General features: G+C 38.4%; 42 protein-coding genes and 2 tRNA genes (1 of these 44 running past the window's edge). 21 read left to right on the top strand and 23 right to left on the bottom strand.

Going from position 1 to position 50,331, the window contains the following annotated elements; translation table 11 throughout:
• Positions 1-153: 153 nt before the first annotated feature.
• From dnaE to ABJH98_RS01045, 5 genes are all read right to left on the bottom strand, one after another.
• Positions 154-3,153, bottom strand: a complete 3,000-nt coding sequence (dnaE, locus tag ABJH98_RS01065) for a DNA polymerase III subunit alpha (protein ID WP_348305767.1) — start codon at positions 3,151-3,153, stop codon at positions 154-156.
• Between the two features lie 59 nt (positions 3,154-3,212).
• A complete protein-coding gene (gene dinB / locus ABJH98_RS01060) occupies positions 3,213-4,430 on the bottom strand; it encodes a DNA polymerase IV (RefSeq protein ID WP_348305766.1) in 1,218 nt (405 codons plus the stop codon).
• Positions 4,431-4,584: 154 nt separating this feature from the next.
• On the bottom strand, positions 4,585-7,062 hold the full coding sequence (locus ABJH98_RS01055) for an ABC transporter permease (RefSeq protein WP_348305765.1): 2,478 nt from the start codon (positions 7,060-7,062) through the stop codon (positions 4,585-4,587).
• Between the two features lie 121 nt (positions 7,063-7,183).
• Positions 7,184-7,876, bottom strand: a complete 693-nt coding sequence (locus ABJH98_RS01050; protein ID WP_348305764.1) for a LytTR family DNA-binding domain-containing protein — start codon at positions 7,874-7,876, stop codon at positions 7,184-7,186.
• Positions 7,877-7,882: 6 nt separating this feature from the next.
• Positions 7,883-8,896 carry a histidine kinase gene (locus tag ABJH98_RS01045; protein WP_348305763.1) on the bottom strand — a complete coding sequence of 338 codons (1,014 nt, stop codon included), beginning with the start codon at positions 8,894-8,896 and terminating at the stop codon, positions 7,883-7,885.
• Positions 8,897-9,090: 194 nt separating this feature from the next.
• Here ABJH98_RS01045 and ABJH98_RS01040 point away from each other — a divergent pair, with 194 nt between their 5' ends.
• Both ABJH98_RS01040 and ABJH98_RS01035 read left to right on the top strand, forming a co-directional pair.
• The gene (locus ABJH98_RS01040; protein ID WP_348305762.1) at positions 9,091-11,544 is read left to right on the top strand and encodes a TonB-dependent receptor; all 2,454 of its coding nucleotides are present in this window, start codon (positions 9,091-9,093) and stop codon (positions 11,542-11,544) included.
• A gap of 33 nt (positions 11,545-11,577) precedes the next feature.
• A complete protein-coding gene (locus tag ABJH98_RS01035) occupies positions 11,578-12,660 on the top strand; it encodes an aminoglycoside phosphotransferase family protein (protein WP_348305761.1) in 1,083 nt (360 codons plus the stop codon).
• Here the strand turns inward: ABJH98_RS01035 and ABJH98_RS01030 are convergent.
• The gene (locus ABJH98_RS01030; protein ID WP_348305760.1) at positions 12,657-14,024 is read right to left on the bottom strand and encodes a Gfo/Idh/MocA family oxidoreductase; all 1,368 of its coding nucleotides are present in this window, start codon (positions 14,022-14,024) and stop codon (positions 12,657-12,659) included. The two genes, ABJH98_RS01035 and ABJH98_RS01030, sit on opposite strands and share 4 nt — an antisense overlap.
• A gap of 38 nt (positions 14,025-14,062) precedes the next feature.
• Positions 14,063-14,515 carry an Lrp/AsnC family transcriptional regulator gene (locus tag ABJH98_RS01025; protein ID WP_348305759.1) on the bottom strand — a complete coding sequence of 151 codons (453 nt, stop codon included), beginning with the start codon at positions 14,513-14,515 and terminating at the stop codon, positions 14,063-14,065.
• Positions 14,516-14,687: 172 nt separating this feature from the next.
• On the opposite strand from ABJH98_RS01025, the gene ABJH98_RS01020 reads away from it, so the two are divergent.
• The 4 genes from ABJH98_RS01020 to ABJH98_RS01005 all read left to right on the top strand — a co-directional run bounded on the left by ABJH98_RS01020 (position 14,688) and on the right by ABJH98_RS01005 (position 18,780).
• Complete coding sequence (locus tag ABJH98_RS01020; RefSeq protein WP_348305758.1) at positions 14,688-15,635, top strand: NAD-dependent epimerase/dehydratase family protein; 948 nt, start codon at positions 14,688-14,690, stop codon at positions 15,633-15,635.
• A gap of 37 nt (positions 15,636-15,672) precedes the next feature.
• Positions 15,673-16,056 carry a hypothetical protein gene (locus ABJH98_RS01015; RefSeq protein WP_348305757.1) on the top strand — a complete coding sequence of 128 codons (384 nt, stop codon included), beginning with the start codon at positions 15,673-15,675 and terminating at the stop codon, positions 16,054-16,056.
• A gap of 108 nt (positions 16,057-16,164) precedes the next feature.
• Positions 16,165-16,533, top strand: a complete 369-nt coding sequence (locus tag ABJH98_RS01010) for a cation-transporting ATPase (RefSeq protein WP_348305756.1) — start codon at positions 16,165-16,167, stop codon at positions 16,531-16,533.
• 3 nt (positions 16,534-16,536) lie between these two features.
• Positions 16,537-18,780 (top strand): TonB-dependent receptor, encoded by a 2,244-nt coding sequence (locus ABJH98_RS01005; RefSeq protein WP_348305755.1) that lies wholly within the window; start codon positions 16,537-16,539, stop codon positions 18,778-18,780.
• Positions 18,781-18,843: 63 nt separating this feature from the next.
• Here ABJH98_RS01005 and ABJH98_RS01000 read toward each other — a convergent pair whose 3' ends face one another.
• Together ABJH98_RS01000 and ABJH98_RS00995 are read right to left on the bottom strand one after the other, a co-directional pair.
• Positions 18,844-19,530, bottom strand: a complete 687-nt coding sequence (locus ABJH98_RS01000; RefSeq protein WP_348305754.1) for a response regulator transcription factor — start codon at positions 19,528-19,530, stop codon at positions 18,844-18,846.
• On the bottom strand, positions 19,527-20,786 hold the full coding sequence (locus tag ABJH98_RS00995; protein ID WP_348305753.1) for a HAMP domain-containing sensor histidine kinase: 1,260 nt from the start codon (positions 20,784-20,786) through the stop codon (positions 19,527-19,529). Before ABJH98_RS00995 ends, ABJH98_RS01000 begins: the two co-directional genes overlap by 4 nt.
• A gap of 163 nt (positions 20,787-20,949) precedes the next feature.
• Between ABJH98_RS00995 and ABJH98_RS00990 the strand changes: the two genes are divergently transcribed.
• A complete protein-coding gene (locus tag ABJH98_RS00990; protein WP_348305752.1) occupies positions 20,950-21,339 on the top strand; it encodes a DUF1573 domain-containing protein in 390 nt (129 codons plus the stop codon).
• Between the two features lie 60 nt (positions 21,340-21,399).
• Here ABJH98_RS00990 and ABJH98_RS00985 read toward each other — a convergent pair whose 3' ends face one another.
• From ABJH98_RS00985 to ABJH98_RS00965, 5 genes are all read right to left on the bottom strand, one after another.
• The gene (locus tag ABJH98_RS00985) at positions 21,400-22,104 is read right to left on the bottom strand and encodes a hypothetical protein (protein ID WP_348305751.1); all 705 of its coding nucleotides are present in this window, start codon (positions 22,102-22,104) and stop codon (positions 21,400-21,402) included.
• Positions 22,105-22,204: 100 nt separating this feature from the next.
• A complete protein-coding gene (map, locus tag ABJH98_RS00980) occupies positions 22,205-22,987 on the bottom strand; it encodes a type I methionyl aminopeptidase (RefSeq protein ID WP_348305750.1) in 783 nt (260 codons plus the stop codon).
• Positions 22,988-23,087: 100 nt separating this feature from the next.
• Positions 23,088-23,708 carry an Ezrin/radixin/moesin family protein gene (locus ABJH98_RS00975; protein WP_348305749.1) on the bottom strand — a complete coding sequence of 207 codons (621 nt, stop codon included), beginning with the start codon at positions 23,706-23,708 and terminating at the stop codon, positions 23,088-23,090.
• 109 nt (positions 23,709-23,817) lie between these two features.
• The gene (gene fumC / locus ABJH98_RS00970) at positions 23,818-25,221 is read right to left on the bottom strand and encodes a class II fumarate hydratase (protein ID WP_348305748.1); all 1,404 of its coding nucleotides are present in this window, start codon (positions 25,219-25,221) and stop codon (positions 23,818-23,820) included.
• 62 nt (positions 25,222-25,283) lie between these two features.
• Complete coding sequence (locus ABJH98_RS00965; RefSeq protein WP_348305747.1) at positions 25,284-25,814, bottom strand: RNA methyltransferase; 531 nt, start codon at positions 25,812-25,814, stop codon at positions 25,284-25,286.
• Between the two features lie 119 nt (positions 25,815-25,933).
• Between ABJH98_RS00965 and mutS the strand changes: the two genes are divergently transcribed.
• A complete protein-coding gene (gene mutS, locus ABJH98_RS00960) occupies positions 25,934-28,537 on the top strand; it encodes a DNA mismatch repair protein MutS (RefSeq protein ID WP_348305746.1) in 2,604 nt (867 codons plus the stop codon).
• A 1-nt stretch (position 28,538) separates the two neighbouring features.
• On the opposite strand, the gene ABJH98_RS00955 is transcribed toward mutS, so the two are convergent.
• The 4 genes from ABJH98_RS00955 to ABJH98_RS00940 all read right to left on the bottom strand — a co-directional run bounded on the left by ABJH98_RS00955 (position 28,539) and on the right by ABJH98_RS00940 (position 31,351).
• Positions 28,539-28,934, bottom strand: coding sequence for an energy transducer TonB (locus ABJH98_RS00955; protein ID WP_348305745.1), 396 nt, complete (start codon positions 28,932-28,934; stop codon positions 28,539-28,541).
• Positions 28,935-29,008: 74 nt separating this feature from the next.
• Entirely contained in the window at positions 29,009-29,788 is a 780-nt protein-coding gene (locus tag ABJH98_RS00950) for a LytTR family DNA-binding domain-containing protein (protein WP_348305744.1), read from the bottom strand.
• The gene (locus ABJH98_RS00945; RefSeq protein WP_348305743.1) at positions 29,769-30,869 is read right to left on the bottom strand and encodes a histidine kinase; all 1,101 of its coding nucleotides are present in this window, start codon (positions 30,867-30,869) and stop codon (positions 29,769-29,771) included. Before ABJH98_RS00945 ends, ABJH98_RS00950 begins: the two co-directional genes overlap by 20 nt.
• Before the next feature lie 137 nt (positions 30,870-31,006).
• The gene (locus ABJH98_RS00940; protein ID WP_348305742.1) at positions 31,007-31,351 is read right to left on the bottom strand and encodes a T9SS type A sorting domain-containing protein; all 345 of its coding nucleotides are present in this window, start codon (positions 31,349-31,351) and stop codon (positions 31,007-31,009) included.
• Between the two features lie 449 nt (positions 31,352-31,800).
• Between ABJH98_RS00940 and ABJH98_RS00935 the strand changes: the two genes are divergently transcribed.
• From ABJH98_RS00935 to ABJH98_RS00915, 5 genes are all read left to right on the top strand, one after another.
• Positions 31,801-33,210 carry a pyridoxal-dependent decarboxylase gene (locus ABJH98_RS00935; protein ID WP_348305741.1) on the top strand — a complete coding sequence of 470 codons (1,410 nt, stop codon included), beginning with the start codon at positions 31,801-31,803 and terminating at the stop codon, positions 33,208-33,210.
• A 217-nt stretch (positions 33,211-33,427) separates the two neighbouring features.
• Positions 33,428-35,428: an OmpA family protein gene (locus ABJH98_RS00930; RefSeq protein ID WP_348305740.1), complete on the top strand. Its 2,001-nt coding sequence runs from the start codon at positions 33,428-33,430 to the stop codon at positions 35,426-35,428.
• A 94-nt stretch (positions 35,429-35,522) separates the two neighbouring features.
• Entirely contained in the window at positions 35,523-36,566 is a 1,044-nt protein-coding gene (locus ABJH98_RS00925; RefSeq protein ID WP_348305739.1) for a histidine kinase, read from the top strand.
• Position 36,567: 1 nt separating this feature from the next.
• A complete protein-coding gene (locus ABJH98_RS00920) occupies positions 36,568-37,326 on the top strand; it encodes a LytTR family DNA-binding domain-containing protein (protein WP_348305738.1) in 759 nt (252 codons plus the stop codon).
• A 108-nt stretch (positions 37,327-37,434) separates the two neighbouring features.
• Complete coding sequence (locus ABJH98_RS00915; protein ID WP_348305737.1) at positions 37,435-37,569, top strand: hypothetical protein; 135 nt, start codon at positions 37,435-37,437, stop codon at positions 37,567-37,569.
• Here ABJH98_RS00915 and ABJH98_RS00910 read toward each other — a convergent pair whose 3' ends face one another.
• From ABJH98_RS00910 to sucC, 4 genes are all read right to left on the bottom strand, one after another.
• Positions 37,570-39,366, bottom strand: coding sequence for a tetratricopeptide repeat protein (locus tag ABJH98_RS00910; RefSeq protein WP_348305736.1), 1,797 nt, complete (start codon positions 39,364-39,366; stop codon positions 37,570-37,572). It abuts the gene before it with no gap.
• A 491-nt stretch (positions 39,367-39,857) separates the two neighbouring features.
• Positions 39,858-39,931 (bottom strand) — tRNA-Arg (locus tag ABJH98_RS00905).
• A 10-nt stretch (positions 39,932-39,941) separates the two neighbouring features.
• A tRNA-Arg gene (locus ABJH98_RS00900) sits at positions 39,942-40,045 on the bottom strand.
• Positions 40,046-40,120: 75 nt separating this feature from the next.
• Positions 40,121-41,329, bottom strand: coding sequence for an ADP-forming succinate--CoA ligase subunit beta (gene sucC, locus ABJH98_RS00895; protein WP_348305735.1), 1,209 nt, complete (start codon positions 41,327-41,329; stop codon positions 40,121-40,123).
• 375 nt (positions 41,330-41,704) lie between these two features.
• On the opposite strand from sucC, the gene ABJH98_RS00890 reads away from it, so the two are divergent.
• From ABJH98_RS00890 to ABJH98_RS00855, 8 genes are all read left to right on the top strand, one after another.
• Positions 41,705-43,642 carry an ATP-binding protein gene (locus ABJH98_RS00890; protein WP_348305734.1) on the top strand — a complete coding sequence of 646 codons (1,938 nt, stop codon included), beginning with the start codon at positions 41,705-41,707 and terminating at the stop codon, positions 43,640-43,642.
• A 67-nt stretch (positions 43,643-43,709) separates the two neighbouring features.
• Positions 43,710-44,156 (top strand): response regulator, encoded by a 447-nt coding sequence (locus tag ABJH98_RS00885; protein WP_348305733.1) that lies wholly within the window; start codon positions 43,710-43,712, stop codon positions 44,154-44,156.
• 7 nt (positions 44,157-44,163) lie between these two features.
• A complete protein-coding gene (locus tag ABJH98_RS00880; RefSeq protein WP_348305732.1) occupies positions 44,164-45,933 on the top strand; it encodes a PAS domain-containing protein in 1,770 nt (589 codons plus the stop codon).
• A 6-nt stretch (positions 45,934-45,939) separates the two neighbouring features.
• The gene (locus tag ABJH98_RS00875; RefSeq protein ID WP_348305731.1) at positions 45,940-46,596 is read left to right on the top strand and encodes a response regulator transcription factor; all 657 of its coding nucleotides are present in this window, start codon (positions 45,940-45,942) and stop codon (positions 46,594-46,596) included.
• Between the two features lie 327 nt (positions 46,597-46,923).
• Complete coding sequence (locus ABJH98_RS00870; protein ID WP_348305730.1) at positions 46,924-47,337, top strand: DUF1987 domain-containing protein; 414 nt, start codon at positions 46,924-46,926, stop codon at positions 47,335-47,337.
• A 161-nt stretch (positions 47,338-47,498) separates the two neighbouring features.
• Positions 47,499-48,152: an ABC transporter ATP-binding protein gene (locus ABJH98_RS00865; protein ID WP_348305770.1), complete on the top strand. Its 654-nt coding sequence runs from the start codon at positions 47,499-47,501 to the stop codon at positions 48,150-48,152.
• Between the two features lie 12 nt (positions 48,153-48,164).
• The gene (locus tag ABJH98_RS00860) at positions 48,165-49,001 is read left to right on the top strand and encodes a DMT family transporter (protein WP_348305729.1); all 837 of its coding nucleotides are present in this window, start codon (positions 48,165-48,167) and stop codon (positions 48,999-49,001) included.
• An 80-nt stretch (positions 49,002-49,081) separates the two neighbouring features.
• On the top strand, positions 49,082-49,831 hold the full coding sequence (locus ABJH98_RS00855) for a YebC/PmpR family DNA-binding transcriptional regulator (RefSeq protein ID WP_348305728.1): 750 nt from the start codon (positions 49,082-49,084) through the stop codon (positions 49,829-49,831).
• 374 nt (positions 49,832-50,205) lie between these two features.
• Here ABJH98_RS00855 and gap read toward each other — a convergent pair whose 3' ends face one another.
• Positions 50,206-50,331, bottom strand: the final stretch of a protein-coding gene (gene gap / locus ABJH98_RS00850; RefSeq protein WP_348305727.1) for a type I glyceraldehyde-3-phosphate dehydrogenase. Its footprint extends 861 nt past the window's final position; only the last 126 of its 987 coding nucleotides appear in the window; its start codon lies off the right edge, out of view; its stop codon occupies positions 50,206-50,208.

The raw sequence follows: 50,331 nt of genomic DNA, 5'->3' as shown, positions 1-50,331 counted from the left end.
ATACATTCTTTTATAAGTCAGCGACGACCTACTCTACGAGTAGGACTCCGCGTCCCGGTCGCCGCCAGTTTTTATTTATCTGCTGGAGCTTTAGCGAAGGCAGGTCAAAAGGGTTATTGAGAAATCAGTAACCCTTTTTTTGAAGACGCTTACTTAGGTAAGCACTTTTTCTTTTTCACTTTGTAACTCAAAATCTTCCATGTTGATGAAATGAACTTTTTCCATCATGGAGACTTCGATAGAATAGAAATCAAACTCTTCTACCACTTTACCGACAATTTTATAAACTCCCCTGCCTCTTATGGGATACTTGCGTACACTTGGAGGAAAGTGAACGGTATCAATAAAATCGCCCGCCTGATCAATAAACGTCCCAAAGTACATGCTGGAACCATTAGTGGTAGAGGTGTTTTTAATAGCTGTCATATAGCCAAGCATTGTCACCTGTTTGCCTTTTTTGCTGAAAATACTTTGGGCTAAAGTGATATTATCAATGGGCAAATTTCGAACTAATTTAAAAGGGTTTTGTAATGGGAAGCCCAGAATTTCCATTTCATCAAAGCCATCTTCTCTTGGATCATGATATAAGGGCGGAAGCTCATATTTCTTCTGTCTGGTTTCAAATAGAGAGGGTTGACTGTGTCTATTAGTCTTTGATAGTAGAAGGTGAGCTTGCCATAGTAGTTTTTTTTTATTGGGATTAATGCTTCTAAAAACTCCTATTCGAATCAAAATTTTAAGTTGATCTAAGGATATATCGACCACATGGATCAAGTGTTCTAGATTATGGAAGGAGCCAACGAAGTTTCTTTTATCCAGTAGCTTGTCTATGGTCTGACGATCTAATTCATTGATAATATCAAAGCCTAAATAGATGATTGTTCCTTTGATTATAGTTTGTTTTTGAGAAGTATTGATACAGGGTGCTTCTATGGTCGCTCCGTGCATTCGCGCTTCATGGATGTAAAGATCTATTCGGTAGAAGCCTCCCCCATTGTTGATGACGCTTACCAGATATTCTAAAGGGTAATGTGCTTTTAGATATAGGCATTGATAACTTTCGATGGCATAGGATGCTGAATGACCTTTAGCGAAAGCATAGCCTGCAAAACTCATGATCTGAAACCAGACATCATGGGTGAGTTTATCGTCATGTCCCATTTCCTTACAGCGTTTGAAAAATTGAATTTCCACTTCTTTGAACTCAGCTCGAGAGCGATATTTTCCGGACATGCCTCGGCGCAACCGGTCGGCTTCACCTAAGGTGAGCCCCGCAAAGTAATGCGCTACTTTAATGACATCTTCCTGATACACCATTACACCGTAGGTCTCGGGCATTAAATTCGCTAGTATGTGATGCGCGTCTTTTCTCCTTTCTGGAATTCTAAAACGAAGAATATATTCACGCATCATACCTGACTTGGCCACACCTGGGCGGATCACCGAGCTAGCAGCAACAAGACCTAAATAATGGTCTGCACGAAGTTTTTTGAGGAGCATACGCATGGCAGGAGACTCTACATAAAAACAACCTATAGCCCTTCCGTTTCGCAATAGGTCTTTTACTTTCTCATCTTCAAAAAAACGTTTGATATCGTGAATGTCTATATCAGCGTGATCGGGATTATTTTCTTTGATGATAGCTAATGAATCTTTGATTTTACCTAACCCACGTTGACTTAGAATGTCGAACTTAAATAGACCAGCATCTTCAGCTTCTACCATATCAAAATGAGTGATGGGAAATCCTTTTGGAGGTAGACTTGTGGCTGTGTAGTGATAAATAGGTCTTTCAGAAATAATGATACCACTGGCATGTACACTCAAATGACTGGGGATTCCATTTAGCCGAAAGGCGTATTGCAGGACTAGGCGAGCAAGCCCGTCTTCTTTTTTCAAAGCTCCTTTGATATCTTCTTCCCTGATAGTGCTCAATGCACTGATCTCATGCGGCGGTAGTCCACAGACTTTTCCCAGTTCGCGAACTGCAGCTTTAAACTTGAAGGTGCTATAAGTAGCTAGTAAGCAGGTATGATCGCGACCAAATGTGTCGAAAATATATCTTGTAATATCTTCACGGTCTCTCCATGAAAAATCAATGTCAAAATCAGGAGGGTTTTTACGATAGAGATTGATGAATCGTTCGAAGTATAAGTCTAATTCGATAGGGTCTACATCAGTAATTCTGAGCAAATAAGCCACAATACTATTGGCACCACTGCCTCTGCCCACATAGAAGTACTTTTGACTAAGTGCGTAATTGATAATGTCCCAATTGACCAGAAAGTAAGAGACAAATCCCTTCTGTTGGATAATGTTTAATTCTAGAGCTAGCCTTCTGTAAATCTTAAATCTAGGTTTTTTGTATCGATAAGGAATCCCTCCAAGGCATTTTGACCGAATGAGCTGGTAGTCCTTTTCAGTCGACCCAGTATAGGTATTGATGTTTTTGTGAGGAAATTGATCGCCAAATTCGAAATGAATTTCGCAAGTATTAATAATGTGCTCCGTGTTATTAATCAGTAGTGAAAGGTCTTTGTAGATTGATACTATTTCATTTCTAGAAAGCATTAAATCTGTCGGACTACCCTCCTCACTCTTGGGTAATTTGCTCAGAAGGGTGTTGTTGTCGATAGCCCGAAGGAGTCTATGAATATTGAAATCTTGTTTGTGACGAAAGGATACGGTGGGAAGAGCGAGTAATTTATGCTGGTGATTTTTCCATTTGGAGAAAGCCACTTTTAATACCTCGCTCGGGTCAATGCCTATATATTCATTTTCCTGTAGAGGAAGGCTCAATGATGCAGTGAATGGATAAATGATGTAGACATTTTCAAACTGAGGTGCTCGGTCTGGAATTTCTAGTTTCTCATGAAGGTGTTTGGATAAAAAGATATTGATTTCCTGAAAACCTTCATTGTTTTTAGCAATAGCTACAAATTGCTGTTTGGTGCCATTTCTGAAATCTATCCCTACGATGGGGCGAATACTATGCTTGGGTGCATCTCTGATAAAACGCATGCAACCCGCCGTGCTATTAATGTCTGTAAGCGCAAAAGTATCAACATCTCTTTTTTGTGCTTCCTCAAGGAGTGTGCTGGTGGACATGACGCCATACTTAAAACTGAAGTAGGAGTGTGTGTTGAGATACATGTTGTTAATATTTATCGAATGCCTATACTTCGAGTGCCTCAGTATGACATTCAACTCTTTTAATTTCTTCTGTTAGCGAGTAATGGAGGTGGTTCGCCAGTGAAGGGATTGAACCTACTAATGGTTCGTGCTTCAATGCCTGAAGCTCGCATCACTTTGCGATCGCCATGCTTGTCTCTAATCTTGTCCATCGCCTGATACAAGCGAATGGTTTCTTCCGTGTCTTCAAAAAGATTGATCTGATAATGGCCTTCTGCCAGATGACTGTAGCGTACACCAATGAGTCGTACTAAAAGACGTTTGTTGTACAGTCGATCAAACATCTCCATGATCTTGGGAATCAGTATATGATCAGCCGCTGTATGTGAAACCTTATTTTGAAGGGTATAAGTATTGAAATCAGAGTAGCGAATTTTTACGGTAATGCAGGCCGTTAGCTTTTTGCCTCTCCTTAATTGAAAGGCTAAGTTTTCGGCCATGGCTAACATAATGGCTTTGAGTTTGGTCACGTCTGTGGTGTCTCGGTCGAAAGTACGTTCTGTAGAAATAGATTTTCTTTCTTGATGTGGAATGACGAGTGAATTGTCAATACCTTGGGCTTTTTTCCACATTTTAATACCGTGAAGACCAAAGGCTCTTTCCATTAATTCTACAGGCATTCCTTGGAGCGTGTGTATATATTTAATACCCAATTGACGAAGTGCTTGATAGGTTTTCTCTCCTACCATAGGAATCTTTTTTACTAGCAGTGGAGCAAGAAAGGCTTTTTCCTGGCCAGGCATAATTTGCAATTGATTGTCAGGTTTGACTTCATTAGTAGCTACTTTGGAGACTGTTTTATTTTGAGAAAGCCCGAAAGAAATAGGTAGTCCTGTGTTTTGCACAATCTTTTTTTTGATCTCAGTTGCCCATTGCATGCAGCCAAAAAAATGATCCATACCTGTGAGGTCTATATAAAATTCGTCAATCGAAGATTTCTCAAATAATGGTACATTCTCGCGGATAATTTCTGTAACCTCCTGTGATTTTTTGGTGTAGAGGCCAGAATTGCCTTTGATAATAATGGCCTCAGGGCATAGTTGCCGAGCCATCTTCATAGGCATGGCCGAATGGACGCCAAAAGCACGAGCTTCATAGCTGCATGAAGCCACCACACCACGGTCTGAGGTGCCACCTATGAGCACGGGTTTGCCTATGAGCTTGGGTTCGATCAACCGCTCACAAGAGACAAAGAAGGTGTCCAGATCCATATGTACAATGGACTTTTGGTAGCTCATATCCTTTTGAAGTTTTTAACAAAAATACTAAATAAAATAGTAATAACTAATATAATTAGTAATTTGATATTTTAGATAAGACATTAAAAAAGGAGCTGCTTGTTGATAGTAGCTCCTTTTTTACAAGAGATTAATTTAATGGCTTTTCGGAATTTTACTCATGATTCAATGCATCTACAGGATTGGCTGTAGCTGATTTGAGTGTCTGATAGCTGATGGTGATAGCAGTGACCATTAATACGACTACACCAGAGTAAAAAAACGAAGTCCATCCGATGTCGATACGATAAGGGTAGTTATCGAGCCACTGATCCATGAGATAATAACTGACAGGCCAAATGATGAGTGTGGCAGTTCCTACCAGTATCAAAAACTCTTTGGAGAGCAATTGGATGATGCTAAGAATCGAGCTTCCAAGTACCTTTCTAATGGCAATTTCACGAGCACGCTGAATAGCGGTAAACGAGGATAGACCGAACAAACCAAGGCACCCTACAATTATGGCAAGAATGGAGAAGCTGGCAAACAAGTCTTTGAACTGGCGCTCTGATTCGTAGTAACTATTGAAATACTCATCTAAGAAAAAATAATGGAATGGATTGCCGGGAAAACTTTTGTACCATTGTTCTTCTATAGAAGAAATGGCCTGAGCGGATTGATCCATATTGACTTTGATCATGAAATATTCGGAGCCAGTGCCGCTTAGATAGATCAAAGTCTTGGGTTTCTCTTCTTTTAGACTTTCCTGGTGGTAGTCGGACATTACTCCCACGACTGAAGGGCTCCATCTGAATCTTTCTATCTCTATTCTTTTGCCGATGGCATCTTCTGGTTTTTCGAAACCCAAAGCTCGAGAGGCATTTTCTGTAAGGATTACTAGGCTGTCCAGGTCATCTCGTAGCTCTTCAGAAAATGCTCTACCCGCAATGATTTCCATATTCATCGACTCTGCAAAATCGAAATCAATGCCCGCAATGCTTAAGGGTACAGCTTCGTCTTGGCTTTGAAGATTGGTGCGTATGGGAGTTTTGAAACGTAATTTTTTGCCTGGCAATAAGGTGGAGCCAGCTACTGATATAATTTCCGATCTTTGTTTAAGTCCCGCTTTGAAGGACTTTACTCTGTTTGATCTCACTTCGCGAGAAGTATCCTGTTTGGGTGGGCGCTCCACTACGATAGTTTGCCTCATGTCAAAACCAAGATCTCTGGATTGCATATATTCCATTTGATCGAATACGGTGACAGTTCCTACAATTAGCGCGACTGACATAGCAAATTGAAAAATCACCAATGCCTTTCTTAGTGCAATACCACCTGAAGAAGTTCGTAATTTTCCATGCAAGACTTGCACGGGCTTGAAGGATGACAAGACGAAGGCAGGATAAATACCTGACAAAAGTGATCCAATCAAAATTACACCAACAACCATCGTCCAAAACCAGGATTGTGTCCAGATGACATAACCCAGCGGTGTGCCACTAAGGTTATGAAAAAGATTGCCAGTAATGAAAATGAAAGTAAATGCTACCATCATGGCTAGGCTGTTGATGACCAATGATTCGACTAAAAACTGAGCAATCAGGGACGACCTATGTGAGCCCATCACTTTACGAAGCCCTACTTCTCGACCTCTATCAAATGAGCGAGCAGTACTAAGGTTGATGTAATTCACCCAAGCGATAATTAAAATAAAAAAGGCAATAATGGAGATGTAAAATACACCATCTCCATTTCCATTTACTTCTGCTTCGTCTGTCAAGCTTGAGTATAGATGAATGTCTTTGAGTGGTTGTAATGACAATACATCTTTCATGTTTTTCTCCTGATTTTCAGGCTTGTACTTGTCAACTAAAGTTGAGAATTGGGATTCGAGTTTTTTCGGATTTGCATTGGGTTTTAGTTGTACATACGTGTAAAAATCCTTTCTATTCCATCCATTTCCATACCTTCTTTTAGCCCAGCCATTTCCACTGGTATCTCTTGTAAATAAGGTGTTGAACGAAATGAGTACATCAAATTTGAGATGGGTATTTTCTGGAACATCTTCAAATACACCAGTTACTGTACATAGCTCATTATTGAAGTCATCGTCTTCCAACCGAAGTAATTTTCCCATTGGGCTTTCATTGCCGAAGTACTTTTTAGCCATCGATTCTGAAATGACGATCGAGTGTGGTTCTTCCAGTGCTGTGGCTGCATCGCCCTGTTTCATTGGTACGGAGAACATCGGTAAGAAAGCCGCTTCTGCATATAGAAATCTTTTGTGTTTTAGTACCTGGGGATTGGCTTCGCCATTTTCTGAAGTAATGACCACGTTGTTTTTGGAGCCCATGTTATAGAGCTTGGCCGAGCTGATGACCTCTGGAAAATCTTCTAGAAGTGCTGGGCCTGCGCCAGGATAATTTTCTGAGCTTTTATATATAAGCTCGCCGTTTTGATAAACATCGAGCTGAACTCGATAGATATTTTCCTTATCTGTAATGTGATTTTCATAGCTCTTTTCAAAAGCTACATAATGATTGATCATCAAGAAGGCAGCTAGGCCAATAGCTAAACCAAATATGTTGATGAAGGAATAGAGTTTGTTTTTGAGTAGGCTGCGAAGAGCCACGTTGAAGTAGTTTTTGAGCATTGGTTTGAGCTTTTGGTTAGTATGGAGATGCCGTCACCAGTTGAAAAGTTTCAGATGTTGGTGATTTTTAAGGTTTAGATCAAATCGAATTGATTCTGATTTACTCAAAAATGAACCAGAACTACTGTAAGTACTTTTGTGCAAGTATTTCTTTGTAGGCTCTACCTATGGGAATGATTTTATTTTCTTGTAGAAATATTTGATTCCCCACCAATTTTTCAATTTTGGAAGTATTGACGAGATAAGACTTATGTACTCGGATAAACTTTTCTTTTTCCAGCTTTTCTTCCCAGTTCTTCAGTGTTTCTGAGGATAGGTGCTTTTTAGCAGACAGATGGATTTCGGTATAATCTGCATCAGACTTTATATAATAGATATCTGACAGGTTAATACGGATATGTTCATATCCTGATTTGATGAATATTTCTTGGTTTTGTTCTTCCGTATTTGGTGCTGTTGCTACTTGTCTCAGTGAAGCTACCTTGGATACAGCCTTCACGAATCGTTCAAACGAAAACGGTTTTAATAAGTAATCAGCCACATTGAGTTCATAGCTTTCTAAGGCATATTCAGAAAATGCAGTAGTCAGTATGACATGTGGAGCGTTCGGTAGTGTTTTCAAAAAGTCAATACCAGATATTTTAGGCAAATGGATATCCAAAAATATGACGTCAATAGGTTGAGTATTTATAGTATCTATGGCCTGTAGTGCATCAGAATAGCTAGCAATTAGATTCAACGTACCAATATCTTCAATATACCTTTTGAGTATACGCTGAGCGGGAAGCTGATCTTCTATGATAATACAGTTCATGGTTTTTTATTTTTCCAAGTCCATTCTTAATTGTACTTGATACTCATTCTCAGATTTTGATATTTTCAGTGTATGAGAATCTGGGTAAAGCAGCTGTAGTCTTTTCTTTACATTTTCTAGCCCAATTCCGCTATTGATATCCTGCGTATTGGTTTGTTCCATGTAAGAGTTGATGCAGGTGAATTGCATTTCGCCTTCTTCTGTGACTTCAAGATTGATAGAAATTTCTATGTCCTCTGTTTGACTGGATGAACTATGTTTAAAAGCATTTTCTATAAATACTATCAAAATCAATGGTGCAATTCGAGGGTCTCTCGTGAGTTTTGGATTATTGAATTTTACTATTCCCCTGCCTTCTATTTGTAGGTTATTTAGATTAATGAAATTACTCAGGTGTTCCACTTCTTTAGAAAGTGATACGAATTTTGCTTGACAGTCGTAGAGCATATACCTCATCACTGCGGATAGCTCCAATATGATTGTAGGAGTTTGTGGTGAGTTTTCTATCGCATGAGCATAGAGGTTGTTTAGGTTGTTGAATAGAAAGTGAGGGTTGATCTGTGATTTTAAAAATTGCAATTCACTTTCTTTTACTGTGTCCTTGAGTTCTTCTACTTCTTTTTGTTTGCCTAATGCATCCCATGCAAATTTAAATCCCGATAGTATTGCAATTATAGGAAGCATATTTAGCAAGTTGCCCAGAGCAATGAATCGTTGTCCGCGGGTATCAGGAAAATATAATTTTTCAAGTACAATTTCTTCCATAAACACCAGAGCTACTACAATGAATAAAAAATATATGATAAACTGCAGGTACTTTTTCGTGTAAATGAAAGAAGGAAGTAGCCAGTAATTGATGATTAGGGCACCTAGCGCATAATTGAGAAAGAACACGTATTCATATTCCTCGAATTGAGGGTTGTTTCGACTGTAGCCATAAAACACAAACACTACAGCGTTCAAAACCAATTGAAATATAGCTTCTCGAATACTTATAAATGGCTTTTTTCGGGACATCATTCTTCAAATATATGGTTTAGAAAAGGTATTTGATAATGATTTATGGTCAACGACATAAATGTGCGGTTGATCAACATTTTTGATTGAATTTTTGATCTTATTGTCGTTGATCAGTAAAGTTTTACCGTTCACAGAATAATTCCTTCCTTGTTTCTTTCTTACCGTTTCTTTGCAGCAGATTCAAAATCATAACAATGGCCAAAAAAATATTTTTCTTCTTATTCTTTCAGATTTACCAATTGGGTTTTATAAATCTGTATGCTCAACCTAGCGGTAGACCAGGAGGATCGGGAGAAAGTAACCCTTTCAAAATCACTGGTCAACTTATGGATAAAGAAAGCGGATCTCCCCTAGAATATGCTTCTGCTAGCTTATTCTCCGTTCAAGATAGCTCGTTGGTCGATGGCGCAATTACTAATGAGGGTGGCGTATTTACCATTACACCCAGACCTGGCAAATATTATCTCAGACTGCAATTCATTTCTTATAAGCAAAAGTTCGTGAATAACTTAGTGCTCAATCGTGAAAACAAAGTGATTGATTTGGGTACAATCAACATGTTGCCAGATTCAGAAACGCTCGATGAAGTGGTAGTTGCTGCGAAGAGGGATCAGATGCAGTTGGAATTGGACAAACGAGTTTTTAACGTAAGTGAAAATTTAAGTAATGTCGGAGCCAATGCCTCTGAGATTATGGATAACCTTCCTTCTGTATCAGTGGACGTAGAAGGAAATATAAGTTTAAGAGGAAGTGGTAATGTCAGGATTTTGGTGAATGGCAAGCCTTCAGGCTTGGTGGGTATTAGCGATGCAAATGGCCTTCGCCAACTGCAAGGCAATCTGATTGAACGCATTGAGGTCATTACAAACCCATCGGCTAGATACGACGCAGAAGGCAGCGCTGGTATTATCAACATCATTCTGAAAAAGGAGCGTGAAAAAGGGTTCAATGGTTCTTTTACGACCAATCTAGGTTATCCAGCCAACTATGGTTTTTCGGGTAGCGTCAACTATCGAGCAGGCAATTTCAATGTATTCGGAAGTTATGGGATCAACTATAGAGAAAACCCTGGAGGAGGATATTCTAGACGTATTGGATTCGGAACAGATACCCTCATTACGCATATTGATAATGAAAGAGTCAGAAGTGATGTCTCCCACACTTACCGATTAGGAACGGATTATTATATCAATGAAAACAATATTCTGACAGCTTCTGGTTTAGTAAAAATTGCCAATGAAGAAAATACCACAGACATCACTTATTATGATTGGGATGTTAATGATGCGTTGCTTTCGAATACGTTCAGGAAAGATTTTGAAAAGGAAGATGACGATAACTATGAATATCAGTTGAGTTACCGAAGAATTATGGAAGGTGAAGGACATGAATTGACCGCGGACTTTCAGTATCGTAGCAATGATGAAACCGAACGATCCTCCATAGATTCAGCCAATCTACTGACTGATTCCGATCAGTTGATGTATCAGCGCTCGATCAATGTGCAGGGTGATAAGAATATTATGATGCAGTTGGATTATGTAAATCCATTTGCTGACGGCAAAAAAATTGAAGTCGGTTACCGAGGAACCATTAGGAAAATTTCTAGTGATTATTTAGTTGAACAAATCGACGATCAAGGCAACTGGTATCCTTATGAAAATTTTTCTAACCGGTTCGAATACGACGAAAATGTGCACGCAGCCTATGGTATCTTTGAAAACAAAATGGACAAATGGGGATATCAGCTAGGTATTCGTTTGGAACAAACATTTATCAGTACTTATCAGCGAGAGACTGATATATCAAGTGACAAAAATTACTTGAATGCCTTTCCAAGTGCCTTTGTTTCTTACAAATTTGATAAAATGAGGTCTATACAGGCGAGCTATAGTCGGCGTATTTCAAGACCCAGATTTTGGTATTTGAATCCCTTTTCATCTTTTAGTGATCCCAGAAATATTCGGACTGGAAATACAGATTTGGATCCGGAATATGCGGATTCTTATGAGCTAGGGACATTGTATAATTTAGAAACGGCCTCTATATATGTAGGCGGATATTACCGCTACACCACTGGAGTGATCGATAGAATCGAAACTTCAGAAGATGGCTACAGCACGGTATCTACTCCATACAACATTGGTACTGCAAATGCTTATGGTATAGAAACTAATTTTAGTGTAGATCCTTTGGACTGGCTAAACATTAATGGAAATGCCAACTTTTATAGAGCGATTACGAAAGGCGAGTACAAGGATATTGAACTCAAAAGAGACACCTACACGGCAAGATTCAGGTTAAACAACAAAGTGAAAATCGGTAAAGTGAATATTCAATTGAGTGGCTGGTATCGTGCACCCGAAAAAACCACCCAAGGCAAAAGAAAATCTATGTATGCGATGGATTTGGGAAGTAATGTGGATGTCATGAAGGGTAATGGAACTTTGACATTTTTCATGAAAGATGTCTTTAATTCCAGAAGGTATAGAGGGTCTACATTCTCTACCAATTTTATTGAAGAAAGTGAATTCCAATGGAGATCCAGACAAGTGGGCATGTCATTTACTTATCGAATCAACCAAAAGAAATCTCGATCCAGAGGAGAGCGAGGTGAAGGTGAAGGCATGGATGGCGGAGACTTTTGATTTGTATACTTTTACGCCAAAGTTGAACGCAATATGGAGCACATCTTTAGCGCCTTTCATACAAATATTCAAGTAAAATCTATTGAACCCTTTGGTGCAGGACTAATCAATGATACCTATCGAGTAGTCAATAATGATCCACTAGGTCAAGATTTTCTCCTTCAGCGCATCAATCATGAAGTATTCAAGGATGCTAAAGGCTTGATGCACAATATGGAGCTGGTGACCCGTCATTTGAGTCATAAAATATCAACTTCATCTAAGCTTCAAGGCTCATGTGAGACACTGAGAATTAGCCCAACAAAAAATGGTTCTAGTTATTATGAAGACATTGATGGAAATTTCTGGAGAGCTGTTGAATTCTTAAAAGGCTACAAATCCTATGACTATGTAGAAACACCAGAGCAGGCTTATCAAGGAGCTCAAGCTTTTGGGCAGTTTATGCTTTTGTTGAATGATTTTCCGGTTCACGAGCTCAAAGAAACAATTCCTGGTTTTCACGATATCATCAAACGATTAGTCACTTTCAAGGAGGTTGTAGCTTCAACAAAAAAAACGGATCGTGTGAAGGAGTGCAAAAAGGAAATTCAATTTGTACTCGATCAGGCTGATCAAATGTGTGAGATCGAAAAACTCAGAAAATCTGGAAAAATTAAAGATCGTGTCACTCACAATGACACCAAATTCAACAACGTGCTCTTAAAAGAAGATTTTTCTAGCCATTGTGTGATAGACTTGGATACTGTCATGCCTGGGATTGTGCATTATGATTTTGGAGATGGCGTACGCACTTGCTCGAGTACAGCAAAAGAAGATGAAAAGGATCTGAATCTGGTCGATGTAGACATGGAAAAACTCAAAGGCTTTGCTCAAGGTTTCATTGAAACATCCAAAGCAGTGCTTGATCCACTGGAAATTGAATATTTGGCCTTGTCAGCCCCGCTATTAGCCTATATTATGGGCGTTAGATTTCTGACTGATTATCTAGCTGGAGATGTCTATTACAAAATCAAACATGAATCGCACAACCTTGAGCGTGCAAGAAATCAACTCAGATTTACCAAAACAATGACGGACAGATTATCAGATATATCTGTCATTATCAAATTCGTTTAATAATCATCATTCATACCAAATATTGGCTTACGCTTGATCCATTTGCCCTTGGTGAAATCTGGAAATTGCATGGGAGCACTTCCTTTGGCAATCGATTCTTCGGATAGGCAAGTCACAGCTGACCAGGTTGCACAATCATAAACATCTAATGGCATGGGGGCCTCTCTTTTTAATGACTCTATGAAGGCATTAATAACGAAAAAATCCATACCGCCATGTCCGGCCCCTGCCGCTTGTGATTCGTACTTTCTCCAAAGCTTGTGATCATATTCTTTCATGTATTTCTCGTCGCTTTCCCATTGATGCGCAGGACTCACACCTTCGATGTGCAATGAATTATTGAGATCCATCCAGATGCCTTTGGTGCCTTGTACTCTAAAGCCTAAAGAATAGGGCCTTGGTAGGTTGGTGTCATGATTGAGTGTGATGGTTTCTCCGTTTACTGTTTTGATCACGGTGGTTACGATGTCTCCTAGTTTGAATTCCACATCTGCATTGAGGTGATCTTCTCCACCTTTTGGATGATTTATGATATAGTCATGGAGTCCTCGCGACTTAGAAGAAGTACTAGTCAAATATGAATATCTATTGCCTCGATTGATGTCCGTCATCATGTGGATGGGGCCCAATCCATGCGTCGGATAGAGCTCTCCATTTCTATTGACCGAATGTTGGGTTCTCCATTGTGCCTCACTCATGCCTTTTTCACCGAATTCTACTCCGCCACCATATAGTTGTTTTCCGTCATTAAATTTGACTGCTCTTAGGTCATGCTGATAACCACCTTCTAAATGAATCATTTCGCCAAACATGCCTTTTTTCACCATATTGAAAATGGCCATCACATCTCGCCTGTAAATGACATTTTCAAGTATCATGAAAGGAGTGCCTGTTTTTTCTTGAGTTTCCACCAGATCCCAGCATTCTTGAATATCTGCTGCACCAGCTACTTCTAGCCCAACAGCTATGCCAGCATTCATGGCATCTACAGCCATAGGAGTGTGCCAGAGCCATGGCGTAGAAATAATTACAGCATCTACATTTTTAAGTTTGAGTAATTCACGATAGGCGTAATCTCCTTTGCTAAATAAGGAGGGTGTTTTTCCTCCTGCTTTTACAACCATATCGGAGGCTCTGTTGAGCACGGATTCATCGATGTCGCATAGTGCGACAACCTCTACATCCTTTCTTTCTAGTACTAATTGTACGTGATTTGTCCCTCTGGCCCCAACGCCAATAAAAGCCATTTTGATTTTGTCCTTTTTTTCAGCGAATAGGTCTACTGGATTAAGAAGTGAAAATGACAGTCCGGCTAGTGCAGACTTTTTGATGAATTCTCTTCTTTTATTTTCTGATTGGGACATGAGATTTGTTGTTTAATGTGAAATACTAATCTAAGAAATTAGATATAAAACTCTGAAGTGTGTTTGATCTCTTTCAACACAAAGGTGGTATTGAGCACGCCAATATTTTCAATCTTGGATAACTTGTATCTCACAAACTCATGATAGTCCTCAAGGCTTTTTACATTGATTTTCAGAATGAAATCAACTTGACCAGCCATGTGATAACACTCTTGTACTTCTTCCAGATCTTGAATCTGTTTTTCAAAATTGTCTATAAAAGCCGCATTATGATATTGCATGGAGACTTGACAAAGGCCTGTGACCGACCTCCCAATCAACTCTTTATCCAGAATGGCTGCGTAGCGTTTGATGTATCCTTCTTTTTCTAATCGGCGTATTCTTTCGTAGACGGGGGAAATAGTGAGATTGAGCTGAGTGGCTATTTCTTTAGCAGTGATCTTGGCATCCTTTTGTAGGGTTCGTAATATGGTCTTGTCTATTTCATCCATGACTCCGTAATTTTTGCTTTTGACTGTTAGACAAATATACTTCAGAAGTAATATTAGCTGATATATAGCAATATGTCAGCTAATATTATGGAGTATATTATAAATAGTAATAATATATACTAAAATTGTATCAAATATGAGTGTTGAACATTAACCCAAAACATTAACAATCATGGCACGTTCCTTAATCATTGGTGCAGGCGGGCAACTAGGCACTGTACTTACACAAGCGCTACGAGACATTCATGGCAATGATCAGGTGGTTCGATCTGATATGCGAGAATTGGACAATATCACCGGCCCTTTTGAAGTGATAGATGCAACCGATGCGGATCGTATTGCTGAAGTTGTGAAAAAATATGAGATTGAGGAAATCTATCACCTTGCCGCTATTCTATCCGCCAATGGAGAGAAAAACCCGTTAGGGACTTGGGACATCAATATGAAGACCTTATTTAATGTGCTGGAAGTTTCAAGGATGAACGGCGTCAAAAAGATTTTTTATCCAAGCTCTATTGCTGTATTTGGGAGTGAAGTCAATCAACAAAATACGCCTCAGTCATCATTTCTCAATCCTTCTACAGTGTATGGTATCAGCAAAGCTGCTGGAGAGAATTGGGCGCAGTACTACTTCCAAAGATATGGGTTAGACGTAAGGTCTTTAAGATATCCTGGAGTCATAGGTTATCAATCGCTGCCAGGAGGAGGAACTACTGATTATGCAGTGGACATCTATCACAAGGCGATTGAAGGAGCGACCTTTTCTTGCTTTCTTGAGGAGAATACCACGTTACCCATGATTTACATGGAAGACGCTATTCGTGCCACTATAGAGTTGATGCAAGCACCTAAGGAGAATATCAAGACCAGAACCTCTTACAATTTGGCCGGCATGAGCTTTTCTCCAAAGGAAATTGCATCATCCATTCAAAAGATCTATCCTGATTTTGAAATCACTTATGAACCAGATTTTAGACAGCAGATAGCTGCGAGTTGGCCTCAAAGTATAGATGATTCTAGAGCAAAGGGAGATTGGGGATGGAATCCTAAATTTAACCTAGAATCCATGACTGAGGATATGATTAAAAATTTAAAATTGAAATATTCGAAGGCAGAATAAATCCTTCTTTTTAGTTTTACGTAAGGAATAACAAGTCATGCGTAAAGGCACCGCTATCATATTATCACTTTTTTATTTGCTCATTGCAGCAGATGCATCTGTGGCCATCCATAAATGTATGGGCTCTATTGAGTCTATCGATTTCTTGCAGACTGCAGAAGTGTGTTGTTGTGGAGATATGAACATTGACAGCTGTTGCGAAAATGAAACGGTCGATTTACCTCAAGATCAAGAGGAGAAAGTGGTCAGTAATTATTCCTTTTCGTTTGATAATAACACATTCCAATTAATTGAATTCCCTTCTTTACTGGTTCTGGAAAAACACAGTCCAGATCGATTGGTTTTCGGGTTTACTGATGTAGATCCTCCTTCTCATATTCCGGCATACGTCAAGTACTGCTCTTTTACCTTCTACGGTTAATTTTTGATTTTTTTAACGTCATTATCTGGCTTGTCCAGATAATCCGTTCGATTTCAATCTGCTTCAGTTATTCGCAGATCAGTTTACTACAATCAAAAATTAACAACAATGAATACTTATAAAAACTTTTTATATATACTGATTTTGATGGTGTTGCCTGTTTTGGCGCATGCCCAAAAGGCCCAAAAGAAAGAAAAATCTATCGAGACCTGTGAATTCACCGTTCAAGGGGTTTGCGAAATGTGCAAAGAACGAATCGAAGAAGCTGCTTTGATAAAAGGTGTAAAAATGGCTGAGTGGGATAACTCCACAGGCGTATTGAAAGCAGTCTATCGTGAGGACAAGATATCTGAAAAAGAAATTCATGCTGCAATAGCAGCAGTTGGCCATTCTACTGACCAAGTAGATGCCACCGATGAAGCTTATAGCAAACTGCCGGACTGCTGTGCCTATCGTGATGGAATAGACAAACATTAAGTCATGATTCGAAATGTATTTCTTGTGGTGTTGATCTTTGGGTCAGTCACCCATGTATTGGCGCAAGCTGATATACCGTTGGCTCAAGGCACAGTGTATGAACTGGACGAAAAGGGTATACGAGTGCCATTGGTAGGAGCTAATATTTTTTGGCTCGGTACTACAAAAGGAGTTCCTACGGATAGCAAGGGTCGTTTTAGTTTAGCTCGTGTAACTGGTACTTATCAATTGGTGGTCAGCTATATCGGATACAAAAATGATACGCTAAGCGTAAAAGACAATCAAGAGTTATCAGTTCAATTGTTACCTGATGCTACATTAGATGAGGTAGAAGTCGAATACCGACAAAAGACGGTTCAAATAGACTATCTAAACCCTCTCAAGTCAGAACTCATTAGCGAAAAGGAATTGCTAAAGGCCGCTTGTTGTAATTTGAGCGAAAGCTTTGAAACTAATCCAAGCGTGGATGTGTCCTTTACTGATGCGGTGACTGGCACGCGTCAGATTCAAATGTTGGGATTGGCAGGTCCTTATACCCAGATCACCAGAGAGAACATGCCCGATGTCAGAGGCCTGTCAGCTATTTATGGTATGGTTTATATTCCAGGTACTTGGATCGAGAGTATTCAGCTCAACAAGGGTGCTGGCTCCGTAGTCAACGGTTTTGAAAGTGTAGCTGGGCAAATCAATGTAGAATTGAGAAAACCTGAGGATAGCGATAAGTTGTATGCGAATTTGTATGCCAATGAAGGGGGCAGATTTGAAGGCAATATAAACTGGAGTCAGAAAGTTGGAGAGAACTGGTCTACAGCTGTTTTACTGCATTCGAAAGCTAATGCGATAGAGCGTGATAGAAACAAAGATGGGTTTTTAGATAATCCATTGAGTGAGCACTATATAGGCTTAAACAGATGGAAGTATGTAGGTGCCAACGGGCTGATGTTTCAATTCGGGGTGAAAGGAACCTATATAGATAATCTTGGTGGACAAGTCGGTTTTGATCAAGATATAGATCGAGGAACAACTAATTCATGGGGGATGAACTTAGTGACCAAACGATACGAGGTCTGGACTAAAATGGGTAAAGTGTATATTGAGCAGCCTTGGAAATCGGTAGGTCTGCAGTTATCTGGAGTCTATCATGATCAAGATTCTTATTTTGGATTGAATGATTATGATGCCAATCAACAGAGCCTTTATGGTAATTTCATTTACCAAAGCATGATTGGCACTACAGATCATCAATTTAAGACAGGGGTTAGCATTCAGTACGATTTATATGATGAAGTACTCAATGCAGTAGACTTTAGCCGGACAGAAGTGGTGCCAGGCGCATACTTTGAGTACAGCTATTCTTTGTTAGATAAGTTTAATGCGATGGCTGGTATTCGAATAGATCACCACAATTTGTATGGGACTTTTATGACGCCTAGAGTGCATTTGCGATATGCATTGACAGACATGACCGTTCTCAGAGCTTCTGTAGGACGCGGTCAACGAACTGCTAGTATTTTCGCAGAAAACATTGGTGTTTTTGCTTCATCAAGGCAGCTGATCGTTCGAGGAGATAACAGCGATAAGCCGTATGGGTTAGATGCGGAGGTAGCTTGGAATTTCGGTATCAATTTGACGCGAGAGTTCACATTGGATTATCGCGATGGCAGTTTCAGTGTGGAATATTATCGAACCAATTTCGAAAACCAGATTGTTGTCGATTTAGATCAAAATCCGCAAGAAGTTTCTTTTTATAACCTGAATGGTGAATCGTATTCCAACAGTTTTCAGGCACAAGTGGATTATGAAATAGTCAAATTTGTAGACTTACGTATCGGTTACCGTTGGTTTGATGTCAACACCACGTATGGAGATGTTACTTTACAGAAACCACTGGTTTCGGCACATAGGGCTTTTCTTAATGTTGGGTATGAAACCCGATCAGATTGGAAGTTTGATTATACTTTCAATTGGCAAGGGGAAAAGAGAATTCCTTTCACTGGAAGTAACCCTCCTGACTATCAATTGCAGGAAAAATCTCCTGACTTTTATTTGATGAATGTGCAGGTGACTAAAAGTTGGAATGATCGGTTTGAAATTTATGTCGGTGTGGAGAATTTACTCAATTACAAGCAGGAAAATCCAATATTGGCTAATGAAGAGCCTTTTGGCGATTACTTTGATAGTTCGTTAGTTTGGGGCCCTATTTTTGGAAGAAATACCTACGCTGGGTTGCGATACAGAATCAAGTAAGTACAAAGTCATAAAGCATAAAGTTGAAAGTATTTTAACACAAGGCCTTTCAACTTTATGCTTTTAGCTTTTAACTACAAGCTTAAACCCAACACCGTGGTAGTTTTCGATATCTACGTTTTCATCAGATTTGAGATATTTTCGAAGTTTTGAAATGAATACATCGAGACTTCTGCCTTTGAAATAATCATCATCTCCCCAGAGAGCAATCAAAAGTTCTTCGCGTTTAACCAGTGAATCCATACGGTCAGATAAGTATTTTAAGATCTCGGCTTCTCTCCGTGTTAATTTTTGTGGCTGATCGTCAACTGTAAGTGTAAAACTGTTGAGGTCAAACGAACTTTGACCCAATGAACGTACAGTAGTTTCGTTTTTATCTGACGAAACTCCTCTTCGTAGAAACACCTCAATTCTATAGGTTAATTCTTCCATAGAAAATGGTTTAGTCATATAGTCGTCTCCTCCAATTTTAAAACCTTCAAGCTTGTCTTCTTGCATCCCTTTGGCAGTTAAAAAAATGATTGGAATTATTTTACTTCGCTGTCGAATTTTTTCGGCCAATGAAAAACCGTCCATTTTTGGGAGCATCACATCCAATATGCAGAGGTCAAAAGCACTTGAATCAAAGTCTATTAGTCCCACTTCACCATCAGTACTCAGCTGAACTTTATAGCCTTTGTTTTCGAGGTTGTCTTTGATTACAAAACCTAAACTTTCATCATCTTCTACAAGTAAAATGTGTTTGTTCATGATTTAGGGAGGTTTATTGTAAATGTTGTGCCTTCTGGAGAACTTTCTAATGAGATCTGCCCATTATGCGCTTCCACGATCATTTTTACATAATAAAGACCCAGGCCAAAACCCTTGACATCGTGAAGGTTTCCTGTGTGGACTCGATAAAATTTCTTGAAGATCAGTTCTAAGTCTTTCTTTTCTATGCCCTGACCGTTGTCTTTCACAGTAATGGTCACTTTATCCTTTTCTGAAAAAGTTGATATATCCACCTTAGGAATGCTCTCGTTGTATTTTAAAGCATTATCCAGAAGATTATAGATGATATTGGTCAGGTGAACTTTATCAGCAGATATAGTAGCATCTGGAGTTTTAGTTTCAAAATTTATTTGTCCACCATTGGTTAAATTGAGTTGCGCGCTTTGGATAGACTGGTCTATCAATTCGTTTATGTTAAAGGGTTGTTTTGTGAGACTAATGGTGTTTTTTTCTACGGTTGCCATTTGCAGTACACGGTCTACTTGATTTTGTAATCTGGTAGCCTCTTTTTTTATGATCTGCGCATATTGCGACAGCCTTTCTGGTTGGTTAATAATTTCTGGAGATTGTAATACATCTGTAGAGAGGGCAATAGTTGATATTGGAGTCTTAAACTCGTGTGTCATATTGTTGATGAAGTCCTTCTGGATTTCGGATAGTTTCTTTTGCCTAAAAATGGCCATCAGTGTATATCCGAAAAAAACTACGACCACCAAAAGCACCAATGAAGAGAATCCCCAGATCCACATTTCACCAGCCAAAGTAGATGTTTTGTTGGGAAAATATACTCCAAAGTAATAGGCGTCTTTGTTGAGCTTAGGAAATGTGGAGGATGCGGGAGTGGAAATAGTGTTTTCTTTCAAATTGATATATCGACCATATACCATTTCGCGATTGGTGCAGTCGAATACGCCATATTCGAAGTCTTCAGCGATTTCTCGTTTTTGAAATTCACTCTTCAAAATAGTTTCTAAGAGCTCGGGGGCAATTTTGTTATTAAGATTAACAATGAAATAATTGGAGGAGAGCTGTTCTATCGGATCAGGTAATATTTCATTCTGATTGATTTCACATAAGGTACTAGTGACATTGAGCAAAGCCAAATTTACGTTGTGCTCAAACTGCTTATTACTCAAATCAAAGGCTTTATCCATCCAAAAAATTTGAATAAACAAAATGCCGCCGATCGAAATGGCTGCCAAAAACACGACTAATCTGAAAGTTTTTCTATTCATGGAGTAATTGCTTACTCAAAAGACTCTATTCTAATCCAAATTCTGGTCGATTCTCAATGCTTTAACATTACATTAACAATTGATATGAATCTATTAACAAAGCGTCTGGAAGTCAATTTCCATATTTGGAGGGTAATTTATTTTAAACTTAAACAATAATATTATGAAAAAGTACCTTGCATTTTTTACGTTGGCAGCAGCCTTAGTATCATTCAATTTTAATACGCTCGATGAGCCTACGGCAGGAGCAGTCATGTCATGGGATCTGACCGAATATAACTTTGGTCAGATTGAACTCAATAAACCTGTTACTGCGGATTTTAAATTTCAAAATTCTGGAGCTACCCCTTTAGTTATTGTATCGGCTAAAGGTTCTTGTGGATGTACAGTGGCGGAGTACACAAAGGGTGAAATTTTGCCTGGCGAGTATGGAGAAGTAACCGCTACCTACAATGCTGCGAAAGTAGGAACTTTCAATAAATCAGTAGTTGTAAATGCCAATACAACTAATGGCCCGATTACTTTAAGAATTAAAGGAGAAGTGGTTAATTAATACAAAAAAAGGGTTCTGAATCACTTTCAGAACCCTTTTTATAATCTTTTCAATTACGAATTAGTCGTTATCTACAGTTTCTGTTTCTTTGTTTCCACAATAGGTACACTTGTATTTTTGAGTAGTGTACTTACCTTCATCTTCTTCACTTTCTAATCTCAAAGTTCTGAATTTACAGCTTGGACAAAGCTTGTTAGGATTACCTACGTACTTCTCAATGACCGTAACTTTTGTGTCTTCATCTAGCCATACATCGTAATCAAAGTGATTCAATTCTTCTTCATGAATCATTTCTTTAGTCAGATAGGCATCTTCTTCTTCTTCATTAAGCAATCTCATGGGTTTACCACTTGGAGCTTTTCTTTCTTTAAATCGAATTTTAGCCAGTTTGTCTTCAAGAATAGATGGGTAATAAATTCTTAAATAAGTATTTATCGCAGACCCAACCAAAAAAGCAAAACCTAATGGTAAGATAAGTTTCATGGCTAAAGCCAAGGAGTTAGTCAAGTCTCTGTCCTTGATAAGAACGGCTGATATAAAAATGGCACCAGCTGCTACTAATCCTAGAGAAGCTGTCCAAAGTACGTTGATCTCATTTTTTGATCTAAAACGGTATTTGGTTGATCTACCAGAAATCACTTGGATAACTCCAAAGTAAAACAGATAACCAATAAGTGATCCGCTAACGAGTATTATTGCTATAAATTCAGCGAGATATTGAGCATAATGCAACATCTCCACTAAAGACGCATCGGGTTGATTCATAATATTCTTTTAAAAGTATAAATATTCACATTTTAAAGATAAGAAAAAAAATAGGACTTGGACTCAACTATCAAAAAATATGAGCTTGTATTCACTCGTCTTATGCGTTGACTTTGGCTAAAGCCTCTTCTATGTAGTCAAAAGTGGATAAAACTTCCGCTTTTCCGTCTATCATAGCTACATCATGCTCAAAATGGGCAGAAGGCATTTTATCTGCTGTAATTATGGTCCATCCATCAGATAATTGCTTTACATTTTTTGTTCCCATATTGATCATAGGTTCTATTGCGATCACCAATCCATCTTTGAACAGAGGTCCTCTTCCGCGTTTACCAAAGTTTGGCACTTCTGGAGATTCATGCATTTCACGGCCTAGGCCGTGCCCTACTAATTCTCTAACCACACCGTAACCATTTTTTTCCGCATGTTGCTGTATGGCGTAGCTCAAATCACCCATGCGATTGCCTTTTTTTACTTGTGCAATGCCCAGATCAAGACATTCTTTGGTTACTTCTAATAATTTTTTCGTTTTTGGGTCTACTTCACCGACTTCGAATGTGTAGGCATGATCACCATAAAAACCATTCATTTTTGCCCCAATATCTACACCCACTACATCCCCGTCTTCAAGCGGGCGATCTGTAGGTATTCCATGTACTACTTGTTCGTTTACAGAAGTAATTATCGTGTTTGGGTAATCATATAAACCAAGAAAACCAGGTTCTGCTCCTTGATCTCTAATAAACTCTTCGGCCCATGCATCCAATTGCAAAGGTGTAATACCAGGTCGAATCTTAGAAGCCATAAGGCCAAGGGTTTTTGATACAACAAGGGCGCTCTGTCGAATAAGTTCTATTTCTTCCTTGGTTTTATACTTGATCATAGGGAATTAAAAATAATGGAGTGCAAAAGTATAGGATTTAAATAAAAAAACCCGTCCCGATTAGGATCGGGACGGGTTTCAGTTTCTTTTTTGTATCTAATTAGATCACACCTTCAAGTACATCTTTAATTGGCACTCTCTTGCCATCTTTGAAAGCAACAATCCAAGCGTCTTTTACGCCCATCTCTCTCAAATATTTTTTGAAAGTATCTGCTTCCCAATAGTCTTTGAACATTCCGATCGTGTATTTCATCACACCATCTTTTTCGTCCAATTGGAAAGAAGGGTTGTTCTTAGAGAAATCAGATAAGTCTTTCTTTTTGAAAGCACCTATTTGAACTTTAAAGAGAACACCTTTTTCGTTAACAGCCCCTAAAGAGCGTGTATTACCAGCTGTCTTACCACTTCCTAGGTTTTCTACAGCCTTTTTCTTAGCATCTGCCAATTCTCTTCTCAAACTTGACACTTGATCCTGATAGTCGGCAATTTGATCATCTTTTTCTTTGATACGATCATCCACACCGGCTACTTCTTTCTTCAAGCTACTTAACTGACCTTTAAGAGACTTGTTCTCCTCTAATAGTGCTTTGTACTGCTCAGGGCTGAGTGCTTTAATTCTTTTTTTCCATTCTTTCGTTTCTTGTTTTGACATCTGTGCTGTCGCTGTTTGAGCGAATCCCACGAATATCAAAAGGGAAAAAATTGCTAGTATATTCTTCATGATTTTATGATTTAATCCTACTTATAATGTCTAATGTACAAAAAAATAAATCTAAATATAGGTCAATTTAGTCAATAATTGTACTTTTTCAAGTTTTTGAAATGTTTGATTAGTTTTTCAAACTACCCACCATATTGGCTGGTACGACCCATTCATCAAACTGTTCATTGGTTAATAATTCTAATTCCAAAGCTGCCTCTCGGAGCGTTTTTCCTTCTTTATGTGCTTTTTTAGCGATTTTAGCAGCATTTTCATACCCAATGTGCGTATTCAATGCTGTCACTAGCATTAATGATTTTTCAAGCTTCTCTTCAATCACTGCATGATTTGGCTCTATTCCAATCGCACAATTGTCATTGAAAGATTCACACGCATCTCCTAGCAATCGGGCTGAATTCAATAAATTATAGATCATCATTGGTTTGAATACATTCAATTCAAAATGGCCAGTCATTCCTCCTGTAGAAATGGCCACATCGTTGCCAATGACTTGAGCACAGACCATGGTAAGTGCCTCGCACTGAGTAGGATTGACTTTACCGGGCATGATAGACGAACCTGGTTCATTCTCAGGGATAACGATTTCACCGATTCCACTTCTCGGTCCTGAAGAAAGCATTCTGATGTCATTGCCAATTTTCATCAGGCTGACAGCCAGCTGCTTCAATGCGCCACTGGATTCTACAATGGCATCATGTGCTGCTAGAGCTTCAAATTTATTTTCGGCAGTGACTAATGGTAAACCTGCATGTCCAGCGATTTTTTTGGCTACTAATTCCGAATAACCTTCTGGAGTATTCAAGCCTGTACCGACGGCCGTTCCACCAAGTGCCAATTCTGACAAATGAGGCAAAGTATTTTTTAATGCTTTCAGACCAAAGTTCAATTGAGCTACATAACCTGAAAATTCATGACCTAAAGTCAATGGAGTAGCATCCATGAAGTGCGTTCTTCCGATTTTCACTACATCTTTAAATGCCTCTACTTTCTTGGATAAAGTATCTCTAAGTTTTTCAACTTTCGGAATGGTAGTCTCTACCAACATTTTGTAGCCCGCAATGTGCATGGCTGTAGGGAAGGTGTCATTAGATGATTGCGACTTATTCACATCATCGTTTGGGTGGATGGCTTTTTTGTCATCAGTTAGAGATCCTCCGTTTATTACATGGGCTCTATTGGCGATAACCTCATTTGAGTTCATATTGGATTGTGTGCCTGATCCTGTTTGCCAAACTACCAATGGAAATTGATCATCCAGATCACCTGCAAGGATTTCATTACAAACTTGACCGATCAAATCTGACTTGCTTTTATCCATTACCCCAAGTTCAACATTGGTTTCAGCTGCTGATTTTTTCAAGATGGCAAATGCACGGATGATCTCCATAGGCATTTTCATATGTTCTCCACCTATTTTGAAATTCATCAAAGAGCGCTGGGTTTGTGCCCCCCAGTATTTTTCGGCAGGGACTTTCACTTCCCCCATCGTGTCTTTTTCGATTCTGTATTCCATAATTTATATTTTGCAATGCTTAAACAAAGATAGTATCCTTTGTGAGTCTTTTTTAGATTTCTTTAACTAGTAATTTTGGAAATGTAATGCCAGAGCACCACTCCTATAGTTACTGAAATATTTAGTGAGTGCTTAGTCCCAAATTGTGGAATTTCTAAGCACTGATCCGATGCCGAAATAGCTTCCTGCTCTACACCAAAAACTTCATTACCAAAAATGAATGCGTACTTGCCTTCGGTCTTCGGGTGAAATTTGTTGAGCATGAGACTGTCTTCCGCTTGTTCTACGGCCAATATTTCCCAATTGTCCTTCTTTAGAGATTTAATTGCTTCTAAAGTGTTCTCAACATGCTCCCATTCCACTGTCTCTGTGGCACCGAGTGCTGTTTTGTTGATATCTCTATGTGGAGGCTGCCCAGTGATGCCGCATAAGTAAATTTTCTTCACATTAAAGGCATCTGAGGTTCTGAATGCTGAGCCTACGTTATTTAGACTACGTACATTATCAAGAATCAGAATGACGTCATTTTTCTTTACGTCTTTGTATTCCTCGACAGAGTGGCGATTCAGTTCTTCGTTCTTTAATTTTCTCATGAAACAGGTAGCCTTTTGTTCTTTAGGGTGCAAATAAAATTGATTCAAAGAAATTCTATTGCCCGAACTGTCAATACTTTCGTCGACTTATTAAATTCGTGGTTTGATCCGAAATTAAAATGGCTACCGCAAAGAAAGAAACTCCTTTAATGAAACAGTATAATGCGATCAAGGCGAAACACCCTGATGCGCTGTTATTATTTAGAGTTGGCGATTTCTATGAGACTTTCGGCGATGATGCGGTGAAGGCCAGTAGAATTCTGGATATCGTCTTAACCAAAAGAGCCAACGGTTCTGCTTCACACATCGAATTAGCAGGATTTCCACATCATTCTTTAGATACCTATTTACCAAAGCTGGTAAGAGCCGGAAACCGTGTGGCAATTTGTGATCAGCTGGAAGATCCCAAATCAGTAAAGGGCATTGTAAAAAGAGGAGTGACAGAGTTGGTGACTCCAGGCTTGACCTTGAATGACAATGTGCTTGATCAAAAGAAAAACAATTATCTAGCTTCGATCGCATTTGGAAAAAGTGAGCATGGCATTGCCTTTCTTGATTTGAGTACAGGAGAGTTCATGGTGTCGGCAGGAGATCTCTCTTATATCGATAAGATGATTCAAGGATTCAATCCTTCAGAAGTTATTTATTGCAAAAAGAACAAAGAACAGTTTTCAGGTCAGTTCGGAGAGGATTTTAATACATTCTGTTTGGAAGAATGGATCTATGGGTTTGAATATGGATATGAAAAGCTAAATGCGCACTTCAATACCAAAAACCTTAAAGGATTCGGTATAGAGGACGCTAAAGAAGGCATCTGCGCAGCAGGCGCAATACTTTTCTACCTAGAAGAAACTGAACATAAAGAAATCAGTCATATCTCATCAGTCTCACGAATCGACACGGAGAAGTATGTTTGGTTGGACAAATTTACCATTCGAAATTTGGAGCTGGTATATGCACAGCAGTCCGATGGAATTCCTTTGCTCCATGTCCTTGACGAAACACAAACGCCAATGGGCGCTCGATTATTAAAGAAATGGATGGTGCTGCCTCTCAAGGAAAAAGCCGAGATGGAGTCTCGACTTAACGTTGTGGAGGCATTGATTAATGAGCCTGAAACTACCGAGCAAGTGCTTACTCATTTACAACAAATAGGCGATGTTGAACGATTGGTATCCAAAGTGGCCGCACTTCGGATAAATCCGCGTGAATTACTTCACTTGAAAAAGGCACTCAAAAACATTGCGCCAATCAAAGCGATTCTGGAAGGTACTTCTGACGAACATCTGAAGAAATTTGGTGACAAGCTCAACCCTTGTACACAGCTGATTGAGAAGATTGATTTAAATCTTAAAGAAGAATTGCCACTCAACGCAACACAAGGAAACATCATTCAAGATGGCATAGATGATGAATTGGATGAACTAAGAAAAATAGCTTTTTCAGGAAAAGATTATCTGCTCCAAATCCAGGAAAGAGAAAAGGAACGTACGGGTATATCGTCTTTGAAAATCGCCTATAACAAAGTATTTGGTTATTATCTGGAAGTGTCTAATGCACATAAGGACAAAGTGCCAGAAGAGTGGATCAGAAAGCAAACTTTGGTCAATGCGGAACGGTACATTACCGAAGAGCTCAAAACATACGAAGAGAAAATCCTGAATGCAGAGGACAAACTGAGCAGTATAGAACTTCGACTGTTCAATGATTTGGTGGCTTTTACTTCTGACTATGTAGCTGAAATTCAAAACAACGCACGAAATATTGCTCAGATTGACTGCCTGGTGTCTTTTGCCAAAGTGGCTATCAAACAAAATTATTGCCGACCTTCAGTCAACGATGAAAAGGTGATTGACATCAAAGAAGGGCGTCATCCTGTTATTGAAACGCAGTTACCAGCTGGCGAAGAGTATATTTCCAATTCTGTTTTTCTGGATGACATTTCTCAGCAGATTATGATCATTACAGGACCAAACATGGCAGGTAAATCAGCTTTGCTTCGCCAAACAGCCCTGATTGTTCTCATGGCTCAAATGGGGTCGTACGTACCTGCAGCTTACGCCAAAATCGGAATTATCGACAAAGTTTTTACTCGTGTGGGTGCGTCAGATAACCTGTCAAAAGGGGAATCAACTTTCATGGTAGAAATGACGGAAACAGCCAGTATTCTGAACAACCTGAGTGAGAATAGTTTGGTGCTCATGGATGAAATAGGTCGTGGGACGAGCACCTACGATGGTGTGTCGATCGCTTGGTCTATCGTAGAACATTTGCACAATCATCCGAAGTGCCATGCGAAGACTATGTTCGCTACTCACTACCATGAATTGAATCAGATCGCCGAGGACTTTCCAAGGGTTAAAAACTTCAATGTTTCAGTCAAGGAACTAGACAATCGAGTCATCTTTATGAGAAAGCTGAAAGAGGGCGGAAGTCAGCACAGTTTTGGTATTCATGTAGCGCAAATGGCTGGGATGCCGAATGAAGTGGTCATTCGATCTAATGAAATTCTACAGCATTTAGAAAAGGACAAAATCAAAGAACAGCACGATGAAAAGATCGAGACTATGCCTAAAAATAACTTTCAACTGAGCATGTTCGAGAGCGACCCACATTTTGAAGAGGTATTAGGTCTATTGAATAAGTTGGATGTAAATACAATCTCACCTGTGGAGGCCTTACTTAAGCTCAATGAGATCAAAACCATATTGAAAGGAAAATAACTTATCTGGGTAATTTAAAATTTAGCGGTAGCGCCATTTTTACTCTGACTGCTTTACCATCAATTTTACCTGGATTCCATTTAATAGAGTTCGAAATCAATCGGAGTGCTTCTTTATCACATTCGCCATTGAGGCTTTTCAGAATTTTAGTTCCAGAAATACTTCCATTTTTTTCAATCACATATTCTACAAACACTCGTCCTTCTACTCCCGCAGCTTTTGCAGCTTCTGGATATTGCAGATTCGTCTGAATGTATTTAAAAAATGCTGACATGCCTCCTGGGTAAGTAGGTTGCTCATCGGCGAGAGAGTAGATCGTGTCACCTTCCTGTGCCAAAGATGGCAAAGCAAGAGTAAGACTTATGAACAGAGTGAAAGCTAATGTTGTTAGTTTCATGTGAGTTAAAATTTTTGGTGCAGCAAAATTAACACGAAACTTCCACTTTCCATTTTACGATGATTAATTGAATGTTATCTTTCTAGCCAATTGAGAAACTCAGGAACCCGCACACGACTGATTAAGATTTGATCTTTAGGCTCTGGTTCAAGGATCACTTCTAATCGGCTATTGAAATATTTGTTGACCATTTTTACCGAATGGATATTGGTTATGAACTTCCTAGATAGCCTAAAAAACTCATTAGGGTCTAGCAATTCTACCAACTCGTCTAGCTTATAATCTATAATGAACTTAGCGTTTTCCTTGGCTACCAAATAAGTATAGTCGTTTTCCGAATAGAAATAGGCAATGTCATCTACGGACACATGTCGCAAACGGTCTCCTGTTTTTATAATAAATCGCTTCTTATACTCCACAGCTTCCATACTCATATTGAGTAGTTTTTCTACTTGTATTGAACTCAGTGCAGGTGTTTTATGAGGAGAAAATTGATTTTTTATTGCGTTGTATTTGTCAATAGCTGACTTGAGGTCTGTTTCCTCTATAGGTTTTAGCAAATAATCAATGCTATTGACCTTAAAGGCTTGAATAGCATAGTTCTCAAAAGCCGTAGTAAAAATGACGGGACAGGTAATATGCTTTTGGTTGAAAATCTCAAAACTTAAACCATCTGAAAGCTGGATATCCATAAAAGCTAGATCTGGTTCATCGTTGGAATCAAACCATTCTACCGCATCTTCCACAGATTCGAGACAATCAAGTACATCGACTTTATAATCTTCTATTCGCTCTAAAAACCGCTTGAGTTCTTCCTGAGCAAATTTTTCATCTTCAATAATTAACACCTTCATAATCAGGATCCAGCAATGGAATTTTGACCGTAAAAAATTCTTCTGTTTGTTCAATGATCACCTTTTTATCGGTGACTATATCATAATGACTGCAAATATTATCCAATCCAATTTTAGATGAGTACCCTTTGGAAGACTTTAATCTTAATGAATTTTTAATCACCACTTGATCCTCTTCGAGTCTAATCCAAATAGAGAGCGGATATTTTTCAGAGACTACATTGTGTTTGATAGCATTTTCGATTAGCAATTGTAACATCAGTGGAGGCAATTGGTGATGATTCTTATCTTCTGAGATGTCAAACTGTAAGTTGAGCTTGTCTCCAAATCGCAAACGCATCAAGTCTATATAAGACGAGGTGGCTTTTAGTTCTTCTTCAATGGTCACGAGTCCTTTGTTTCTATGTTCCAATACATTTCTATAGACGCTGGCTAATTGTCTGATGAAATGATAAGCCGATTCTGGGTCTGAATATACTAGAGATGAGAGCGTGTTGAGACTATTAAATAAGAAATGTGGGTTTACCTGTGTTTTCAACATTTCGTGACGAAATTCTAGGCTCGATTTTTTAAACCTTTCTAATTCAACCATAGATTTTCTCCATCGATTCAAGAAGTAAATGCCCATTTCAATGGCGACTACAATCACCGTTATGGAAAAAGTAGTGGTGATGACCACTACATCATCAAACATGGGGCGCACAATTGGTTTTCCCAATAGGTGGTCAAAAAGGAACTTCAGTCCAGCAACTGCCAAAACTACAAACAGGCTGTTGGTTGCCAATTGAGCAAAAAAGCGGTTAGAGATATTTTCTACCCACGGCATGTATTTTTCGAGCCGTCTATTGATCCACCGAACACCTTCGAGAATAATAAAAGCAATCACAATAGCGATCAGATATTCTTGCCATTGGAAGCGCAGGCCATACTCTTCATAAAACAGGCTGTAGATGAAGTCTACAAAAAATTGCGTGCCAATCCCCATGATGAGGATACTGAGCCAACGCCACCAGTTAAATTTAGTGTTCGAGTAAATACCTGGAATTTTCAATTTTTTGTCTGCCAAAATTAGTTGATTCATGAAAGGTAAATAAAAAAAGGATCCTGGTGGCCAGACCAGGATCCTCAGCATGATACAAAAACAAAACTACTTAACGATTAAAAATTTTGCTGTTAGCAGTGCTGAAACGCCCAACAGAATTTCGTTTATTCTGAGAATTACTTCTTCTCAATTTTTTTAATGACTGTATATGTGTCGTTTGAGACTTTGTAAGAATACTGTCCAGATGGAAGATTAGATACATCAAATCTTTTCAACACCTTCAAATCTTGCTTTACAGTTTCTGAATGTAGTGTCACACCGTCTTGGTCTACAATTACAATTTTTACTTTACTGTCAGCTGGATTCTCCAATTGCACAAATACCATGTCGTTGTTGTGAGCAAAAATGTTTGCTTTTACTTCTGCACTTGCACTTTCTTTTTTACCCGCTTTGTCCACATTAGCCAAAGCTGCAGTAGTAAGTGCTAGGATTGCGATTACTGTTAATTTTAAAGCTTTCATAGGAGTATTATATTTCGTTGTGAACATTTATTTACATGGCAAGAATAGCTGTGTTTGTGATCTTGGGAAAGCTAAAACTGGTGAGCTTTATTTTTTATTAGGTGAAATGTAGCCTCTGTTGGTTGAAATTTGAGGGTGTATTTTGATCAATTTCTGAACGTGAATACAACCCATATAATTTTATGTTAATTGACAGCATTAAGTCAGTAAAAGTGCGTAAAATGGAAGGGTTGATCTGTTTTATCCAAACATATTTAGATTCATTTTTTGTTTTTAAAATCTTAGGTTGAATGAAATTGATCGTTTGAACAAATTGTTTTCATAATTGTACCGTGATAAGGTTCTGGCTTTTGCGTTTAGTTTGAGCTAGTTCAGTATACCAGAAGATTAAGAGATCCAAAAACTGAAACACCTAATTGTTTCAAACACAATAAAATTTAAAAAGATCCATGAATAACCTGTTACAGAAAGACCAAGACAAAATTCATGAGTTATTGAACTATGCATTAGTCAAGGGCTTAAATTATCTTGATCAAATCAATGTTTTACCAACCTCTGTAAAAGTGGAAGGCGTACAATCTGAAGGCTTGAGCAATTTAGGCTTGGGAGGAAAAAAGACCTTGTCGGAATTTACTGAAAGGTTTGAATCTTTGATGGTGGCTTCTACAGGCCCCAGGTATTGGGGTTTTGTCACTGGAGGTGCTACACCAGCGGCCTTGATGGGGGATTTGTTGGCTACGATATACGACCAAAATACCCAGACAGATAAAGGTCACGGAGATGTATCAGCGTTGATCGAATTCGAAACCATTCAACTTCTACTCGATTTATTTGATTTACCGAAAGACTATTTGGGAGGATTTGTCACTGGAGCTACTATGTCCAATTTCAGTTGTTTGGCTGTTGGACGCCAGTGGTTGGGAAAGCAAAAAGGGATTGATATTGCCAAAGAAGGGATTCACACGCCTTTGAAAGTGCTATCTGCTTGTCCTCATTCGTCGGCTATTAAATCACTGGCTATGCTTGGAATAGGTAGTTCCAATTTAGTATCGGTAAACACGCTTGGCAGCACGAGGGAAGCGATGGATGTTGAAGATCTTATTCTAAAAATAGAAGAATTAAATGGAGAGCCATTTATGCTTATCACAAGTGGGGGAACTGTAAATACAGTCGATTATGATGATTTTGAAGCGATATCTCAGTTGAGAAAAAAGTACAATTTCTGGTGGCATATCGACGCTGCTTTTGGTGGGTTTGCTGTATTGTCGTTAGAGCATGGGCATCTATTGAAAGGATGGGAACATGCAGACAGTATTACAATAGACGGTCACAAATGGCTGAATGTACCTTACGAAAGCGCTTTCTTTTTTGTAAAAGAAAAACATAAGCTGATACAAGTAGAGACTTTTCAAAATTCCAATGCACCCTATTTGGGAGATCCGTTGGATAATTTCAATTATCTTAATTTTCTCCCAGAAAATTCAAGGAGATTTAAAGCACTGGCAGCATGGTTTACCCTTAAAGCCTACGGAAAAGAAGGGTACAAAGAGATTATTAGTAGAAACATCAAACAAGCCCAAAAGTTGGGCTCCTTTATAGAAAATTCCAAGGATTTCGAATTGCTTGCTCCTGTTAGACTCAATACTGTTTGTTTCACACTCAAAGATGTACGTGACAAAGCTGAAGTTGAAAATTTTCTTTCGCGCCTCAATGACACAGGAAAAGTTTTTATGACTCCTACGATTTTTAATGGCCGAAGTGGTATTAGAGCAGCACTAGTTAATTGGCGTACTACTGATGAGGACGTGTCTTTAGTTCAAGATTTGATGCAAACGGCAATAAACAAAACTGTACAATAGGTGAATGAACTACTTGTCAGGGTGGTTAAGGCTTAGGTGATAACTTGAAGATTCCTTGAACACAGAGCACTTTCGATTAGCAAGACCTTTGCCAAGTACAATTAATTCTGGTATAAGAACAATTTATTTTGACTTATTTAACGCGCTATAGTTTTAGGATTCAATGAATGACGTTAAATTAGCGGATTAGTTCAAAGTCAATCCATCAATACTTGCAATGAAACAGTTCCTACAGTTCTCGTTACTTCTTGTTTTAATAGGAGTCACGGATGTTATTTATGCTCAAGAATCGGAAGACAAAGCCTCAGACCACAAGGCTTACAAAAAAGGAGCGAGGCTATTTAAGAATGAAAATTTTGTAAAGGCAGAAGAGCAATTCCAAATTTTATTGGATTCAGGGTATCGTGATAATGATTTAATTGCCTACCAAGCGCAAGTGCATTTGGAGCTACACGAACCGCATGCAGCCAAAGATGTGATTTTGATGTCTAAAAAGAGGAATCAGGATTTGGACTATCTATTGGCCATTTCCCATTATTTCTTAGAAGAGTTTGAAGAGGCTTTTGTAGAGCTTTCTTTTGTCACAGATACAGCGACATACCATGTAAAAGAAATGCATGACCGAATAGAAGATGTGATGCATCACTATCATGATGCAAAGGGTTATGTTATTCAAAACTTTGGACCAGAGGTAAACACTAAGTTTAGAGAGTACGCCCCCGTTATGTACGATGGATTTAGCGAACTTCTTTTTACCAGTCGAAATGATTCAAGTGAATATACCGCTCATGATGGTTTGGCTTTTGAAGCTATACACGACACAAGAATAGATAGTTTGAACAAATGGCATGTGGCCGACCCTTTCGAATTTCACACTAATCACGAACAAAGGCATGACGCTACAGTTCAGGTGTATCGCAATCATACTAAGCTAATTACCTTTCATGATGGCAGATTATTCAAATCTCATCGTGTGAATAACGTTTGGGAAGAAGACGGCCCTTTAGAATTGCATGCAGATGAAGTAGCTACAGATACGCACTGTCATATTTCTGATGATGAATCAAGCATCATATTCGCATCGGATTTTCATACTTATGGGCATAATTTGGATTTGTTTACTGCTTACAAATTGGAAGATGGATCTTGGAGTGAGCCAGTGCCTATAGCTGAATTGAATACTGATTTTGATGAAGACTCACCTTTTTTAGCAGACGACAGCACACTTTATTTTAGCTCTCGAGGACATGGTTCTCTTGGCGGTTATGATGTGTTTAAGACGACTTACGATAAAAAGAAAAAGAAATGGAACAAGCCTATTAACCTTGACTATCCTATCAATACAGTGGCTGAGGATATTTACTTTTCTACTCATGGTAAAGTAGCGTTCATAAGCTCTACCAGAAATGGTGGATATGGCTCATTGGATTTGTATAGAATTTTACTTTTCAATGAAATATTGATAGGTGGCACAATCACAGACGAAAATACTGGAGAACCAGTGCCAAATGCAGCAGTGGAAATTGCTTATGATTCATTGTATTTCCGTACGTATACAGATAAAAACGGCAAGTATGAAATTTATGCACCTGTCAATAAAAATATGAAAATCACAGTTGTGGATGGGGATAAACAACTTTCGCAAGGTGAATATTTTCTGGATGTATTTTTTAGAGAAGAAGACAATCTAAAGTTTGATCTTGAAATACCAGGTGCGGGTGCTGCTCCAGTCGCTGCTGCGGGACCACAACTCATTCATGTAGAGATGAAAAATGATTTTGAGAAAAAACCATACATCAAATCAATAGCCAAGGATCAAATATCAAACTGGTCAGATAGCCTTAAAAATCATTATGAAAAAGTGAGGATTGAGCATGCACCTCCTGGACCTGGCACGGTTACAGTTTATTTGGAATTTAACAGCACAGAGTTGAGTTCTTCCGTGAAAGAAGTGCTAGATGAGTTGTATAAAGACCTACTAAAGACAGGAAGGTATAAGGTGGAAATAAGTGGTCATACTGACCCCAAAGGTCCAGCAGCTTACAATCAAATATTATCTGAACGGAGAGCAAATGTAGTGGCGGAATATATGTTTGATCATGGGTATGATTCAAAAAAGGCCAAAATAGTTGGTTATGGAGAGACAAAGCTCATAGACAAAACGAATTCAGCAGAAGCAGATTCGAAAAACCGAAGAGTAGAGATCAGATATTATTAATATTCTGAATACATTGCCCATTTCATGCTGAAAATAATCAGGTTCATTCCATTTTATGGCTGATATATATTAAAATCAGACATCTTTACGGTTGATGAAATTCAGCTGGAGGCTAATATTATATTTTGGGTTTGCAGGAGTGGCGGCATCCATATTCCTTACGCTGCTTCGCATGATCAATGCTAATTTTGCCTATAGCTTCTTCGCTATCTGTGGCAATTTCTTTGTGAATGCATTATCCGCTTATGTACTTACCGTACTCGTTTGTGTGGTCGTAATGTGGTCTTTGATTAGAATCAATCGCATATTACCATGGAAAGAATACCCGGTCTTACGTTTTAGTGCGGATATCATTATTACCCCTCTAGTCGCCATGCTTGTTATGCTTCCCTTGGCGTTTCTTACTTATGAAATCGGGTTTGATTACGCGCATCCTGATCTTAAAAAACATGTGACTAATGAATTGGTTACAGCATTGGTGGTGGATTTAATTCTTGTAGGCATTTATGAAGGGTATTACTTTTTCACATTATGGAAAAATTCGCTGATTAGAAATGAACAGCTCGAAAAGGAGAATCTGGCTGCTCGATATGAGACTTTAAAAAATCAAATAAACCCCCATTTTCTGTTTAATAGCCTAAATACCGTGTCAGCTTTGATTCATGAAGACCCCAATAAAGCGGAGGATTTCATAGATGAATTTTCTAAGATGTATAGATTTTTACTCGAACATCAGGACAAAAATCTTCATTTATTGAGAGATGAGCTGACTTTTGTCAAATCATACATGGATCTTCAGCAAATTAGGTTCGGACGTAGCTTGATTACATCTATCGCAATAGATGATAAAAAATTAGATTATTTGATTCCAACTCTTTCTTTACAATTATTGGTAGAGAACGCCATTAAGCACAATAAAGTAACTGTAGAAAAACCATTAAGTATTTCAATAAAGGAAGAAAATGGGATGATCGTAGTTAAAAATACTTTACAGCTCAGAGCTGAGAGTTTAAAGTCAACAGGCATAGGACTTAACAACTTAAATGCTCGTTATGAAATGTTGGCAAGCCTAAAACCGGTTTTTCTGAAATCTGACAAGGAGTATATTGCAAAGTTGCCATTGATTCAAGAAGAATAACATGACGGAGGTTATAATAGTCGAGGATGAACGTCTGGCTGCAGAGAAACTCAGCCGTCAACTTAAAAATATTGATAATGAGATCGATATTGTAGCAACTTTGGATTCTGTAGCGAGAGCTGTGGCGTTTCTGTCATCTAGAAGTGTAGACCTTATTTTTTTGGATGTACATCTGGGCGATGATTTGAGTTTTAGCATTTTTGAAAAGATCAAGATAAAAACGCCAATCATTTTCACCACTGCTTATGATCAATATGCCATTAAGGCATTCAAATTGAATAGCATTGACTATCTCCTAAAACCAGTCAACAAATCAGATTTGAAGACAGCACTCATGAAATTTTTTGATAGCAGACAAAACCAAACGTCATTAGATTATGAGGCTTTGCTAAGTAGCATTAGATCTAATAATTCCATTCCTTATCAATCACGATTCATAGTATATAAAGGTGACAAGGTTAAAACGATAGACGTTACTGATGTGTCCTATTTTTTTGCTGAAGGCAAATATGTTTATTTGGTGGATAGAGCAGGACTTGAATATCTGGTGGACTATACGCTTGATAAATTGAGTGAATGTTTAAACCCTCAACACTTTTTTAGGATCAACCGTCAATTTATTATTCAAATTTGTGCTATTCAAGAGATGACAAGCTATACTAAAGGTAGGTTGAAAATTACTTTAGAGCCACAAGCCAAGAAAGAAACCATTGTTAGTATTGAGAGAGCTACATCTTTCAAAAACTGGCTTAATAAATAATTTCACCTTTTCATTTCCAGCTTCACTCCCAGAAAATCCGGGTTCATCGGCTCATGGTTTTATGGTACTCTAATAAGTTGTTTTTTAGTAGTCTAAAACTTTTAAAGCATGGACAAAATTCAGAAACTCACTAATCAGCAAAATATTCAAAAGCAAAAAAGTATTGATTCCCATCATAAAGCTAAGCAGGAGGAAAAAGAAGCTAAAAAAATGGCAATGGTGATGCAGTTAGTATGCTGGTGATTAAAGCTTTTCGTCTTCGAGAATCTTATTCACTTTCGTAATCACACTATCTAGATCGAGAGCTGAAATATAGATTTTTTCGATGATTTCTTCCTGTTCTTCTTGGCTCATTCCTTGAATCTTTGATACATTGATCAGCCCTAGTAGATTAGACAAAGGAGCTCTGACTTCATGGGAGTTAGAAAAAGCATAATCTCGAAGTTTTTGGTTTTGTAATTCTATTTTTTTTGTTCTCTCTTTTACCAAAACCTCTAAAGATTTATTCATATTTTTCATTTCATCATTTACTCTTTTCAATTCTTTGGCTTGCTCTGCAATTTGTTCTTTCTGACTTATACTTTCTTCATTCAGCTCTCTTAGCAATTTGATCGTTTTCTGTTTCTTGAGATTAAACCTATACCAGAAAAACGCAGATAGTAGGGCAAAAGTCAGGCATATCACCAGTGCAAACTGAACGGTGTTTTGACGTGCAATTTTAAGATTAGAAGCTTGCAGTTCATTTATTTTAAGTTGATTGTCTTTTACTAGTAGCTCATTTTCTTGTTGTATTTGTGATAATCGATGCTTTGCTTCGATTTGAGTCACGTATTCAAGTTTTTGCCGATTATAGAGACTGTCTTTTAAGTTCATATAGGTGATGGCTTGCTGGTAGGCATTTTTTGTGTCGCCATTATCTGCATATATCTTGTGGAGGAGCTCAGCTGTTTGTACCGCCTCTGGTATTTGACCAATATCTGTGGCAATGGATAACGACTCCTTAGCCAGTTCAATAGCCGATTCGTTTTGTTCGAGTAAAAGGCTGCAATTTGCCATATCCCGAAGAACCTTGGCGAGTCCGCGTTGATAATTCAATTCTTTGTAAAGCTTGTAGGCATTTTCTAATTTTTCCAAGGATTCATTGTACAAACCTCTTTTATATAAAATGACTCCTAAAAAATTGTCATTGATAGCTACACCTTTAATGTCCTTGAGTTTTACGAACTGATCTCGAGCTTTTTGAAAATGATCTTGTGCTTCTTCCATCAGCCCTAAGTTTAACTTAAGTTCTCCTATGTTTTCGAATGCATTGGCTACACCCCATTGTTGATCATTGAGCACATCTAAATCAAGTCCTTTGAGAAAATAGGATTCAGCCGACTCATAATCGCCTAAGCTCGACTTGACAAGTCCAATGTTGGTATGGGTTAGGCCGATGAGTGGATCTCCGTTTTCCGTAGTGATTTCCACAGACTTGAGCAGATACACCATAGCGCTATCATATTCTCCAATCAATGCCATGCACACACCTAGGTTGTTATACACTTGCCCTTTTAACCAATTATCATTCTCTGTATTAGCGATATGATTTGCTATGCTGAAATAGGTTAGAGCCTCAGGAAACTCGCCAAATTCCAGATATATCCAGCCGATATTTTTATGAACCATTCCAACTTTGAGAGAATCACCAAGTGCTCGATACATGGCTAATGAAGTTTGCATTTCTTTAAGAGAGGCTTCGTATAGACCAGTATTATGTTTAATGAGTCCGTTGATTCTGAAATATTCGGCTTGACCTGCTTCGTAGCCAATTTCCTGAGCAATTTCTAAGGATTGTTTGATGAATATAAGCGCACTGTCTGGATTAGAGCGATAAGTATGCAGCCCTATTAAGTTGAGAACGTCGGATTTTTGCTGTAGAGATTCAGTATTCGTTAAAGCCTGTTTGAGGCTATCCATGGTAGGAGTTTGCGCATAGGTAGGAACTAAGCAAACTATCAAACTTAAGGAAAGCAAACCAGCCTTTATTACTTTTCTCATAGCGAAGGATCAACTTTCTAACCTCAATTCAATGAAGTATGAACATTTAACTGTGTAACTGATTGAGCTGTAAAATGGCTAAGTGGAATATGGAAGATAAGAAAAAAAAGGTAAAAAAGGAATTTGGAAAGGTTATGTTGAATCTAGAAGATATGATCTGAATCATGGCAATTATTAGATTCCATTATTCAATTTTTAAAATAAGGAACAACAGCATAGTTCTATAAGAATGCTCTAATTACCTGTAATGCGGATTGTTTGGTAATTCATTATCCGAACCATGCTCATGTTGATATTTCATGACACCCAAATAGAGGCTCATGAGAAATGATAGAATTAGAATTGAAATAACCATAGCTAACGATTAAAATACCTAACAAGGATAGAAGAGTTTAAATTTTAAATTTTGTCAATTGTTTTTAAAATCCTGCCATTTTTATTTCTATAGTGATTTAAAACAAAAAAGACCGCCATTACTAGCAGTCTTTATGTGCACACGGAAGGATTCGAACCCTCAACCCTCGGAGCCGAAATCCGATATTCTATCCAGTTGAACTACGTGTGCAGTTCTTTTGAGCGCACGAAAGGCCAGACCGTCTGTCCGATCAAACCCTCAACCCTCGGAGCCGAAATCCGATATTCTATCGGGCGGCGATCCGTCCAGTTGAACTACGTGTGCTTTTTAGTAGTTAGTACTGAGTTTCTTGTACCTAGAACAATGTCTCAATACTAGAAAATCAGTACTCCATACTTTTTATATCAATTCTTTCACCTTAGCAGCTGCGTCTTTCAATACAATTGCCGAATAAACCTTCAAACCTGATTCCTCAATGATTTTAGCGCCTTCTTCAGCATTGGTTCCCTGAAGTCTTACGATAATAGGAATGCTGATCTCACCTATATTTTTATAAGCTTCTACTACTCCGCTAGCCACTCTATCACATCTTACGATACCACCGAAGATGTTAATTAAGATAGCCTTTACGTTAGGGTCTTGCATGATGATACGGAAACCTGCCTCTACAGTTTGAGCATTGGCAGATCCTCCTACATCCAAGAAGTTAGCGGGCTCACCACCAGACAATTTGATGATGTCCATAGTTGCCATCGCTAGTCCAGCACCATTTACCATGCAGCCTACGTTACCTTCTAGTTTCACATAATTGAGCCCAGACTTAGCTGCTTCTACTTCAGCAGGATCTTCTTCAGAATAATCTCTCAATTCAGCAATGTCCTTGTGTCTATACAATGCGTTGTCGTCGATATCTACTTTCGCATCTACGGCCAATATTTTGTTGTCAGATGTCTTCAACACAGGGTTGATTTCAAACATCGACGAATCAGTGGCTTCGTATGCTTTATAAAGAGAGAAGATGAACTTCACCATTCCTTTGAATGCTTCGCCTTCAAGACCTAAAGCGAATGCTACTTTTCTAGCTTGGAAAGCTTGCAGTCCTACGGTAGGATCGATCCATTCTTTAATAATTTTTTCAGGAGTTTCGTCGGCGACAGTTTCGATATCCATTCCTCCTTCTGTCGAAGCCATGATTACATTGCAGCCTTTAGCTCTATCAAGTAAAATGCCCAAATAATATTCACTCGGCTCCGATTCCCCTGGATAGTATACATCCTGAGCTATCAATACTTTGTTTACCACTTTTCCTTCAGGTCCTGTCTGATGAGTAACCAAAGTTCCGTTCAAAATACCAGCAGCTTTTTCTGGGACTTCGTCGAGGCTTTTTGCCAAAACAACACCATGAGAACCCGTTTCATTTACTGTTCCTTTTCCTCTTCCTCCTGCATGGATTTGTGCCTTTACCACATACCATGAAGTGCCAGTTTCGGCGTTCAATTTCTTTGCAGCAGCTTGTGCTTCTTCAGGAGTTTCGGCTACTATACCTTCTTGTATAGTTACTCCATATCCTTTGAGTATTTCCTTTGCCTGATATTCGTGAATATTCATATCGTTAATTTTTTTATTTTCCGACGGATGCCTTCGGCGCGAAGCTACAGCAATACCACGGTATTTTCAAGTCAGAGAATTCTTTTGAGACTCTGATTTACTATCTTTCTTTCTAATATTTGTATCAAGAGTTTGAAAAACCTGATTTTTAGTGGTTTTAGACCACTCAAACGTAAATAGCTTAAGCCATTGAAAGTAGGATCCTTAGAGTATAAAATTTTCCGAGCGTCGCTCTTGTTTTGTATTATCATGATGATTTATGCCATGGTGTACCGAGCATATATTCAGGAATATTGGACATTTACAATTTATGGGTGCATACTTATTTTCACTTTTCTTATTTGGAAAAGTAGTAGGTATTCAAGTAGGTTAAATGTGGCAGCGATACTTTGGTCGGTTTTTATTTCATGTTTTTCTATTTTCTTTTGGTTCAAAACAGGCGGGTTAAATGGTTCAGGATTGGTGTTTTTTACGATTATGCTGGTCTTGGCCATAATAGCACCCAAGGTCTGGAGAATAAGGTTAATCGTCATATTTCTAGTTGTTCAGTCAGCCCTATTAGGAGCAGATATGTATCTTAAACATCTTCCTATTTGGGGAATAAATGACAAGCCGGAGTTAGATTTTATATTGTTATCTACTATCATCATTTCACTAGTTGTTATGCTTAAAAACAACTACGATGAAAAGGAAAGAAAAATAGAACAATTCAGTCAAGGGCTCAGGGAACTACATCGGTTGAACCTTAGGCATGATTCTAATCTGAATGAAGTCCTGACGGATTATCTCAATTCTGGCACTCGATTACTGGGCATGGATAGGGCGTTGATCGTAGAGATAAAAAATGGAATCTCCAGTATAAAAAACAGCCATGAATCAATAAACTCAGATCAATTGCATAATGAGCTGCTCTCCTTGCATGAAAATGTAATAATAGAAACTGATACGGCTCAACATACCGTTTTCCGTGCTGGAAATATGACTAATTTGAAGGAAAAGGCAAATAATGGAACAGCCCCTAAATATTTCATTGCTTCTCCTATCAAAGTCAACAATGCCAACTATGGCGTGTTACTTTTTTCTGCAGATAAATCAAACAGAAAAAGATTTGAAGAATATGATATTGAAATCATGGAAATGATGGGAATCAATATTAGTCATTTATTGGATATTAAAGTGTGGAGTGAACATCAGGAAAAAACTGATCAAGAATTGCAATTGAGTGAAAAGCGATTCAAGACTATTTATCAAAATGCAAACATTGGCATTTGTGTGTGTGATAGAAATGGAATGATATTAATGGCCAATAAAGCATTGCAAGAGCTACTAGAATACTCGGAAGCTGAACTTATAGGAGAAATATTTTACTCAATTTCAGATTCTGGAGACCTCGAAGAAATGGAAAAAGACATTCTTCAATATGAAAAAATCATCTTGGGTGAGATTGACCATTATATAATAGAGAAGAAAAATAAGACAAAGAATGGGAAGGACATTTTCATAAATAAAACCGTATCCACGGTTCGAGATGAAAACGAAAAGGTCAGATTCACTGTCATGATAGTGGATGACATTACCACTCGTAAACGCAACGAAACTAAAATCAAAAACCTCAATCATCAATTAGAAATTCAATTAGAAAAAATGGATGTGGCGAATAAGGAGCTTGAAGCTTTTAGTTATTCCGTTTCACATGATTTGCGAGCACCGCTAAGAGCGATAGATGGGTTTTCCAAAATAATCCTTGAAGATCATAAGGATGAATTTAGCGATGAAAGCAAACGATTGCTTAATGTCATTATAAAAAACAGTGGAAAAATGGCCATGTTGATCGATGACCTGCTCACCTTTTCCAGAATTACCAGGAAAGTGACAGAGTTTAAGCCGATTGATTTTATGGATCTTGTTAAAAGTATCATTGAGGAGCAGGCGCTCAATGAATCCATGTTTTCATTAAGTGAGTTGCCCAAAGCCAAGGGCGAACCAACCCTAATGAAACAGGTATTTTCCAATCTCATAGGTAATGCAGTAAAATTCAGTAGCCATGAAAAAATGCCAAAAGTCGAAATAGGAGCAGTTGAAAAAGAAGGCTTTTACGAGTTTTTTGTGAAAGACAATGGGGTAGGATTCAACATGGCCTATTACGATAAAGTGTTTGGCGTTTTTCAAAGACTACATACTGAAGATGAGTTTAAAGGTACCGGAGTAGGACTAGCGATAGTTCAAAAAGTGATGATAAAACATAATGGTAAGGTTTGGGCTGAAAGTGAAGAAGGAGTAGGCACTAAATTCTATATTAGCCTGCCCAAATAAAATTCAATAATTGTAGATTATTAGTGAGTTGAGTATATTCATAATCTGATCAAAAAATTAAAGTATCATGTCAGAAATAACCGAGCCTGATATCGTTTTAGTTGAAGACAACCCAAACGACGCTGAGATCACCATTCGTTCGTTAAAAAAACATCATTTGGCAAATAAGCTGGTGTGGCTGAAAGATGGGGTGGAAGCTTTGGATTTTTTATTTGCGAGAGGGGAGTATACTGATCGAGATGCGAATAATTTACCAAGAGTAATTTTTCTAGATTTGAAATTGCCAAAGATAGATGGAATGGAAGTGCTAGCTGAGATTAGAAATAATGACATTACTAAAAAAATACCAGTTGTTGTTTTGACTTCTTCTAAAGAAGAGCAGGACGTCGTGGGCACCTATGATTTAGGTGTGAATAGTTATATTGTGAAGCCAGTTGAATTTGAAAATTTTGCTAAGGCAATTGCTGACGTTGGATTTTATTGGTTGGTAACCAACACAAGCCCTACAACTTAATTGAAATTTGAAAGACGCAAAACTAAATATACTCATACTAGAAGATGTAGTCGAAGACGCAGAGCTGGCGCTATATGAGCTCAAGCGTGCTGGTTTCCAATTTGAATATCATCGCGTAGATAATTTGAAAGATTTTAAATTCAAGCTTTTTGATTTTCTACCACATGTGGTACTATCAGATTATAACCTCCCCACCTGCAACGCAATAGATGCCTTCGAATTAGTTAAAGAAATTAATCTTCCATTTATAATAGTATCAGGTATTATCGGTGAAGAAAATGCTGTAGAGGCATTGAAATTAGGGGTGACTGATTTGGTGTCCAAGGATAGTTTGTCGCGTTTACCCATCGTAGTTGAACGTGCACTAAATGAACAGAAAGTAACCAGAGGTAAAAAGTCGGCTGAGCATGAATTGATTCTGAATAAAGAGCGATTAGAACTTGCACTTGAAGGAACAGATCTGGGAATTTGGGATTTAGACTTTATGTCAAATGCCATTGTATATAATAACAAAAGTCTTGAAATTCTAGGTTTTGATGCTGAAGATGCCATTCAGGATTTTAAGTATTTTCAAAAATATGATTCCGAAAAGCAGCAATATGTGATTGATGCAATGAATGAGCATATTGCAGGAAAAGCACCATTCTTTGACCAAGAGTTTTATGTTAGAAATAAAACTGGCGCAGTAAAATGGGTCTTGGCAAGAGGAAAAATCATCAGAAGATCGCTTAAAAATGAGCCACTCCGGGCTTCTGGCACTTTGCTCGATATTACCGAGAAAAAAGTTTATGAAGAACAACTTCGAAAAAATCAGTCCATATTAGAGAATGCCGAATCAGTCGCTCATGTGGGCAGTTATGAATGGAATGCTAAGGGTAATTCATTTGTAGTCTCAGCTGAATTCAGAAGAATTTTTGAATTGCCAGAGGAAAGTGAAATTTCTGTCTTCCGTTTGATTCGAGAAACAATGCATGAGCAAGACAAACCATATTTTAAAGAAATGCTGGCTGGACAGAAAAACTTTTTTGATATAGAGCATCGGATTGTACTTTCGGATGAAAGCACCAGAATCGTAAGAAATACAGGCAATGTAACCTCTCGAGGCAGCAATGGTAGAATATCATCAGTACTCGGTGTGGTTCAGGATATCACAGAACAGAGGGAAATCAGTAAGTCGATTTTTAATGCTCAGCAATTTGAGCGAAGCAGGATGGCGAGGGATATACATGATGGGATTGGTCAGATGCTTGTGGCTGCAAAATTTAAGTTATCTTCACTTGAAGCGGACTCTGAGGAAGAGCTCACTCGAAAAAAAGATGATGTGGAAGACCTTTTGGCTACGACTATTGAAGAAGTAAGAAGGGTCTCTCGAAATTTATCGAATCGTCATTTAGAAGAGTTTGGTTTGAGCAAAACCATGCACTATTTGATGGAGGAGATTGAAAATATGGGAGAGTTTGAAGTAGACTATGTGATAGATATTCCAGACGATTATGATATGGAGCTATCAAATACTATATATAGAATTGCCCAGGAGGCAATTAATAACATAGTAAAATATGCCAAAGCCGAACATGTATCTGTTCGTATAGAACCAGTAGATAAGAATATCATTCTCGAAATAAAAGATGACGGAATTGGGTTCGATACAGAAATTAAGTGGAATGGGATAAAAAATATGAAAGAAAGAACATCTTTGCAAAACGGACATTTTGAGATAACTTCAGTCCCCAATAAAGGAACGCTAGTTAAATCTTGGTTCCCAATAAATAATTAAATCGCCATGTCAAAAATATCTATACTCGTAGTCGATGATCATTCCCTAGTCAGAGAAGGTGTTATCACCATGCTTTCTATATATGATGACTTTACTATTATAGGAGAAGCAGAAAGCGGAGACGAAGCACTCCAAAAAATCTCCGAACAAGCACCTGATGTCGTATTGCTGGATATCAATATGCCAGGCATGAATGGCATTGAGACGGCCAAACGGATTGGAGCTGAGCATGAAGGGGTAAGAATCATTATTTTATCGATGGAAGTTACTCAAGATCATATATCCGAAGCCATCAAAGCGGGAGTGGCAGGTTATCTAGCTAAGGACACTAAAAAAGATATTTTGGCCGAAGCCATTCGTAAGGTTATGCAAGGTGAACAGTACTTTGGACAGAAGATTTCACAAGTTATATTCAAAGGTTTCTACAATCAAAGCAAAGGAGAGCGCGTTGCAAACGAAAATAAAGACTTGAGTAAGCGTGAGGTTGAGGTGTTGAGACAAATAGCTTCTGGTCTTTCTAATCGAGAAATAGCGGATAAACTATTTATCAGTATTAGGACGGTGGATGCACATAGAAATCATATCATGCAGAAGCTCGGATTGAAGAGCACTGCGCAATTAGTGAAGTATGCGATACGTGAAAAAATCATAGAACTCGACTAATTTCTTACAGAATACCCAATATTAATAGGTAATTTTCCTATCTATACAAAGATTACTTAATTCCCCGTTAGGGGATTTTTTCTTTTAGGCAGCAAGGAGTAACTTATTTTTAAGATTTATCATTCAACACATTCTCTAAATAGTACAATTGCTGAGTGAAAAATTGGGCTGTCACTGCTTTTTACGTGTTTGATACTCCTAAAAATCTAATTACGCAAAACCTCTATTTTTTCTGAAGCTCATCTCATCTACTTTTGAATTGTAGTTAATCGTTAAGGCTTTTAGCTACCGTTTATTTGACCAGTTTTCAATCTAAACGATAAAGCTATGAAAGGATATTTTATAAGATCGTCACGTGTGACACCCTCTATATACTTCAACCCAACAAAAGGGATTTTTGATATGAGAGGGAAGTCTAGTCCAGAAAACCCACTGGCGTTTTTTAATTATGTTCTGGAAAGCTTGGACAGCTACGCCGAAAGTGGCACAGCGTCTATGACAGCAAACTTGGCATTCGAATATTTCAATACAAGTTCTTCTAAATGTCTTTACATATTCATGAAGAAGCTGTCTAAGATTGACGAAATGGGAAAAAAAGTAATTGTGAATTGGTACTTCGAAGACGGGGACGAAGACATGAAAGAGGCGGGAGAAGATTTGTGTAGCTTCTTCGACATGGAGTTCAACTTCATGGAGATACCAGAGATCAAAGTACTTGGAGAAGAAAAACAGTCAGCTTAATGACTTAAAGATAATGGGATAATACAGGTGGATTAAAAGGGTTGCTCTAGTGGCAGCCTTTTTTTATGTCCAATTTTCCCTGATCCCTGCTTGATCTAATTGAATCTTGGTTCTTGCTTCTGATGACTAGATTCTTATATTTGCTGCACAACAGATCACACATGCTGCAGGCTACGAACATTATTAAATCTTATGGTGAACTACAAGTACTCAAGGGTATTGATCTGAGAGTGGAGACCGGCGAAGTAGTATCAGTGGTAGGTGCTTCTGGTGCAGGCAAAAGTACGCTGTTGCAGATCCTTGGAACACTGGATCAGCCGGATGGGGGCACTGTGGAGATCAATGGTCAAAATGTATTCAAGCTCAACTCCAAATCATTAGCTTCTTTCCGGAATCAGGAAATAGGTTTTGTGTTTCAATTTCACAATCTGTTACCTGAGTTTACCCTATTTGAAAATATCTGCATCCCAGCATATATCAATGGTAAGAACGGAAAGGCCTTGACAGATTATGCCGGCCAGCTCATGAAGTTGCTCCATATAGAGCATCGTCGAGATCACAAACCTTCTGAATTATCTGGTGGAGAATTGCAGAGAGGAGCAGTAGCCAGAGCCCTGATCAATAAGCCTTCATTGATTTTCGCGGATGAACCTAGTGGCAACTTGGACTCTGTGAATGCCGATGAGCTTCACCATTTGTTTTTCCAATTGCAGAAAGAACTCAATCAGACATTTATCATTGTCACGCATAATCAGGATTTGGCAGAGATGACTGATCGAAAAATTGTCATCCAAGACGGGCGAATTTTGAGTTAAAATTATTCAACTATGAATCTATCGAAGGGGGTGCAGTTTATGATCATCTCTACCTTCACTTTTGCCTTGATGAAAGTGTGTGTGAAAATGATTTCGCATATTCCTGCCATTGAAATCATCTTCTTTCGCTCGATCATTTCAATAGTACTTTGTCTCTTTTTCTTTGCAAAAGACAAGATCAATCCTTGGGGAAGCAATAAAAAAATCTTGATCCTTAGAGGCGTAGTTGGCTCGATTGCACTGGCTTCCTATTTCTACATTCTTCAGCAGATACCCTTGGCTGCCGCTGCCAGTATGCAATATATGGCACCCATCTTCACTGCCATTCTCGGAGTTTTTATAGTGAAAGAAAAAGTGAGTGCTAAACAGTACCTGTTCTTCTTTGTATCCTTTTTAGGCATACTAGTTATTCAAGGGTTTGATGCTAGAATCTCTTTGATTCATTTGGTAATAGGCATTGGTGGCGCAGTATTCACAGGCTTAGCATACAACTGCATCCGCATTCTCAAAACTTCCGAACACCCATTGGTCATCATCTTTTACTTTCCTTTAGTTTCACTTCCCTTAGCCGGTATTATTTCATTATTCAATTGGGTCAATCCAGTAGGTTGGGATTGGTTGTATTTGCTGTTGGTTGGAGTTTTTACACAAATCGCGCAGTACTTCATGACCAGATCCTATCAGGCAGAAGAGCTGTCCAAGGTTTCTATCATCAACTACATGGGCATCATTTATTCGCTGGCATTCGGATTCATTATTTTTGGTGAAACCTACGAATGGCTGAGTTATCTAGGTATGACTTTAGTAATTGCAGGAATTATTCTCAATCTCCGATATAAGAAGGCTTGATGCTTTTCTGCGAATTCGTAATTTTGAATTTCCAATCTGGAACTTAAAACTTTGAGCTTTCAACTTTGAACTAAATATTCATGTCTGGACATAGTAAGTGGTCGACCATCAAGCGAAAGAAAGGCGCAGCAGATGCCAAAAGAGGAAAAATATTTTCGCGTTTTAGTAAAGAAATCACCGTTGCTGTAAAAGAGGGAGGTAGCGGAGATCCCGAGGGCAACCCACGGCTTCGTATGGCCATTCAAAATGCCAAGGGTGTCAACATGCCCAAAGACAATATTGAACGTGCGATTAAAAAAGGAATCGGAGGAGACGTGAATTCTTATATGGAGCTGACTTTCGAAGGCTATGGGCCGTTTGGTGTGGCTGTTTATGTGGAGTGCCTTACAGATAACCAGAATCGTACCGTACAAGAAGTGAGAGCAGCCTTCAGTAAGAACGATGGTAGCTTAGGCACAAATGGTTCCTTGGAGTTTATCTTCGATAGAAAAGGTGTTTTTAGTTTGCCAGTAACTGATGATATGGATATCGAATCTTTAGAGCTTGATTTGATAGACGGTGGGGCGGATGATTTCTCGGAAGAAGATGGATACCTGACTGTGATGTGTGCCCTCGAAGATTTCGGCAATCTCAATAAAAAGTTTGAAGATCTTAACCTCGAAACTGAAAACGCTGAACTCCAGCGCATCCCGAACAATACCAAATCCCTCACCGACGAAGAATTCCAAAAAGTGATGAAGCTCATCGACACCCTCGAAGACAATGATGACGTCCAACAAGTTTGGCATAATCTGGAAGTGGGAGATGGACAGGGATTATTTGTATATTAGCATCTTTTACTGAAAAATCTTATCCTGAAAATCATGCCAAGAGGAATAGTGTTTTGCTCTGATAGTCAAAGAGCGTTTGAATCTCACCGTATTTTGCTAAATAAAAAAGCTCCTTTTCAAAAAATGGATGAAAATTTTTTTTTGAAATCTCCAGAGCATAAATGGTCAATGACAGCCAGTTTGATACAAGAACTAATTGAATTGAAAAAAAGTAAGAGCGTACGTTCAAAGTATGGAAATTTGTTTCTTTCTACTTTCTTCGTATTAACCATAATTTTATTTACAATTTCATACTTGTAAAACAAAAAAACCTCGACAAAATGCCGAGGTTTCAATTTCATAAACCCTTGTTGTGTTGTTACCAACAAGTCAAATTATCCAATTTTAGCGATCAAGTCAGCGGCTCTTGCAGAGTATCCAGCTTCGTTATCATACCAAGAGGCAACTTTCACCATTTTGCCATTGGCAGAAGTGATACCAGCATCGAAGATAGAAGAGTG

It is taken from the genome of Reichenbachiella sp., assembly GCF_039969095.1.
In the GTDB taxonomy this organism is placed as follows: Bacteria; Bacteroidota; Bacteroidia; order Cytophagales; family Cyclobacteriaceae; genus Reichenbachiella.
Note: the sequence above shows the minus strand (reverse complement) of the source record. Positions and strands in the feature narration are given on the sequence as shown.

Bases quoted from the DNA above. Each gene is read 5' to 3' on its own strand.
- dnaE (WP_348305767.1), bottom strand. From the start codon at position 3,153: ATGTATCTCAACACACACTCCTACTTCAGTTTTAAGTATGGCGTCATG.
- dinB (WP_348305766.1), bottom strand. From the start codon at position 4,430: ATGAGCTACCAAAAGTCCATTGTACATATGGATCTGGACACCTTCTTT.
- ABJH98_RS01055 (WP_348305765.1), bottom strand. From the start codon at position 7,062: ATGCTCAAAAACTACTTCAACGTGGCTCTTCGCAGCCTACTCAAAAAC.
- ABJH98_RS01050 (WP_348305764.1), bottom strand. From the start codon at position 7,876: ATGAACTGTATTATCATAGAAGATCAGCTTCCCGCTCAGCGTATACTC.
- ABJH98_RS01045 (WP_348305763.1), bottom strand. From the start codon at position 8,896: ATGATGTCCCGAAAAAAGCCATTTATAAGTATTCGAGAAGCTATATTT.
- ABJH98_RS01040 (WP_348305762.1), top strand. From the start codon at position 9,091: ATGGCCAAAAAAATATTTTTCTTCTTATTCTTTCAGATTTACCAATTG.
- ABJH98_RS01035 (WP_348305761.1), top strand. From the start codon at position 11,578: ATGGAGCACATCTTTAGCGCCTTTCATACAAATATTCAAGTAAAATCT.
- ABJH98_RS01030 (WP_348305760.1), bottom strand. From the start codon at position 14,024: ATGTCCCAATCAGAAAATAAAAGAAGAGAATTCATCAAAAAGTCTGCA.
- ABJH98_RS01025 (WP_348305759.1), bottom strand. From the start codon at position 14,515: ATGGATGAAATAGACAAGACCATATTACGAACCCTACAAAAGGATGCC.
- ABJH98_RS01020 (WP_348305758.1), top strand. From the start codon at position 14,688: ATGGCACGTTCCTTAATCATTGGTGCAGGCGGGCAACTAGGCACTGTA.
- ABJH98_RS01015 (WP_348305757.1), top strand. From the start codon at position 15,673: ATGCGTAAAGGCACCGCTATCATATTATCACTTTTTTATTTGCTCATT.
- ABJH98_RS01010 (WP_348305756.1), top strand. From the start codon at position 16,165: ATGAATACTTATAAAAACTTTTTATATATACTGATTTTGATGGTGTTG.
- ABJH98_RS01005 (WP_348305755.1), top strand. From the start codon at position 16,537: ATGATTCGAAATGTATTTCTTGTGGTGTTGATCTTTGGGTCAGTCACC.
- ABJH98_RS01000 (WP_348305754.1), bottom strand. From the start codon at position 19,530: ATGAACAAACACATTTTACTTGTAGAAGATGATGAAAGTTTAGGTTTT.
- ABJH98_RS00995 (WP_348305753.1), bottom strand. From the start codon at position 20,786: ATGAATAGAAAAACTTTCAGATTAGTCGTGTTTTTGGCAGCCATTTCG.
- ABJH98_RS00990 (WP_348305752.1), top strand. From the start codon at position 20,950: ATGAAAAAGTACCTTGCATTTTTTACGTTGGCAGCAGCCTTAGTATCA.
- ABJH98_RS00985 (WP_348305751.1), bottom strand. From the start codon at position 22,104: ATGAATCAACCCGATGCGTCTTTAGTGGAGATGTTGCATTATGCTCAA.
- map (WP_348305750.1), bottom strand. From the start codon at position 22,987: ATGATCAAGTATAAAACCAAGGAAGAAATAGAACTTATTCGACAGAGC.
- ABJH98_RS00975 (WP_348305749.1), bottom strand. From the start codon at position 23,708: ATGAAGAATATACTAGCAATTTTTTCCCTTTTGATATTCGTGGGATTC.
- fumC (WP_348305748.1), bottom strand. From the start codon at position 25,221: ATGGAATACAGAATCGAAAAAGACACGATGGGGGAAGTGAAAGTCCCT.
- ABJH98_RS00965 (WP_348305747.1), bottom strand. From the start codon at position 25,814: ATGAGAAAATTAAAGAACGAAGAACTGAATCGCCACTCTGTCGAGGAA.
- mutS (WP_348305746.1), top strand. From the start codon at position 25,934: ATGGCTACCGCAAAGAAAGAAACTCCTTTAATGAAACAGTATAATGCG.
- ABJH98_RS00955 (WP_348305745.1), bottom strand. From the start codon at position 28,934: ATGAAACTAACAACATTAGCTTTCACTCTGTTCATAAGTCTTACTCTT.
- ABJH98_RS00950 (WP_348305744.1), bottom strand. From the start codon at position 29,788: ATGAAGGTGTTAATTATTGAAGATGAAAAATTTGCTCAGGAAGAACTC.
- ABJH98_RS00945 (WP_348305743.1), bottom strand. From the start codon at position 30,869: ATGAATCAACTAATTTTGGCAGACAAAAAATTGAAAATTCCAGGTATT.
- ABJH98_RS00940 (WP_348305742.1), bottom strand. From the start codon at position 31,351: ATGAAAGCTTTAAAATTAACAGTAATCGCAATCCTAGCACTTACTACT.
- ABJH98_RS00935 (WP_348305741.1), top strand. From the start codon at position 31,801: ATGAATAACCTGTTACAGAAAGACCAAGACAAAATTCATGAGTTATTG.
- ABJH98_RS00930 (WP_348305740.1), top strand. From the start codon at position 33,428: ATGAAACAGTTCCTACAGTTCTCGTTACTTCTTGTTTTAATAGGAGTC.
- ABJH98_RS00925 (WP_348305739.1), top strand. From the start codon at position 35,523: ATGAAATTCAGCTGGAGGCTAATATTATATTTTGGGTTTGCAGGAGTG.
- ABJH98_RS00920 (WP_348305738.1), top strand. From the start codon at position 36,568: ATGACGGAGGTTATAATAGTCGAGGATGAACGTCTGGCTGCAGAGAAA.
- ABJH98_RS00915 (WP_348305737.1), top strand. From the start codon at position 37,435: ATGGACAAAATTCAGAAACTCACTAATCAGCAAAATATTCAAAAGCAA.
- ABJH98_RS00910 (WP_348305736.1), bottom strand. From the start codon at position 39,366: ATGAGAAAAGTAATAAAGGCTGGTTTGCTTTCCTTAAGTTTGATAGTT.
- sucC (WP_348305735.1), bottom strand. From the start codon at position 41,329: ATGAATATTCACGAATATCAGGCAAAGGAAATACTCAAAGGATATGGA.
- ABJH98_RS00885 (WP_348305733.1), top strand. From the start codon at position 43,710: ATGTCAGAAATAACCGAGCCTGATATCGTTTTAGTTGAAGACAACCCA.
- ABJH98_RS00875 (WP_348305731.1), top strand. From the start codon at position 45,940: ATGTCAAAAATATCTATACTCGTAGTCGATGATCATTCCCTAGTCAGA.
- ABJH98_RS00870 (WP_348305730.1), top strand. From the start codon at position 46,924: ATGAAAGGATATTTTATAAGATCGTCACGTGTGACACCCTCTATATAC.
- ABJH98_RS00865 (WP_348305770.1), top strand. From the start codon at position 47,499: ATGCTGCAGGCTACGAACATTATTAAATCTTATGGTGAACTACAAGTA.
- ABJH98_RS00860 (WP_348305729.1), top strand. From the start codon at position 48,165: ATGAATCTATCGAAGGGGGTGCAGTTTATGATCATCTCTACCTTCACT.
- ABJH98_RS00855 (WP_348305728.1), top strand. From the start codon at position 49,082: ATGTCTGGACATAGTAAGTGGTCGACCATCAAGCGAAAGAAAGGCGCA.